We start from the raw sequence: 55,376 nt of genomic DNA, 5'->3' as shown, positions 1-55,376 counted from the left end.
CCCGCGCCCCACCGTCATCTACACCAACGGTTACGACTCCACGGCGGAGGAGGCCTACTTCGTCATCGCGGCCGCGGCCCTGCGCCGGGGCTACAACGTGCTCGCCTACGACGGACCCGGGCAGGGTGCCGCGCTGCGCGAGCAGAAGCTCGTCTTCCGCCCCGACTGGGAGGCAGTGATCTCTCCGGTCCTCGACTACGCGCTGACCAGGCCCGAGATCGACGCCGCCCGCATCACGCTGTTCGGTTACAGCCTCGGCGGCTATCTCGTGACCCGTGCCGCCGCCTACGACCACCGCGTGGCGGCGTTGATCCTCGACGACGGCGTCCTCGACATGGCGGCCGCCTTCGAGCGCGCCATGACGCCCGAAATCATCGCCTGGATCGAGGAAGGCTGCGACGAGGAGGCCAACGCCGCCCTGGCCGCCGGGGCCGCCACCAGCACTCAGATGCGGTGGGCCCTGCGCAATGGCGTATGGACTCTGGGCGCGCACTCCTACGCGGACCTGGTGCGCCGCGCCGGGGCCTACTCCCTGGCAGGCCACGCCGACAAGGTCATCGCGGCCACCCTGGTCCTGGACGCCGAGAACGACCAGTTCTTCAAGGGCCAGCCCCATCTGCTCGCGGAACGACTCGTCAACGCGCCGGCCACTCTGGTCACGATGTCCGACGCCGAGGGCGCGGGCGAGCACTGCCACGTGGGCGCCTTCCACCGCGCCCACCAGGTGATGTTCGACTGGCTCGACACGGCCCTGGCCGCCTCCTGATCCGCACGGCACCCGGCGGGCGGCCGCGACCGCACCGACCCGCCGCGCCGAGCCCGGTCCTCGGAGCCGGCCGGATCCGCACGGCACCCGGCGGGCGGCCGCGACCGCACCGACCCGCCCGGGCCGGGCCCGGTCCTCGGAGCCGGCCGTGAGCCGGGGCGGCGCCGTCCGAGCCCGCGCAGCCACCGTGGGCCCCGCCGAAGCGCGGGGTCCGGGTCAACGGCGCTTCAACAGGCCTCGTACATACGCCGCCTGCCCGACGTGCTGAAGATCGTCGGCGATGACGCTGATCAGGCGGACGCCGAGCGTGACGTGCGGGGTCCACCGCTCGTCGACGACGCGGTCGAGTGCGGCGCCGTCCAGACCCCGCACGAACGACAGGGTCTGCTCGTGGACGGCGTCGTAGTAGCCGGTCAACTGCTCGGCGGAGACGTCGCGGACCGCCGCCACCTGCTGGGCGGTGTGTCCGTAGCCGGTCTCCTCCTCGCCCAGCGCGAGGCCGAACCGGTCGGCCCAGCCCCGCGTGGTCCACACCTGGTCCCGGCCCGCGGCGCCGGCCACATGGTCGTCCTGAACCCGTGTCAGGTGCCACACCAGCCAGGCGATCGAATTGGCCTCGCCGTCGGGCCGGAACGCCAGTTCCTCTTCCGACAGGCCCTCGACGACGGCGTGCACTTCCTCCTGGACGCGTCCGAACGCGTCCGCCACGACCTCTGCGATATTCATCCGCCCATCCTCTCTCCTCGATCCGGCCGCCGGGCGTCGTCGCACCGCCCGGCGCCCCACGCGTGCCCTGTTCGGCGCCATCCGCACGGGCGGGCCGAGGAACGGCCGTTCAGCCGCCGGTGCCGGGCGCCGCCACCGGCGCGGGTGCCCGCGCGGCCTCCTGGGCGAGTTCGCGTACGACGGCCATGTCGCTGAAGGGCACGAGCGTGTCCCCGACAATCTGATGCGGCTCGCTGCCCTTTCCGGCGACCAGGACGACGTCGTCCGGTCCCGCGGCGGCGAGCGCCGAGGCGATGGCCCGGCGTCGGTCGGCGATGCGCTCCCAGGGGGTGCCGGTCGCCGCGACCCCGGCGGCGATCTGATCGAGAATCACCTCCGGGGATTCGGTGCGCGGGTTGTCCGAGGTGAGGACGCACAGGTCGGAGAGACGTCCGGCGATCTCGCCCATGGCCGCGCGCTTGGTGGTGTCGCGATCGCCGCCGCAGCCGAACACGGTGATGACCCGGGCGGTCGCGAAGCCACGGATCGCGGTGAGGATCTTCTCCAGCGAGTCCGGGGAGTGCGCGTAGTCGACGATCACCGAGGTCCCACGCGGCGTCACCTGCCGCTCGAACCGCCCCGGGACGGGCGGCATCAGCCGCAGCGCCCCCACCAGTACGTCCAGGTCGTGGCCGAGTTGGTGGCAGGCGGCGATGGTGGCGAGTGCGTTCGACACGGAGAACCGCCCGGGGACGGGGATCGCCGCGGGGTACACATGTCCCTGGTGGTGCAGGGTGAACCGGCTGCCGGATGCGTCCATGACGATGTCGTCCGCCCGATAATCCGCCGCGGCGTCGAGGGCGTACGTGGTCGCGTCGCCCGGCATCAGCCGTTGGATGACGGCGCCCATCGGATCGTCGGCGTTGACCACGGCGCGGCGGCACAGGCCCTGGAACAGCCTCAGTTTCGCGTTGCCGTAGTTCTCCATCGAGCCGTGGTCGTCGAGGTGGTCCTGGGTGAGGTTGGTGAAGACGCCGACGTCGATGTGGGCGTCGTCGACCCGGTGCGTGAGCAGCGCCATGGACGTGGCTTCGAGGACCACGCTGCCCGTCGCCCGGTCGCGCATGTATCCCAGCAGGTAGTGCAGGTCCGGCGATTCCGGTGTGGTCAGGACCGAGTGCGGCATCGGAACAGGAACGTCGCCGATGCGGCTGCCCGAGGTCCCGATGACGCCGACCCGTGCGCCCTCGGCGATGCGCAGGACCGACTCGACCATGTACGACACCGAGGTCTTGCCGTTGGTGCCGGTGACCGCCACGATGTCCATCGCGCGGCCGGGTTCGCCGTAGTAGCGCGACGCGAGGGCCGAGGCCGCCACGCGCGTGTCCGGCACCCGTACGACGCACACGCCGTCGGCGGCCGGGGCCGTGTCCTCGCCCTCGACGACGACGGCGGCCGCGCCGAGTGCCACGGCACGCGCCACGCCGGGCGGACCGCCTTCGAGGTGTCCGGGCGCTGCGAAGTAGAGCGCGCCGGGGGTCACGCGGTGGGCGTCGAAGGTGGGCGCCGCGCTGATCACCGTGGCGGTGTCGCCCTGGAGCACCTGGTGGCCGTACCCGTTCAGCAGCTCGTTCAGTTGCATAGCTGTCCCCTCGATGGCGGTCGGCCGGCGCGTCTGAGCGACGGGCCGGACGCCGCGGTGATGACCATGGACCTGGCAGTCCGGCGCCCGTGGCCGGGCGCCCGACGGTCGGGGATCGTGCGGTAGAGGGCCGACGCGATCCGGAATCGGGACGTCGGCGGCCGGCGCGACAAGGCGGGGCGGCCCGGAGCGGAACCGTACGGGGAAGCGCGCCGTACTCACGCGGTGTCGAGATCGGCGGCACGGCAGCTCGGCGGTACGCCACTCAACTCGGCGTGATCCTACGCCCGGCGGCGGCCGGGGCGGCCCACCCGAGCCCGCCTCCCGCCCCGCGACAGCTGCGACGATGGCACAGCCCGAGCCTATTTTGCTGGACCATTGGTACGGTGAGGAGTCCTGCACCCGGGCCAGAAGGGAAGCTGGGAGACATGACCGTGGACACGCTCGACACCCGGATCCTGCGGCTGCTCATCGAGCAGCCGCGCACCAGCGTCCGTGAGTACGCGCGCATCCTCGGCGTCGCGCGCGGCACGCTCCAGGCGCGGCTCGACCGGATGGAGCGGGACGGCGTGATCACCGGCACCGGTCCGGTCCTCTCCCCCGCCGCCCTCGGCCACCCGGTGCTCGCCTTCGTCCACATCGAGGTGACCCAGGGCCACCTCGACGAGGTCGGCGACGAGCTCGCGGCGGTGCCCGAGATCATCGAGGCGTTCTCGATCACCGGCGGCGGCGATCTGCTGACCCGGGTCGCGGCCCGCGACAACGCCCACCTGGAAGACGTCATCCAGCGGCTCATCCGGCTCCCGGGTGTCGTGCGCACCCGTACCGAGGTGGCGCTGCGCGAGCGGGTGCCGCACCGGCTGCTGCCGCTGGTCGAGTCGGTGGGGCGCGCCGCCGCGAAGTGAGCCACGCCCAGGGGCGCGGGCCGGACCGAGCGGGACCCGCGCGGCCCCCAGGAGCGCGGGCCGGGCCGGACCGGACCCGCCGTCCGCACTCGCCACCCACGCTCGCCCTCCACACCCGCCGTCCGCACTCGTCGCCCACGGGCACGCCGCCGCGAGCCGGCATCGCACCGCGCGGGATACCTGCCTGCCGACGGAATCCCGAACTCCCGTGACACGACCGGGAGATCGACGCCGCGATCCAGAATTCCCTTACCCGGCACGGTGATTGACGGCAGGTCTGGACCAATCTACGGTGTGGGGCGCCACCCCCTCGCACCTCGTGAGGTCCCCCCACGGTCCAGGGCCGCCGCGCCCCGCTCCTGCGGCGCTCCCGGAGGCAAGGAGCACAGCATGATCGGTCGTACGTTACGTCTGCTGGGAGCCGGCCTGGTGCTGGCGCTCGCCGCACAGGCCCCGGTGGCCGCGGCGCCCGGCGCACCGCTCGCGGACACCTGCGCGGTCAAGTCGAGGCCTTCGGGCAAGGTGCTCCAGGGCTACTGGGAGAACTGGGACGGCGCCTCCAACGGCGTCCATCCGCCCCTGGGCTGGATCCCGGTCACCGATCCCCGCATCCGTGATCACGGATACAACGTCATCAACGCCGCCTTCCCCGTCATCCGCTCGGACGGCACCGTCCTGTGGCAGGACGGCATGGACGCGACGGTGAAGGTGGCCTCGCCCGCCGAGATGTGCCAGGCCAAGGCGTCCGGCCAGACGATCCTCATGTCCATCGGTGGGGCCGCGGCCGGCATCGACCTCGGCTCCAGCGCCGTCGCCGACCGTTTCGTGGCGACGATCGTGCCGATCCTGAAGCAGTACAACTTCGACGGCATCGACATCGACATCGAGACCGGCCTGGTGGGCAGCGGGAACATCAACACCCTGTCGCCGTCGCAGGCCAACCTGATCCGCATCATCGACGGCGTCCTCGCCCGGATGCCGGCCGGTTTCGGCCTGACCATGGCGCCGGAGACCGCGTACGTCACCGGCGGCAGCGTCACCTACGGCTCGATCTGGGGCGCGTACCTGCCGATCGTGAAGAAGTACGCGGACAACGGCCGGCTGTGGTGGCTCAACATGCAGTACTACAACGGCAGCATGTACGGCTGCTCGGGCGACGCCTACGAGGCGGGGACGATCGCCGGGTTCACCGCGCAGACCACCTGCCTCGACAAGGGTCTCGTCGTCCAGGGCGTCACGGTCAAGGTCCCCTACGACAAACAGGCGCCCGGGCTTCCGGCCCAACCGGGCGCGGGCGGCGGCTATCTGACACCCGGCCAGGTGTCCCAGGCGTGGCGCGCCTACAGCGGCGGGCTCAAGGGCCTGATGACCTGGTCCCTCAACTGGGACGGCTCGAAGAGCTGGACGTTCGGCGACAACGTCAGGGCGTTGCAGGGTCGCTGAACCGTGCCTCACAGGCAAGCGGAGGGACACCTTCCGAGAACCTGCACATCGCGTGCGCAGACCCGTCACCGAGGCAGCGAACCGGCCCCGGGCCCGCGCCGGGGCCCGGGGCTTTGGGGCGGGAGTGTCCCACTTGGGAGGCGCCGGGGAACACCGGGGAACGGAGAAGTGCGGACACCAGGAATTCGCTCTGTGAAACTCGTGAAGAATCTGCCCCCACATGATGAACATTCCTGCACGCACTGCCATTTCACCGCACTGCACATGCCCTGATCAGTGCCGCGACGATTGGCTGCGCAAGCGGTCGGCGTGTTTTGATCCTGGCCACTGCGGGAGCACCGGCACGGTGTTCCCGATAGGAAATGTCCCCATGAAAGGCAGAACTCACATGAACAACGCTCAGGTTGAGACCCTTGAGATCTCCGACGCCGACCTGGACAACGTGTCCGGCGGCCTGGTCGGCACCGCGCTCGGCAACGTGACCGGCACCGCCGACTCCGTGCTGCCGGTTTCCGGCATCGTCGGCTCGGTCACGGGTCTCGTCGGCTCGGTCACCGGTGTGAACACCGGCGCCGTCACCGGCCTGGCCACCGGTCTCGTCGCCGGTCTCTGAGATGGCGTTCGAGCCCCGGAACCCCCTCGGTTCCGGGGCTCGTTGCCGATGGTTCACGGGCGAGGAAAGAGTTCCGTGCAGTTTCGCCAACAGGCCCTTTCCCAACTGCAGTCGCCGGAGGAACTTGACCTGCCGGTGCGTTTCGTACGCCCTCAGGGCAGGCTCGTTCTCCTGGTCACGGTGATGGTCATGGCCGCCGCCTGCCTCTGGGCCGTGAAGGGCTCGGTCGCCGCCACGATCGACGCGCCCGGCATCCTCACCCACGCCCAGGGCAGTTACGTCCTGCAGAGCCCGGTCGCGGGTCAGATCACCGGCGTGTTCGCCAAGGAGGGCCAGGCCCTGGCCGCCGACGCACCGCTGCTCAAGGTGCGTACCGCCCAGGGCGACCGGATCGTCCGCGCGATCGCCGCGGGACGCCTCACCGGCCTCGCCGCCACGATCGGCTCGGTCGTCGCCACCGGCGCGAACGTGGCGAGCGTGGAGCGCACCGGCGGCCCCGACGACCCCCTGGTGGTCATGCTGTACGTGCCCGGTGACAGCGGGGCGGCCGTGCCCGTGGGCGCCCGGGTCGACCTCACCGTGCAGTCCGTCCCCGCCGAACGGTACGGGGTGCTGCGCGGCCGGGTGGCCGCGGTCGGCAGGGCGCCGCAGACCCGCGAGCAGATCGCCGGCTTCCTCGGCGACGGCCAGCTCGCCGAACAGTTCTCGCAGCACGGCAGGCCGGTCGGCGTCCTGGTGCGCCTGGACCGTACGACCGCCACCACATCCGGCTACCGATGGTCGTCGGCCGACGGCCCGCCGTTCGCCGTGGAGTCCATGACCCCGGCCACCGGCACCGTCCACCTGGCCGACCGGCGTCCCCTCGATTGGCTGCTTCCGTGACCGCACCCCACCCAGCGCCTCCCGCCCCGCGGCTCCCGTCCACCGGGCACGGCCGTCGCAGGGCCAACCCGCCTGCGGGCGGCCGTCGTTCACGCGGCCGCGCTCCCGCGCCGCCGGCCCCGAAGCGCGTGCGCACCCCCACCGTGCTCCAGATGGAGGCCCTGGAGTGCGGCGCCGCCTCGCTCGCCATGGTGCTCGCCCATCACGGACGCCATGTGCCGCTGGAGGAACTGCGCATCGCCTGCGGCGTCTCGCGCGACGGCTCACGTGCGAGCAACATCCTGAAGGCGGCGCGCGGTTACGGCTTGACGGCCAAGGGCATGCAGATGGAACCGGCGGCGCTCGCCGAGGTGAAGGCGCCCGCCATCCTGTTCTGGGAGTTCAACCACTACGTCGTGTACGACGGCACGGGCCGCCGGCTGGGCCGCAGGGGCGTGCACATCAACGACCCGGACAAGGGCCGCAGGTTCGTCACGCCGGAGGACTTCGACACCAGCTTCACGGGCATCGTGCTGGTCCTTGAGCCCGGGCCCGACTTCCGGCCCGGCGGCCGCAAGCCCGGTGTTCTCGGCGCGCTGCCCGCACGGCTGCGCGGCACCACGGGCACGATGCTGGTCTCCCTGCTCGCCAGCCTGCTCCTGGTGGCCGTCGGCGCGACACTGCCCGCGCTGAGCCGCACCTACATCGACCTGTTCCTGATGGGCCATCAGGACTCGCTCCTGGGCGTCCTGTTCGCCGCGATGGGCACCATGGTGGCGCTCACCGTCGTCCTGACCTGGCTCCAGCAGGCCAACCTGCTGCGCGGACGCATCATCTCCTCCACGCTCAGCAGCGCCCGCTTCTTCCGGCACCTGCTGAGACTGCCGGTCACCTTCTTCGCCCAGCGCAGCCCCGCCGACCTCGTGCAGCGGCTCCAGTCCAACGACGCGGTCGCCGAGACCCTGGCGCGCGATGTGACCGCCGCCGCCGTGGACGGCGTCGTCGTGCTGCTCTACGCCTTCCTGCTGTGGACCTACGATCCGCAGCTCACCATCATCGGGGTCGGCATCGCGCTGCTCAACGTCGTCGCGATGCGCATCGTGATCCGGCTGCGGGCCACCCGCACACAGAAGCTGCGCGCCGACAGCGCCCGGCTCACCAACACCTCGTACACCGGGCTCCAGCTGATCGAGACGATGAAGGCCACCGGCGGCGAGAACGGCTTCTTCCGCCGCTGGGCCGGACAGCACGCCACCACCCTCGAAGAACAGCAGCGCCTGGGGGTGCCGAGCGCCTGGCTTGGCATCGTCGCCCCCGCACTCGCCACCCTCAACAGTGCGCTGATCCTGTGGATCGGCGGGCTGCGGGCGGTGGAGGGACACCTCTCGATCGGCCTGCTCGTCGCGTTCCAGGCGCTGGTGACACGCTTCACCGCACCGGTCACCCGGCTCAACGGGGTGGCGGGCCGGATCCAGGACTTCGCGGCGGACGTGGCCCGGCTCAAGGACGTCGAGAACTTCCCCGTGGACGCGTTGCACGCGCGGCCCGAGCCTCCCGCGAGCACCCGCCGCCTCAAGGGGCATGTGACGCTCGAAGACATCACCTTCGGCTACAGCCCGCTCGACAAGCCGCTGCTCACCGGGTTCTCGCTGAGCGTCGGGCCCGGCCGGCAGGTGGCACTCGTCGGCGGTTCGGGAAGCGGCAAGTCGACGGTGTCCAGGCTCATTTCGGGTCTGTACGCACCCTGGGAGGGCACCATCCGCATCGACGGGCAGCGCCTTGAGGACATTCCGCGCGGGGCGCTCGCCGCGTCGGTCTCCTTCGTGGACCAGGACGTCTTCCTCTTCGAGGGCACGGTGCGGGACAACGTGGCGCTGTGGGACCCCTCGATCCCGGACGACGATGTCGTCACCGCCCTCAAGGACGCGGCCCTGTACGAGGTCGTCGCGCGCCGCCCGGGCGGTATCCACAGCCGGGTCGAGCAGGACGGACGCAACTTCTCCGGTGGCCAGCGCCAGCGCCTGGAGATCGCAAGGGCACTGGTGCGCCGGCCCAGCATCCTGGTGCTCGACGAGGTCACCAGCGCCCTGGACGCCGAGACCGAGCACGTCATCATCGACAATCTGCGCCGCCGCGGCTGCGCCTGTGTGGTCATCGCGCACCGTCTGAGCACGGTCCGCGACAGCGACGAGATCGTGGTGCTCGACCATGGGACCGTCGTGGAGCGCGGCCGCCACGAAGAGCTCGTCGCGGCCGCGGGAGCCTACGCCGAACTGGTCAGGGAGCACTGAGGTGACCTCGGCACACCCCTTCGCCCACCCCGCCGCGGGCCACGGCATCACCCCGGGTCACGACGCCGTCGACGACGCGCTCTCGGGGCTCGGGCAGCACATCGACTGCGCCGGACTGCCCGGTTTCTCGCTCGAAGGCCCCCAGGTGCTGTGGCGGGTGGTGAGCGGCGCCCTCGACCTGTTCGCGGTCGACGCGGCGGAGGGCGGCCATTGGCACTTCCTGGGCCGTCTCGAACCCGGCACGCTCCTCCTCGGGCCCGTTCAGGGGCCGCGCCACACCCTGGTGGGGCGCCCCCTGCGGGAGTGCGTGCTGCGCCGCATCCCGCTGCGCGAGCTGTACCGGCATCCGGGCCCGACGGGGTACGAGGGCCCGTACCCGGGCGGGTACGACGCCGGGGACGCGGCCCTGAGCCTGCTGGAACGTGCCTTCTCGCTCGGCGTCGCGCGCGGCCAACGCGTGCTGTTCGAGGCCCCGTTGGACGGGCGTACCGCCCTCGACGAAGGCGAGGCGGCGGCCGACGACGACAACCTGTGGCTCGCGGTGTCGCCGGGCGGTGTCCAGTACGGGGCGGCGTTCAGCGCCGACGCGGCGGGCGATCTGCTCGTGGACGGCGCCCTGTGGCAGGGCATGGTCAACCAGCAGTACCGGCTGCTGTCCGCGCTCGACCGCTGGATCGAGCGCATGGAGCGCGCACACGAGGACCGTACGGCGGCCGGGATCAGGGCGGGAGAGGCGGTCCGCGAGGCGGCCGACCGGGCGCTGCTCACCTCGATCGGCCGCACCCGCAAGGCGCCGTCGCGGGCGGCGGCTCCCGGTGACGACGCCACGTACGCCGCCTGCCGACTGGTCGCCGACGCCGCCGGGATCACGCTCGTGGAACCCTCGCTCGGCGGCGCGGTCAGCGACCGGATCGACCCCGTCGAACGGATCGCGGTCGGCTCGCGCGTCCGCACCCGCCCGGTGCGGCTGGACGGGCGCTGGTGGCGGGAGGACACCGGGCCACTGGTGGGCCACCGCACGAGCGGCACCCCCATCGCCCTGCTGTGGCGGCGCGGCGGATACGAGGCGGTGCACCCCGTGTCGGGCCGGCGCACCCGGGTGGACGCGAGCAACGCCGGGGAATTCGAGCGGCGCGCCGTCGTGTTCTACCGGCCGCTGCCCGAACGCCCCCTGGGCGCCTGGGGGTTGCTGCGCTTCAGCCTGCGCGGCACCCGCGCCGACGTACGCCGTCTGCTGCTCGCCGGCCTGGTGACGGTGGCGCTCGGTGCGCTGGTGCCGATCGCGACCGGGCAGGTGCTCGGCGTGTATGTGCCCCGCGCCGAGACCGGCCTCGTCGTGCAGGTGTCGCTGGCCGTCATCGTCAGCGGGATCGTGTCGGCCGCGTTCAGCCTGCTCCAGAACCTCACCATCCTGCGTATGGAGGGCCGCATCGAGGCCACCCTCCAACCCGCCGTGTGGGACCGGCTGTTGAGGCTCCCCACCACCTTCTTCGCGGGGCGCTCCACGGGCGAGCTCGCGAGTGCGGCGATGGGGGTGGGCGCGATCCGCCGGGTCCTGTCGGGCATCGGCCCCGTCGCCGTGCAGTCGGGCACGGTCGGCGTGGTCAACCTGGTGCTGCTGCTGTGCTTCAGCGTGCCGCTCGCGCTGGTGGCGATCGCCATGCTGGTCGTCATCGCGGCGGTGTTCCTCGCCATGGGAATGTGGGAACTGCGCTGGCAGCGCCGTCTGGTCGAGCTGGGCAACAAGCTCAACAACCAGGCGTTCCAGACCTTGCGCGGGCTGCCCAAGCTGCGGGTCGCCGCGGCCGAGAGCTTCGCCTACGGCGCGTGGGCCGGCGAGTTCGCCCGCAGCCGGGAACTCCACAAACGGGCGGGGCGGATCAAGAACTGGACGACGGTCCTCAACGCCGTGTATCTGCCGCTGTGTTCCCTCCTCCTGTTCGCCCTGCTCGCGGGCCCCGCCCGCGGCTCCCTCTCGGCCGGCGCGTTCCTGACGTTCAACACCGCCGTGACGATGCTGCTCACCGCGGTCACCCAGCTCACCGGGGCGTTCATCTCGGCCGCCGCCGTACTGCCCATGTTCGAGCAGATCAAGCCGGTGCTCGACGAGGCGCCCGAGGTGCGCGGGGCCAGCACCCAGCCCGGCACGCTGACGGGGGAGATCGAGGCGCGGGGGGTGTCCTTCCGCTACGGCGACGACGGGCCGCTGGTCCTGGACGACGTCCGGGTGAAGGTGGCGCCGGGCGAGTTCGTGGCGGTCGTCGGGCCCAGCGGCTGCGGCAAGTCGACGCTTCTGCGGCTGCTCATCGGCTTCGACGACCCGGTCTCGGGCAGCATCCTGTACGACGGCCAGGACCTGTCCGCACTGGACCGGGCGGCCGTGCGCCGCCAGTGCGGTGTCGTGCTCCAGAACGCCCAGCCGCTCTCCGGGTCGATCCTCGACTGCATCTGCGGTGCCGAGGTGTTCAGTCAGGAGGAGGCGTGGGAGGCGGCCGCGATGGCGGGGCTCGCCGAGGACATCAAGCGGATGCCCATGGGGCTGCACACCATGATCTCCGGCGGTGGCGCCATCTCGGGCGGTCAGCGCCAGCGCCTCATGATCGCCCAGGCGCTCGTCCGGCGGCCCCGCGTCCTCTTCTTCGACGAGGCCACCAGCGCCCTCGACAACGAGACCCAGCGCATCGTGACCGAGAGCACCCGGGGTCTCGATGCCACCCGTGTGGTGATCGCCCACCGGCTCTCCACGGTCCTGGACGCCGACCGGGTGATCGTCATGTCCGAGGGCCGCGTCGTCCAGCAGGGCCCGCCGGCCGAGCTCCTTGCCGACCCCCGGGGGCAGCTGCACGAGTTGGTGCGCCGGCAGCTGCTCTGAAGCGCCCCGGCGGTGGCATGGTGGAGGGTGAGGTGGAGGGTGAGCACCCCTTCACGGTCCTGGAGTACGCCATGATCAAGAGGAACATGCCACCCGTCCTGCGGCTCCCGGCCCGGGCCGCCCGGACAAACGCCACCGGCCCGCGGCTCGCGCGGGAGCGCGCCGCCGGTACGTGCGGGGTGTGACGGCCGTGCACAGCCGCTTCGAGCCCGACCGGCAGCTGACCACCCGCATGCTGGTCACGGTGTTCCTGCTCGGACTGTTGTACGTCGCGTTCGTCGGGGCTCTCCTGGTGCTGCTCAAGTCGGCCGTCGTGGTGGTCGTGGTGGCCGCGGCCGTCCTGTGGTCGCAGTACTGGTTCTCCGACCGGGTCGCCCTCTACGCCATGCACGGCCGCGTCGTGACCCGTGAGCAGCAGCCGCACCTGCACGGCGTCGTCGACCGGCTGTGCGCCACCGCGGACATGCCGAGACCCCAGATCGCCGTCGCCGACACCGACCTGCCCAACGCGTTCGCCACCGGCCGCAACGCCGATCACGCGGTGCTCTGCGTCACCACGGGGCTGCTGCGCCGTCTGGAGCCCGACGAGTTGGAGGGGGTGCTGGCGCACGAGCTGTCCCATGTGGCGCACCGCGATGTCGCCGTGATCACCGTCGCCTCGTTCCTCGGCGTCGTCGCGGGGCTCGTCGTCCGCTTCGCGTTCTACTCCCAGCTGTACGGGGGCCGGGGCCGGCGCGACCAGAACACCATGGCCGTCCTCGCGGCCGTCATGGCGGTCTCGGCGCTGGTGTACTCGCTGAGCTTCCTCCTCATCCGGGCACTGTCGCGCTACCGGGAACTGGCCGCCGACCGGGCCGCGGCGCTGCTCACCGGGCACCCCTCCGCCCTCGCGTCGGCGCTGACCAAACTCGACGGCGACATCGCGCGCATCCCCAGCAAGGACCTGCGCACCGCGAGCGCGTTCAACGCCTTCTACTTCGTCCCTGCCCTCGGCGCGGGCAGCCGCGTCGCCCGGCTCTTCTCCACCCACCCGACCCTGGAGCAGCGGCTCGACCGGCTCGCCGGGATCTCCGCCGAGCTGGGGCGCCCAGCATGATCACGACACCGGCCGGCCCCTTCTGACCGAGGACACAGCGCATGGGCTTCCTGGACATCCTGCTCGGCCGCACCCGGCCCGCCGCACCCGACCTGGACCGGCTGTTCGCGCTGCCGTCCGCCGCCGTCACCCTGCGGGCGGCCGCCGGGTTCACCCCGACCGGCCGCGGCTCGGTGTGCTTCAGCACGGTGGAGGGGGAGGAGTTCGTCCGCATCCGCCAGGACATCGCGGACCTGCTGGGCGCGGACCTTGGACGCGAGGGCTGCCCGGTCGAGTTCAGCCGCGACTCCTACGGATACTCGTGGCTGCTCTCCCGCCGGGAACCCGACGATCCGACCTCGCTCGTGGGCGATCTGCACGCCGTGAACACCGCGCTGGAAGGTGCGGGCTTCGGCCCTCAACTCCTGTGCTCCCTGGCCGGGTTCCACGACCAGGAGGGCCAGGTGTTCGCCCTGGTGTACCTCTACAAGCGGGGCACGTTCTACCCGTTCGCCCCGCTGCCCGGGGACCGTCGGGACAACGCGCTCGAACTGCGGATCAGGGCGGTGCTCGGCGACGAGCTGCCCTTCGAGAGCGACCTGTCCCGCTGGTTCCCCGTGTGGGGTGCGCCGGGCCTGTGACCCGGCCCCGACGGGCTTACGACCGCGCCCGGTTGAACATGGGGCGGCCCGTTCGCGTACTGGGGGACGTTCCTGACGCGCTCCTCCTCCCCCGGCCCGAAGGGCACCCTCGTGAGGCACGCACCGAAGCACAGCGCGGCCCGGCGGGCCTTCGTGGTCGCCGCCGTGAGCACGCTGGCGTGTACCGCGGCCGCGCTGCCCGTCAAGGGCCCCGCGCCGTCCGTCGTCGCGGTGGACGACTGCGCCGGGGGCGGTGTGGACGTCACCGCGCGCAACGGGGGCGACGCGCCGTTCCGTTTCCAGCTTGCGGGAGTGGCGGTCACGGTCGAGCCCGGCCGGGCGAGGACCATCACGGTGCCGGTCGCCGAGCGCCAGAGCTACCGCTTCACCGTCCTTGGCCCCGGCGGCTTCCGCCAGGACGTCGACGGCGTACTGAACTGCGCGACGCCCTCCCCCTCCCCGTCGCGCACGGCCGGCGCGGACCCGGCCTCCGGCGCGCCGCCCGTGAGCGCCGCGCCCCGCGACCTGGCCACGCTCGCGGACGGCCGCCGGCCGGTGGCCGCCGGTGCCGCGGCGGTCACCGACCTCGACTCGCTGATCACGGGAACGGTCCTGGTGCTGCTCGGCGCGATGCTCTTCGTCGTCCGTCGGCTCGCGCTCCCGTAGGCGTGCCGTGCGTGCCCCTCGGCATGCACGGCACACACGCTCAGGACCCGCCGCGGCTCAGAAGTCGGCCCGCGCGTCGACGTCGGAGCGGCCCACGGATTCCAGGCCGTACGTCGAGCAGTACAGATTCCGGATGTACTCGATGTCGGGGTCGTGGGTGCGGGCCTCGCGCGAGGGATAGAGCACCGTGAGCTCGTAGGAGTTCTCGCGGTTGATGCTGCCCGTCTTGTCACGCCACTGCCCGCGGCCCGCCTGGATGGTCAGCCCGGCCGGGAACCGGGGCGTGATCACGTCGGCGACGAACTTCATGAACTCCTCGTCGGTTATGGGCGGCTGCCCGTTGTGGCGGCCCGTGCCGAAGTACAGGTGCGTCGCCACATACGGGCTGCCGTGGGTGGCGGTCTTCGCCGCTGACGCCGAGGGGGCCGAGGTGCCGTAGGCGACCTCGGACACCGGACCTCCGGTGGCGAAGAGGAGAACGACGGCCACGAGAGCGGCGGCCGCGGGCGTGGACACCCGGATCTGGAGCATGTTGTCCCTGTCTGTCGGCTTGTGGTGAGGGGTGGTTCATGGGGCCCGGCGGGGCTCAGCGGGAAGGGCCGTCCCTGCCGTCGGGGCGCGGGGGCACGGACTCCAGCAGGAAGGCCGCCGCGTCCCGCAGGTTCACGGGCGCCGCCGCGCAGCTGCGCAGGCGGGCCGCGGTGCGGGTAAGGGCCTCGGTCGTCCGTACGGAGCCGATGCCCGCGGCGCGCGGGGCGAGGCCGGCGATGAGACCTTCGGCCTCGCTCCAGGCGCGGGCCCCGGTCAGGGCGGCGAGGAGCTTCGCGGTGAAGAGATGGCGGTAGGAGGGCCCGGGGGTCGTGGCGGCCTCGTACAGCAGGGGGACGGCGCGGTCCCAGTCGTGCAGTCTGGCCAGGACCCAGCCGTGGTGGCCGGTGAGTTCGGGTTCGTCGATCCACCAGGCCCAGGGCGGGTCCAGGCGGGAGGCGCCGTCCAGGAACCGGCCGCGGGCGCGGGAGACGAGCGCGTCGGCTTCCCGGGCGCCGCCCAGCAGGGCGGTCGCGTGCGCCTTGCGGACCAGGACGAGGGCGGCGACCAGGTTCGGCAGCGGCCGGGGCCCCGTGACCCGGGCGACGGTGTCCAGGGCGGCCGCCGGGCGCCGGACATGGGTGAGCAGCATGCTGTGGTTGAGCAGCACCAGACGGGCCGTCGTGCGGTCGCCGCAGAGTTCGGCGAGGGCCAGGGCCCGGAGGTTCATGCGGTGGGCCGAGCTGTTCAGGCCGGCGTCGAAGAGGACCCAGCCGATCACTTCGCACAGTTCGGCGAGGGCGGCGAGCAGGTCGCGGTCCTGGTCGCGCAGCGTCGCGGGGTCGGCCGTCAGCTGCGGGAAGCGCCCGATGAGGTCGCGCGCGGCGGGAACCGCGGCCGTCGCGCCGTGCGCCGCGTCGAGCGACACCAGATGCCGAATGCCGCGCAGGGCCAGGGAAGTCGACGGGCCGGGTGCGGCCGCCTCGCGGGTCGCCGGTGTCATGACAGGGTGTCCGCGGTCGCGCGCTGGGGTCGCCGGCCCTGGGTGAGGGCGGTGAAGGAGGCCGCCACCCGGGTCAGCCACTCCACCTCGTCGCTGAAGTCCTCGTACGGCGGACGTGCCGGAATGCCGACGGCGTCGGCCTGCTCGTCGCGTTCGTCGGCGGGCCGGTTGAGGACCGCCCGCACCTGGAGCGCTTCGCCGAGCGGCGATGTGGGGTCCTCGGGAAGGCCGAGGGAGCGGGCCACCCGGGAGAAGTCGGCCAGCGAGAGCGAGGTGCGCAGCATCAGCTGTCCGTCGCGTATCTCGATGACCCGCCGGTAGAGGCTGTAGTGCGGATCGCGCGGCGGCAGGAGATCGCGCGCCCAGGACCGGGGCGGGTCGAGCGCGATGTCCGGCGATGCCTGGCACAGCGCCCACCACAGGGGGCGCAGCCGGAGGTAGGAGCGGTAGCTGCGCAGCCAGCCGGCGGCTCGGGTGAGGTGGATGCCCCAGGCCGGAATGGTCCAGCCGGTGATCTGGAGCAGGGCGCCGACGCTGCCGCACGACCACTGGACGGGGTCGAGGGCCGAGGCGTCGTAGTGCAGGCGGGTGCCGGCGATCTGGATGCCGCGGATCACGCAGTACACGAGGATGAGGCTCGCTCCGACGGTGACGGTCCGCATACCGACCTTGAGCCACTGGCGGTTGGCCATCTTGGTGAAGCGCAGCGAGAGCCGGACCGCCTCGAACTGCCCCACACCGCAGATCAGGAGGTAGAACGACATGTACAGCGCGTACCGGCCGTCCTGGATGCTGAGCAGGATCGTCGACGTGGCCGTCTTGGCACGGGCGACCGGGCTGACCACGAGGGAGGCGACCACCAGGACGCACAGGGCGGCGCCGAAGAACAGCACCCATCGCCTGGCCCCCCGCCGGGCCGCTTCGGGCGGGGACGACCAGTACACGAGGACGACCTGCTGAGCCGCGGTGAGGACGACGACGGCAACCTGGACGATCAGCGAGGTGATGTTGGGCAGGCCGAACAGGTCCGAGATGTGCACCCGCAGGGCGTCCAGGTCGACCAGGAAGCTGATCCCGGAGCACAGGAAGTAGACGCACAGCGCCCACAGGGCGACGTCGTGCTTCCTGCGCAGCAGGTCCGGCAGGCGGTAGCCGAACGCGGCGAGTCCGCCCAGCGCGCATATCCAGGAAAGAGCCCCGTTGAGGTCGTCCATCATCGCTGGTCCGGGTGGCCGACGCCGTTCTCTATGCGGGCGACGATCTCCGCGGCATCCTCGGGAACGCCCCAGGCGGGTTCGAGCCACCTCTTGGCGGCGCGAGCCAGGATCAACGAGGCCAGGGTCTCGGCCTCCTGCTCCTCGTCGTCGCTGTAGCGGGAACGCATCAACATGCTCTGGACCGCCGCCGGTTCGACATCCCTGAACAGTCGGCCCGTATCGCCGTGGTCGAATTCCACGGAACCACGATGGGCGAACGCGATGTGCGACAGCTCATGGGCGATGATGTGTTCTTTGTGCGACGCGGACGCGGCTTTCTCATAGGCGATGACATCGAAGTCGTCGAGTTTCAGCCACAGACCGAAGAGATGGCGTTCCGGGAACGGCATCGGAATGAGATGGATCGGGCGCCGGTTGCGGGTGCTGAGATGGCGGTGCAGTTCATCAATGCCGCACCCGTGCTCCATGCCCCAGTCCGCGAGCAGGGCCTCACAATGGTGACGGACCTTTTTGAGACGGCGCCTGAGCCGACGGCCCTTGGGCGACGGTAAAGCGGAGCCGGACACCTTCATTCTGAGCCTTCCACGCCTTCCACGTCTGGAGAAGCAGGCCGTTGCAATGCCCATTGTGTGGTCTGCGGGGGTCGAGTGTCGCGGCCCCCGGCCGGACGACGCGGCCATGATGCCACACCGTCAACTCGCGGGCCGGTGACGTCCGTCGGCCGGGTTCGGCGGGCGGGTTCAGCCGAGAAAACTGAGCCGCACCTCGCGGTCGGGGTTGTCCTTGTTCGTGTCCACGAGGCACACCGACTGCCAGGTCCCCAGGGCGAGCCGGCCGCCGATCACCGGCAGCGTGGCGTGCGGTGGCACGAGCGCCGGCATGACGTGATCGCGGCCGTGGCCGGGGCTGCCGTGCCGGTGCTGCCAGCGGTCGTCGGCGGGAAGCAGGGTGTGCAGGGCCGCGAGCAGGTCGTCGTCGCTTCCCGCGCCCGTCTCGATGACGGCGACACCGGCGGTGGCGTGCGGCACGAAGATGTTCAGGAGACCGTCGCGGCCGGCCGCCCGCCGCCGCAGGAAGTCCGCGCACTCCCCGGTCAGGTCGGTGACCGTCTCGCTGGAGCCGGTCGTGATGGTCAGGACATGGGTGGTGAAGGCCTCGGGCATGCCCCCCATCTTCCCGCCAGGACCCGGGGTACGCGTGACCGCCGCACCGGGCCCCGGGACGCGGCGCGCGGCTGCGGCTGCGGCTGCGGCTACGGCTACGGCTACGGCTACGGCTACGGCTACGGCTACGGGAAGATCCGCGCGCCCCGCGCGGTTGGCACGACCGTGAACGGTTTCGGGGTGCGTGAGCGGGACGTGGTGGTCATAGGCGCGGGACAGGCGGGTCTGTCCGGCGCCTACCATCTGCGGCACGCCGGGCTTGTCCCGGACCGCGACTTCGTGGTCCTCGATCACGCGCCGCGGCCGGGCGGCGCCTGGCAGTTCCGCTGGCCCTCGCTCACCTACGGCAAGGTGCACGGCATGCACGCCCTGCCCGGCCGTGAGCTGACCGGTGCGGCGGCCGAGCGGCCCTCGTCCGAGGTCATCGGGGCGTATTTCACGGCGTACGAGGAGGCCTTCGATCTGCGGGTGCACCGCCCCGTGGAGGTGAGCGCCGTACGGGAGGGCGACGGCGGCCGGCTGCGCGTCGAGACGTCCGAGGGCGTCTACGCCACCCGCGCCCTGATCAATGCGACCGGGACCTGGGACCGGCCGTTCTGGCCGCGCCTTCCGGGCCAGGAGGCGTTCCGTGGCCGGCAGTTGCACACCGCGGACTATCCGGGGCCCGAGGCCTTCGCGGGGTTGCGGGTGGTCGTGGTGGGCGGCGGGGCGTCGGGCACCCAGCATCTGATGGAGATCGCCGAGGTGGCGGCGGACACGACGTGGGTGACGCGCCGCCCGCCGGTCTTCCGCGAGGGCCCCTTCGACGAGGAGGCCGGCCGTGCGGCCGTGGCGATGGTGGAGGAGCGCGTACGCCTGGGGCTTGCGCCCAGGAGCGTGGTCTCGGTGACCGGGCTGCCGCTGAACGAGGCCGTGCGGGCGGCGCGGGCGAAGGGTGTCCTGGACCGGCTGCCGATGTTCGACCGGATCACCGAACACGGCGTCGCCTGGGCGGACGGGCGAAGCGTCGAGGCCGACGTCATTCTCTGGGCCACCGGGTTCCGTCCGGCCATCGGCCATCTCGCTCCGCTGCGGCTGCGGGAGCCGGGCGGTGGCATCCGGCTCGACGGGACGAGGGCGGTCAGGGACGAGCGGGTCCATCTGGTCGGCTACGGCCCCTCGGCCTCGACGATCGGAGCCAATCGGGCGGGGCGGGCCGCGGTCCGCGAGATCACACGGCTCCTGGCACGCGAGCCCGTCGGGGTGTGATCAGCCGGTGCCGCTCCGCGTTCGCTGGTTCTCGTTGAACTCCCTTACGTTCAGCTGGTGTTGGGCGTAGCTGTCGGTGAAGCGCGTGTCGCCGGGCGCCACCGTCACGAAGTACAGCCAGGGGCCCGGGGCAGGATGCACGGCCGCGTCCAGTGCCTGCTGTCCGGGGTTGCCGATGGGGGTCGGCGGCAGGCCCTTGTGCTCATAGGTGTTGTACGGGCTGTCGGTCCTGGTGTCATGGGTGGTGGTGGCCAGCGTCGAGCGGTTGAGCGCGTAGTTCAGTGTCGAGTCCATCTGGAGCGGCATGCCGCGGTCCAGCCGGTTGCGGATGACGCGCGCGACCTTGCCCATGTCGGCCGCGGAGTCGGCCTCGGCCTGCACGATGCCGGCGACCGTCACCATCTGATAGACCGTCAGGCCCCCGCGCCGGGCGCTTTCGGCGAGCCGGTCCTGCCCGAAGCGCCGGTTGGCGGTGGCGACCATGTACGCGAGCAGAGCGCCCGGCGTCGTCTCGTCGGTGACCGGGTACGTCGCCGGGAACAGATAGCCCTCGGGGTTGCCCCTGGCCTCGGCCGGGAGTTTGAGGTCCGCCGTGGCGACGGCCTTCTTGGCGGTGCCGGGCGGCAGATCGAGGCGCTTGTCGACGGCCGCGTACACCTGACTGGCCCGCCAGCCCTCCGGCACCACGAGGCTCCTGGCCGGAGCGCCGGACTCCCGCAGCAGCAGGACCGTCGCCACGGCGGCCGCCACGAGCAGAGCCAGCAACAGCAGGAGCAGCCGGGCGCGGCGGGTCAGCCGGGGCCGATGGCCGTACGAGGTCTCACTCATGGCGGCACGCTACCGCCGAATAAGGGGCATATCAGACATTCGGCGGCCATCGACGTGCCTCACACCCGGCCGCGGGGGAACACACGAACAGGGGATCGGGTGTTCGCTGGAACGCGTGATCGTCCCGGCATTCGTTGCCCAACTCCCGTGTGGCGACGGATGCTTGAGGGGCGCAAGCGACGGGCTGCAGACCGGGTCTGCGCAGTCCCACGACGGCATCTTTTCGGTGCCTCCACTCCAGCAGAAAGCACCACCATGAACCTCATCACCGACCTGCTCGCCGGCGTCTTCCACTTCCTCGGCTGGCTCGTCTGACGATCGTCACACCCGGCGCCGCCGTTCCCCGTCCCACGGGAGCGGCGGCGTCGCCGTGTGCGGGTGCCACGCCGGCGCGCTCACCCACGCACTGCGGCCGGCTCGGTGTCCCTGCGCACCAGCGCGGCGTACATGCCGTCCTGGTCCACCAGTTCCTCATGGGTGCCGCGCTCGGCGATCACACCCGCGTCGAGGACGGCGATCTGGTCCGCGTCGCGCACGGTGGAGAGGCGGTGGGCGATGGTGATGGTGGTGCGGCCCGCGGAGAGCGCGTCGATGGCCTGCTGCACCGCGTGTTCGGTGCGGGTGTCCAGGGCGCTGGTCGCCTCGTCGAGGATGAGGACGGGCGGGTCGCGCAGGATCGTACGGGCGATGGCGAGCCGTTGCTTCTCTCCGCCGGAGAACCGGTAGCCGCGCTCGCCGACCAGGGTGTCGTAGCCGTCGGGCAGCGAGGCGATGTGGTCATGGATCTGGGCGGCACGCGCGGCCGCTTCCAGTTCCGCGTCGTCGGCCCCGGGTTTGGCGAAGCGCAGGTTCTCGGCGACCGAGGCGTGGAAGAGGTACGTCTCCTGGGAGACCACGCCGACTGCGCGGGCCAGGCTGTCGAAGTCGAGGTCGCGCACGTCGACGCCGTCGAGGGTGACACGGCCGCCGGTCACGTCGTACAGGCGCGGCACCAGATAGCTGAGCGTGGACTTGCCCGAGCCGGTGGGGCCCACGATGGCGAGGCTTGTGCCGGCGGGGACCGTCACGTCGATCCCGGACAGGGTGGGCCGCTCCTGCTGCTCGTCGTACCGGAAGTCGACGTTCTCGAACCGGACCGTGCCGCGCGCCGCGGCCAGGTGCACCGGCTCGTCGGGCTCGGTGATGTCCACCGGCAGATCGAGGTATTCGAAGATCCGCTGGAAGAGGGCGAGCGAGGTCTGCATCTGGACGCCGGTGGCGAGCAGGCTCACGGCCGGCCGGAACAGGCCCTGCTGGAGCGAGACGAAGGCGACGAGGGTGCCGATGGAGATCGAGGGGCTGTCGGTCCGGAGGGCCAGGCCTGCCGCCCAGTAGATGACGGCGGGCATGGCGGCCATGACGATGCCGATGGTGGACATGCGCCAGCGGCCTGCCATGTTGGAGCGCACTTCGAGGTCGACGAGGCGCTCGGACTCGGCGGCGAAGTTCTTGGTGAGCGAGTCGGCGCGGCCCATGGTGCGGCCGAGCAGGATGCCGCTGACCGAGAGCGATTCGGTGACCTCGGCGGCCATGGCGGCCATCTGCTTCTGGCGCTGGGTGGTGATCTTCTTGCGCTCGCGGCCTACCCGGCGGCTGATCCACACGAATATCGGCAGCAGGAGCAGGGAGACGCAGGTCAGGCGCCAGTCGAGCGCGAGCATCGCGACGACGGAGGCGACGACGGCCGTCAGGTTGGAGACCAGGGAGGTGGCCGTGGAGGTGACGGTCGCCTGCATGCCGCCGATGTCATTGGCGATGCGGGACTGCACTTCGCCGGTGCGCGTCCGGGTGAAGAACGCGAGCGGCATCCGCTGGAGCCGGCCGTAGACCGCCGTCCGCAGGTCGTGCATGACGCGCTGGCCGACGGTGGTGCTGATCAGCGTCTGGAGCACGCCGAAGACGCTGGTGAGGACCGCCGTGCCGATCATGCCGAGGGCCAGCAGACTCAGCAGGCCCGTGCGGTTGTGCGGAATGGCCACGTCAAGGATCTCGCGCAGCAGGAACGGCGAGGCGACCGAGACGAGGGAGGACGCGGCGACGAGCAGCCCGACGATCGCGAGCCTGCCGCGGTAGGGGCGGAACAGGCCGAGGATGCGGCGGATCTGGGCCGGCTCCTGCGGCTCGCTGCCACGGGGCGGGGGTGTCCAGGTGGAGTGTTCGGGGCGCATGGGCTCCTTCGACAGGGGTGAGGGCGCCCGCCGGGAGGCGGAGCGGCGGCGACTTCGGGAGCATAGCTCATTGTTACCTATACTCACAATGAACCAGGTCCTGTTATTGTTCCCGTATGCAGCCACACATTTCCCGGGCCCCCGACGCCGACGGTCTGCTGGCCGAGCAGTTGCTGAGGCTGACCCGTCGACTGCACCGGATCCAGAAGCACCATCTGGAGCCGGTCGGCATCACACCCGCCCAGTCCCGGCTGCTGCGCACCCTCGCGCACTGGAGCGAGCCGCCGCGCATGGCCGACCTGGCCGCGCGCCTCGAAGTGGTGCCGCGCGCCGTGACGACCCTGGTCGACGCGCTGGAGGAGAGCGGCCAGGTACGGCGGGTGCCGGATCCGGCGAGCCGGCGGGTGATCCGCATCGAGCTCACCGACACGGGCCGCGCCACCCTGCGGGCCCTGCGCGGCGCACGCCGGGGCGCCGCCGAGGAGATTCTGGCCCCCTTGAGCGCCGGCCAGCGCGAGGTGCTTGCCGGCCTCCTGACGACCCTGGTGGACGGAGCCCCGGAGCACGGCTGCTGAACGACCGCCCCGCCCTTGGGACAGCGTGGGTGGCGACGACGGACCCCTCGGGTGGTTGCGCGGGTGCCCCGGCCCGTGCCGGCCGGGGCACCCGCCAGGGTTCAGCAGTGCCGGACATCCTCGGTCAGGGTGCCTTGCGCCGTCTTGATGCCGCGGTCGTAACAGCCGTCGGAGCCGTACAGGCGGTAGCGCTCGGCGGACGTGCCGACCGCGTGCCGCTGCTCGCGCGGCACGTTCATCGTCCAGGACGCGTCACCTTGATAGGTGTCGTCGAGGTGCGAGAAGGCCGCGGCGCGCGCGCCGCGCAGGGTGAGCGCGTCCGCGCGGTCGCCGAGGGTGATGACGGTGCGCAGCCTGCCGTCCGTAGCGATGGTCGTGGTGCCGTCCATCGTGTACGTCTGGTTGTTCCGGACGGTCACCGCCGGCCCCCGGCCCTGGGTCGTCACGCTTTCGTCGTCCCGCCAACTCCCCTTCAGGGCATCGGTGTTCTCGCCCTCGGTCCAGCGGTGCACCGACTCACCGGACACCGAGCGGGTCACCGTCGTGGCGATACGGCCGTGCGAGGTGTCGAGGTATCCGGCCGTGATCAGACGGTGGCTACTGTGGGCGTCGAGCCGCAGTTCGGGTGAACCCGGCTTGTAGGTGGTCGAGTTGACGGGCGTCGTCTCGTCGTGACGGGTCAGCGCGCCCGTGACGACCGTGCGTGCCGTGTCCTGCCAGATGAGCAGGTTGGTGGGTGTGGACCAGCCGGCCTGACCGATGGGAACTCCGGCGACGGACACCTCCACTTGGTGCGGCCGGCCGTCGTTGAGCAGGGCCGCGTACGGCGTCAGGTCGTACTCGACGGGCTTGACGTCGAAGGCGCGCGGTGCCGGGACGACGTACCAGAGGAAGGGGTTGGACCAGCCGCCCGTCCAGACGGTGGGGAACGGCGCGGCCACCCCGGCCAGTTGGCCGTCGACCTTGATCTGCACCTCCCGGTTGGGTCCGGCCTGCGCCTTGCAGGAGTAGGCGGCGGGGTCGGGGACCGCGAGGTACCAGAACTCCTCGCAGCCGCCGCCCGAACCGGTGGCGTACACCTCGGCGACGATGCGTTCGGCGTTGCGCGGTGTGGTCACCCGCGCGGTGTCCAGCGGGAGCACCGTGTCGGGGGTCGCGGCGGGCGCGGTCCGGGCGTCGGCGGCGTAGAAGGTGAGCGTCACCTTGACGTCGATGACGCCGGTGTAGGTGTCGTCCACGGTGTTGCCGATGAGCATGTCGACGGGCTGCGCGGAGTGGAAGGTGGGACTGTAGCGCGTGACGTCCTTCTCCACGTGCCAGGCGATGCCGTCCGCCGAGGGCTCGGGCGTCGAGGTACGCAGCACCTCGACGCCGCCCACATGGAGATAGCCGAGACGGTCGTACTGGCGACCCTTGACCTGGCCGTCGAGGCGCAGCACCACCTTGCTCCACCGGTCGCCGCAGCCCTTGGGCGGGGCGTAACTCCCCTTGTACGGCGTGTAGTCGCGGAACTGGGTCGCGGCCAGGGTGACTTGGCAGGACTTGGCGTGCGGGGTGGCCACCGGTGGCGCCGCGGTCAGCGGGTCGTGCCAGTCGGTGCCGAACTCGGTGGGCGGGGCATCGGCGGCCGCGTCGGGGCCCGCGCCGAGCAGGAGACCGGCGGCCAGGGTGAGGCCACCGAGCATGGACATGATCCTTCGTCGTCTCATGGACCAGGAGTGAAGCGTGAGCGCGGCCCTGGCGCCAGACCCGGGTCCACGACGGTGGCGGGTTCCTGGCCCCCACGCGGAAAACTCGATTGAAATCTGCGCCGGGAAAGCGCGAACCTTGCACATCTCCACCCATGCGGCACCCAGCACTCGATACGAGGAATCCCGGGACGTCATGCAGATTCGCGATCTTCCCTACCCGGATCCGGGTGAGCCGGACGTCCGCTCGGGCACTCGTTTTCTCTACTGGCTGGGCCGCAACCAGCTCGGTGGCCAGCTCAAAGCGCTCGGCTGGGGTCTGCTGCACCAGTGCGGCATCGCCGGACTGCCGCTGACCGTCGGCCTCGCCGTGCAGGCCGCCATCGACCGCTCGGGCAACCGGCTCGCACTGGCGGCGGCGCTCAACGTGCTGCTCGGCGTGGCCATCGCGGTCGGCGAGACGATGCTGCACCGCACGGCGGTCACCAACTGGATCACCGCCGCGGCCCGGGTGCAACAGCTCCTCGCACGCAAGGCGGCCGAGCTCGGTTCGGTGCTCACGCGTCAGGTCGCGGCGGGCGAAGTGGTGGCGGTCTCCACGGGTGACGTGGAGAAGATCGGATGGTTCGTCGAGGCGCTGTCGCGCTTCGCCGCGGCCGCCGCCGCACTGGTGATCATCTGTGTCGGCCTGCTCGTCTACCAGCCCGCACTCGGCGTCGTCGTCGCCATCGGCGTACCCGTCCTCGCGCTCGCCGTCCTTCCGTTGCTGCCGCGCGCCACCCAGCGGGCCGACATCCAGCGGGAAAAGGCGGGCAGGGCAACGGAGTTGGCGTCCGACACGGTCGCCGGGCTGCGGGTGCTGCGCGGCATCGGCGGCGAGGAGCTGTTCCTCGGCCGCTACCGGGAGGCCTCGCAGGAGGTCCGCAGGGCCGCCGTGCGCAGCGCCCGCATGTGGTCGCTGATCTCGGCGGTCCAGGTGCTGCTTCCCGGCCTGCTGCTCATCACGGTCGTGCTGTACGGCGCTCATCTGGCGCTTCAGGGGCGCATCGCGGTGGGTGAACTGGTCACCGTGTACAGCGCGGTGACACTGATGCTGTATCCCTTGCAGCATTTCGAGGAGATCGCGATGGCGTACTCGTTCTCGCGGCCTTCGGCGAAGCGGGCGGCACGGGTGCTCGCGCTGCGGCGGGTGACCGGCCCTGCCGGGACGGCCGCCCCGGCGCCGTCCGGGCCGCAGTCGGGCCCCTTGTCCGGCGATCTGTACGACCCGGCCACCGGGCTGCTCGCGCCCGACGGCCGCTTCACGGCCGTGGTGTGCGGCGACCCGGACGCGGCGGGGCGGCTCGCGGACCGGCTCGGCGGCCATCCCGCCGAGCCGGACGAGCTGCCGTCGGTGCTGCTCGGCGGGGTCGCGCTCGACGGGCTCGCCCTGGACGGCGCCCGCACCGCCGTCCTCGTCCAGGACAAGGATCCGGTGCTGCTGTCGGGCACGCTGCGCGAGCTGCTGGACGTGCCCTCGTCGGGCCACGTCGAGGCGGCGGACGCGCTGTCGGCGGCGCACTGCGACGACGTCCTGGACGCGCTCGCGCAGGCGTCGGTGGACGGCGGCGGGGACCCGATGGACACCCGCATCACCGAGCGCGGCCGTTCGCTCTCCGGCGGTCAGCGTCAACGCCTCGCGCTGGCACGGTCGTTGATGGCCGACCCGCAGGTACTCGTCCTCGACGAGCCCACCTCCGCGGTCGACTCGCACACCGAGGCGCGGGTCGCGAACGGCGTCAAGCGGCTGCGCACCGGCCGGACGACCGTCGTGTTCACCTCCTCTCCCCTGCTCCTCGACGTGGCCGAGCGGGTCGTTTTCGTGCACGAGGGCGCGGTCGCGTCGGTGGGTGTGCACCGCGAGCTGATGCACGGCGACCAGCGCTACCGCGCAGTGGTCACCCGCGAGACGGACGAGCAAGAGACGAAGACGCGGGAGAAAGTGGAGGAGTCGGCATGATCGGCCTGGCAGCACCGCAGTACGACCCGGCGGCCCCGCAGTCGGCCACCACCCTGCCGGTGGGCACCCCGGCGACGGTCCGTGCGTACGTGCGCGAGCTCCTGCGCCGCCACCGCGGGGCGTTCGCGGTCCTGATCGGGACCAACGCCGTGGCCGTGGTCGCGTCGATGGTCGGGCCCTACCTCCTCGGCGGCGTCGTCGAAGACCTGTCGACGGGCGTCCGCGACCTCCATCTGCCGCGCGTGGCGGCCCTGTTCGCGGTGGCCCTGATCGTCCAGACGGTGTTCGTCCGGATGGTGCGGCTGCGCGGCGGCATGCTCGGCGAGGAGATGCTGGCCGATCTGCGTGAGGACTTCCTCGTGCGGTCGGTCGGGCTGCCGCCGGGCGTCCTCGAACGGGCGGGTACGGGCGACCTGTTGTCCCGGATCACCACGGACATCGACCGGCTGGCCAACGCGATGCGCGAGGCGGTGCCGCAGCTGGCGATCGGCGTGGTGTGGGCGGCGCTGCTGCTCGGCGCCCTCGGCGTCACGGCCCCGCCGCTGGCGCTTTCGGTGCTGATCGCGCTGCCGGTCCTCGTGGTGGGCTGCCGCTGGTACTTCCGCCGGGCGCCCGCCGCCTACCGCTCGGAGGCCGCCGGGTACGCGGCGGTCGCCACGGCCCTGACCGAGACGGTCGACGCGGGACGCACGGTCGAGGCGCACCGCCTGGGCGCGCGCCGCATCGCGCTCTCGGACCGGCGGGTCGCGGAATGGACCGCGTGGGAGCGGTACACCTTGTGGCTGCGCACCGTGCTCTTTCCGGTGGTCAGCGTCACCCACATGACGATCATGGTGTCGGTGCTTTCCATCGGCGGGGTCTTCGTCCTGGAGGACTGGATGACGGTCGGCCAGCTCACCACGGGTGCGCTGCTCGCCCAGATGCTGGTGGAGCCGGTCGGGCTCATCCTGCGCTGGTACGACGAGCTCCAGGTGGCCCAGGTGTCGCTCGGGCGTCTGGTCGGCGTCCGGGACATCGAGCCCGCGGCGGGCGACGCGGGGGTGCGCCCCGAGGGGCGGCACGTCGAGGCGGACGAGGTCCGCTTCGGCTACCGCGAGGGCGTGGACGTCCTGCACGACGTCTCCCTCTCGGTGCCTCCCGGCACCCGGGTCGCCCTGGTCGGACCGTCCGGGGCCGGCAAGTCGACCCTGGGCCGGCTCCTTGCCGGGATCTACTCCCCGCGCCGCGGCAGCGTGACGCTGGGCGCGGCCGAACTGTCGCGGATGCCGGCGGAGCGGGTACGTGCCCATGTGGCCCTGGTCAACCAGGAGCACCACGTCTTCGTGGGCTCCCTGCGCGACAACCTCCTGCTCGCCCGCACGGGCGCGCAGGACGCGGAGCTGTGGGCGGCGCTCGGGGCGGTCGACGCGGACGGCTGGGCGCGGGCGCTCGACGACGGCCTCGGCACGGAGGTCGGCTCGGGCGGCCTCGCCCTCACCCCCGCGCAGGCCCAGCAGATCGCGCTGGCCCGGCTCGTCCTCGCGGACCCGCACACGCTGGTCCTCGACGAGGCGACCTCGCTGCTCGACCCCCGAGCGGCGCGCCATCTGGAGCGCTCGCTGGCCCGCGTACTGGAGGGCCGCACGGTGGTGGCCATCGCCCACCGCCTGCACACCGCGCACGACGCGGACGTGATCGCGGTGGTGGAACGTGGCCGCATCACGGAGCTGGGAAGCCATGAGGAACTGGTCGCGGCGGACGGGGCGTATGCGGCGCTGTGGCGCTCCTGGCACGGGTAGCCTGCGGCGCGGGGCGGGGTCGGTATGCCGGTGCGGGGGCTTGGCACGCCGGTGCTGGGCGGGGTGCGGGCTCGGATCGCCGGGGCGGGCTCGGATCGCCGGTGCTGGGCGGGGTGCGGGTTCGGCACGCCGGGGCGGGGGTTCGGCACGCCGGTGCAGGGTGGGGTGCTTTGGTCCCCGGGGGCGCTCGGCTCGTTCTTGCGGGGTGGCACGCCGTGGCTTCGCGGGGCCGGACCCGGGGTCCCGTTCGTTGTGGGCTGCGGGCCGTGCTGGGCTGATCGCGCAGTTCCCCGCGCCCCCAGGGGGTTCGTCGCTGACGGAGTTGCTTTCCCAGGCCCCTTAGGGGTGCGGGCTCGGCACGCCGGGGGGCGGGGTGCCTTGGCTCCCGGGGCCGCACGGCTCGTTCTTGCGGGGTGGCACGCCGTGGCTTGCCGGGGCCGGACCCGGGTCCCGTTCGTTGTGGGCTGCGGGCCGTGCTGGGCTGATCGCGCAGTTCCCCGCGCCCCCAGGGGGTTGCGTCCCCTGACGGAGGCGCTTGGCTGGGCCCCGCGGGCTCGGCACGCCGGTGCTGGGCGGGGTGCTTTGGTTCTTGGGGCCGTTCGCGTAGTTCCCCGCGCCCCTGGGCAGGGGCTCCCGCCCGGCGCCGCGGGACGGGTCCCGTGCTTGGTTGTCGGGGTGGTCGCACCGAGGTGTTTGGGGGCGCGGGGAACTGCGCGGGTGCCCCGGCACAGACCGCTGTGGGTGTCCCCCGGAGGGTTTCGGGGAGGGGCGGGCTGGGGTCAGATGAAGTTCAGGGCTCCCGCCGCGCCCACCCCGCCCAGCACCATGAACGCCGGCATCAGGACCTTCAGCTCCACCCAGCCCCCGGCGCGGAACCGCATGGCCTTCGGCGGGCCGAGGGCGTGCCACCGTTTGCGGCCCAGCGGGATGGGCCACAGGATCGGGCAGCCCGACACCGTCAGGGCGTCGCCGATGTCGTGGACCAGGGCGCCCAGCACGATGGGCAGCCCCAGCCACAGATACTCCTGGCCGGGCCCGGTGAACAGCCAGTCCGAGCCGTGGCCCGGCTTGTCGAGGATGCCGGCCAGGATCCACGCACTGGTCCCGCCGAGCAGCCACACCAGCACGTCGCTCGATACGCGGGCGGCCCGCCACAGCAGGCCTTCCACGGCGAGGACGAGGTGCACGAAGAGGATCCCGAGGACGGCCCAGCGCCCGCCGAACACCGCCGCCGCCGAGGCGCCCGCCCCGATCAGGACGGCCCACAGCCAGGTGTGGGTCAGGGTGCGGTGGCCCCCGTTGCGGCGCGGGTCGCCCGGGCCCCGGGTCGCCTTGTAGACCGCGTGCGACAGATCGTCGACGATGCCGCACAGGGCCTTGGACACCGGGCCGAAGGCGCGCGAAATGGTCGCCGACTTGTGGTCGAGGTCCGGGGCGAGAGCGGCCCCCGCCGTGATCAGGGCGCCCACGGCGAGAACCGGCCACGGCATGGGGTGCCCCGCGGCGGCAGCGGCCGCGCCCACCCCGAGCCAGGCCGCGGCCCCCGACAGTGAGTGCGCAGGTCCCATCATGACCGTGCCCCGCCCCATTCCTCTTGTTCCATGGTTCAGTTGACGGCCCGCCCCCCCGGACGGCCCGAACCGGCAGCCTACCGGCGATGATCTTCATGCCGGTGGCCGGTTCCTGCTTCCGGGCCCGCGACAGGCAAGATGGGGGCGTGACCCTTATCGATCAGCTGCCGCCGAGTGCCGACCCCGATGCCCTTTTCGAAGCCTTCTCCACCTGGGCCGAGGGCCAGGGCATCACCCTGTACCCGGCCCAGGAGGAGGCGCTGATCGAGGTCGTGTCCGGGGCGAACGTCATCCTGTCCACTCCGACCGGCTCCGGAAAGAGCCTGGTGGCGGCGGGTGCGCACTTCGCGGCGCTGGCCCGGGACGAGGTCACCTTCTACACCGCGCCGATCAAGGCGCTGGTCTCGGAGAAGTTCTTCGACCTGTGCAAGCTCTTCGGCACCGAGAACGTCGGCATGCTGACCGGCGACGCGTCGGTGAACTCGGACGCGCCCGTCATCTGCTGCACCGCCGAAGTGCTCGCCTCCATCGCGCTGCGCGACGGCAAGCACGCCGACATCGGCCAGGTCGTGATGGACGAGTTCCACTTCTACGCCGAGGCCGACCGCGGCTGGGCCTGGCAGATTCCGATCCTGGAGCTCCCGCAGGCCCAGTTCGTCCTCATGTCGGCCACCCTCGGTGACGTCGCCCTGTTCGAGAAGGACCTCACCCGCCGCACCGGCCGCGAGACGGCCGTGGTCCGCTCGGCGACCCGGCCCGTGCCGCTCTCCTACGAGTACGTCACGACGCCCATCACCGAGACCCTGACCGAACTGCTGGAAACCAAGCAGTCGCCCGTCTACATCGTGCACTTCACGCAGGCGCAGGCGGTCGAGCGCGCGCAGTCGCTGATGTCGATCAACATGTGTACGCGCGAGGAGAAGGACAGGATCGCCGATCTGATCGGCAACTTCCGCTTCACCACCAAGTTCGGCCAGAACCTTTCCCGTTACGTCCGCCACGGCATCGGCGTGCACCACGCGGGCATGCTGCCCAAGTACCGCCGCCTGGTGGAGAAGCTGGCCCAGGCAGGCCTGTTGAAGGTCATCTGCGGCACCGACACCCTCGGCGTCGGCGTCAACGTGCCCATCCGTACGGTGCTGTTCACCGCGCTCACCAAGTACGACGGCACCCGCGTACGCACCCTGCGGGCCCGCGAGTTCCACCAGATCGCGGGGCGCGCGGGCCGGGCCGGCTTCGACACCGCGGGCTATGTCGTCGCGCAGGCGCCCGAGCACGTCATCGAGAACGAGAAGGCGCTCGCCAAGGCGGGCGACGACCCGAAGAAGCGCCGCAAGGTGGTCCGCAAGAAGGCTCCCGAGGGCTTCGTGGGCTGGTCGGACACCACCTTCGAGAAGCTGATCGGCTCCGAGCCCGAGCCGCTGACCTCGCGCTTCCGGGTCACCAACATCATGCTGCTCTCGGTGATCGCCCGGCCCGGCAACGCCTTCCAAGCGATGCGCCACCTCCTGGAGGACAACCACGAGCCGCGCAAGGCGCAGTTGCGGCACATCCGCCGGGCCATCGCGATCTACCGCTCGCTGCTCGACGGCGGCGTGGTGGAGCAGCTGGACACGCCGGACGCGGAGGGCCGCACGATCCGGCTCACCGTCGACCTCCAGCAGGACTTCGCGCTGAACCAGCCCCTTTCGACGTTCGCGCTCGCCGCCTTCGACCTGCTCGACCCGGAGTCGCCGTCGTACGCGCTCGACATGGTCTCGGTCGTCGAGTCGACGCTGGACGATCCGCGGCAGATCCTCGCGGCGATGCAGAACAAGGCGCGCGGTGAGGCCGTCGGGCAGATGAAGGTGGACGGCGTCGAGTACGAGGAGCGCATGGAGCGGCTTCAGGACATCTCGTACCCGAAGCCGCTCGAAGAGCTGCTGTGGCACGCGTACAACGTCTACAAGACGTCGCACCCGTGGGTCGGCGACCACCCGGTCTCGCCGAAGTCCGTCATCCGTGACATGTACGAACGGGCGCTCACCTTCACGGAGTTCACCTCCTGGTACGAGCTCGCCCGTACCGAGGGCATCGTGCTGCGCTACCTGGCCAGCGCGTACAAGGCGCTCGACCACACCATCCCCGACGACCTGAAGACCGAGGACCTGGAAGACCTCATCGCCTGGCTCGGCGAGATGGTCCGCCAGGTCGACTCCAGCCTCCTGGACGAGTGGGAGCAGCTGGCCAACCCCGAGGTGCAGACCGCCGAGCAGGCACAGGAGAAGGCCGACGAGGTCAAGCCGGTCACGGCCAACGCCCGCGCCTTCCGGGTGCTCGTGCGCAACGCCATGTTCCGCCGGGTCGAGCTGGCCGCCCTGGACAACATCGACGCGCTGGGCGCTCTCGACGCGGAGTCCGGCTGGGACGCGGACGCGTGGGGCGAGGCGATGGACAAGTACTGGGACGAGTACGACGACCTCGGCACCGGCCCGGACGCGCGGGGCCCCAAGCTGCTCGCCATCAAGGAGTCCCCCGAGAACACAGCGCACGGCCTGTGGCGCGTCCGCCAGACGTTCGCCGACCCCAACGGCGACCACGGCTGGGGCATCAGCGCGGAGGTCGATCTGGCGGCCTCCGACGAGGAGGGCCGCGCGGTGCTGCGCGTCACCGACGTCGGCGAACTCTGACCCCACTCCCCCGCTCCCCCTTTTCCGAAAGGACCGCGACGACATGACCAATCCGGCGGAAAGACTCGTCGATCTGCTCGATCTGGAGCAGATCGAGGTCAACATCTTCCGTGGCCCGAGCCCGCAGGAGTCCCTGCAACGGGTCTTCGGCGGGCAGGTCGCGGGCCAGGCCCTCGTCGCGGCCGGGCGCACCACGGACGGCGAGCGCCCGGTGCACTCGCTGCACGCCTACTTCCTGCGGCCCGGCCGCCCCGGCGTGCCGATCGTCTACCAGGTGGAGCGGGTCCGCGACGGGCGGTCCTTCACCACCCGGCGGGTCACCGCGGTGCAGCAGGGCCGCACGATCTTCACGCTGACCGCGTCGTTCCACCGACCGGAGGCCGGCAGCATCGAGCACCAGCTGCCGCCGCGCCTGGACTTCCCCGCGCCGGAGTCGCTGCCCACCGTCACCGAGGAGATCCGCGAGCATCTGGGTGCGCTGCCGGAGGCCCTGGAGCGGATGGCACGCCGCCAGCCGTTCGACATCCGGTACGTGGACCGGCTGCGCTGGACGTCCGAGGAGATCAAGGACGCGGATCCGCGCAGTGCGGTCTGGATGCGCGCGGTGGGCCCGCTCGGCGACGACCCGCTGGTGCACACCTGCGCGCTGACGTACGCAAGCGACATGACGCTCCTGGACGCGGTGCGCATCCCGGTCGAGCCGCTGTGGGGGCCGCGCGGCTTCGACATGGCCTCGCTCGACCACGCGATGTGGTTCCACCGCCCGTTCCGGGCCGACGAGTGGTTCCTGTACGACCAGGAGTCCCCGGTCTCCACGGGCGGCCGGGGCCTGGCCCGCGGCCGGATCTACAACCGCGCGGGCGACCTGCTGGTGTCGGTGGTCCAGGAGGGCCTGTTCCGGCCCCTCACCCCGGCCGCCGACTGATCAACTCACCCTTTTCCAGAAGGAGTTACCGATGAGCCTGTACGACATCCCGCTGCGCACCCTGTCCGGCGAGCCGACCTCGCTCGCCGACTTCAAGGGCCGCGCCGTGCTCGTGGTGAACGTGGCGTCCAAGTGCGGTCTGACCCCGCAATACGCAGGACTTGAGCGGCTCCAGGAGCAGTACGGCGAGCGCGGCCTGACCGTGCTCGGCGTGCCGTGCAACCAGTTCGGCGGCCAGGAGCCCGGCACCGCCGAGGAGATCGGCACGTTCTGCTCGGCGACGTACGGCGTGACCTTCCCGCTCCTGGAGAAGACCGACGTCAACGGCGAGGGCCGGCACCCGCTGTACGCGGAGCTGACCAGGACGGCCGACGCCGACGGCGAGGCCGGCGACATCCAGTGGAACTTCGAGAAGTTCCTGCTCTCCCCGCAGGGCGAGGTCGCCGCCCGCATCCGCCCGCGCACCGAGCCCGAGGCCCCCGAGGTGGTCGCGCTCATCGAGGCCAACCTGCCGGCCTGACCCGCGACACGAAGGCGCCCCACCCTCGGATCCGCCGACGAGGGAGGGGCGCCTTCGTGTGCCGTCACCTAGGGGGTGTCTGGTGGATCGGCATGCCCGACAGGGTCCGGGCGATGACGAGACGCTGGATCTCGCTGGTGCCTTCGAAGATGGTATAAATCGCGGCATCCCGGTGCATACGCTCCACCGGGTACTCCCGCGTGTACCCGTTGCCGCCGAGGATCTGGATCGCCTGGGCGGTGACCTTCTTGGCGGTCTCGCTCGCGTACAGCTTGGACATCGAGCCCTCGGCCGACTCGAACTTCTTGCCCGTGGTCGCCATCCAGGAGGCGCGCCACACCAGGAGGCGGGCCGCGTCGATTTGGGTGCGCATGTCGGCGAGCTGGAAGGCGATGCCCTGGTTGTCGATGATGGGGCGGCCGAACTGCTCGCGGGTCTTGGCGTATTCGAGCGCGTAGTCGTACGCGGCTCGCGCGGTGCCGACCGCCATCGCGCCGACGGCCGGGCGGGAGGCCTCGAAGGTGGCCATCGCGGCGTTCTTCACCCTCTCACCGCCGCCCGCCCTGGCCTTCTCGCGGGAGCGGGCCAGACGCTCGTCCAGCTTCTCCTTGCCGCCCAGCAGGCAGTGGCCCGGCACGCGTACGTCTTCGAGCACGACCTCGGCGGTGTGCGAGGCGCGGATGCCGTGCTTCTTGAACTTCTGACCCTGGCTCAGGCCCGGGGTGTTCGGCGGCACGATGAAGGAGGCGTGGCCCTTGGAGCCGAGCTCCGGGTCGACCACGGCCACCACGACGTGGACATTGGCGATGCCGCCGTTGGTCGCCCAGGTCTTGGTGCCGTTCAGGACCCACTCGTCCTTGGCCTCGTCGTAGACGGCCTTGGTGCGCATGGACGCCACGTCGGAGCCCGCGTCCGGCTCGGAGGAGCAGAAGGCGGCGACCTTGACGTCGGTCACATCGCCGTACATCTGGGGGATCCAGGTCCCGATCTGCTCCTCGGTGCCGTTGGCGAGGACGCCGACCGCGGCCAGGCCGGTGCCGACGATGGACAGCGCGATGCCGGCGTCGCCCCAGAACAGCTCCTCCATGGCGACCGGGATGCCGAGGCCGCTGGGGTCGAAGAACTGCTGCGCATAGAAGTCGAGGGAGTAGATTCCGACCTTGGCGGCTTCCTGGATCACGGGCCAGGGGGTCTCCTCGCGCTCGTCCCATTCGGCGGCGGCGGGGCGGATCACGTCCTTGGCGAAGCCGTGCAGCCAGTCCCGGACCTGCTTCTGGTCGTCGTTGAGATCCATCGTGAACTCGGCCATGTCCCCTCCACCCACTCCATGCGTTACTTGCGGTAACCGCAGTCTGTTACCGGCGGGTAGCCGCTGTCAACCGGCCTCCCGCCCCGCAGCACCCCGACCGGGCGGAGTGTTACGTTGCGCAAGGCTTTCGAATGAGGGAACCCACGGAGCACGCAGTACGGGCGGGGAGACAAACCCATGGAGACCACGCAGCAGGCCGCACAGCAGCGAACGGCGGCCGAGCGCCGGCGGCGCGAACTCCTTGAGGCGGCGGACCGGGTCGTGCTCAGGGACGGCCCGAAGGCCTCGATGAACGCGATCGCCGCGGAGGCGGGCATCACCAAGCCCATCCTCTACCGGCACTTCGGCGACAAGGGCGGGCTCTACCGCGCGCTCGCCAAGCGCCACACCGACGCCCTGCTCGCCGCGCTGCGGGCCGCGCTCGACGCGCCCGCGGGACGGCGCGAGCGGGTCGAGGCGACCCTGGACACCTATCTCACGGCGATCGAGGCGCGGCCACAGGTCTACCGGTTCCTGATGCACCCGGCGGAGGACACCCCCGCGCCCGAGCCCGAGCAGGGCTTCGACGTGGGTCGGCACTCCGCGCCGCTCCTTCGGCGCATGGGCGAGGACCTGGGTGTCGTCATAGCCGAGCGGATCGACCTCGGGCCGGGCAGTGAGGTGCTTGCGCGGGTGTGGGGGCACGGGATCGTCGGCATGATGCACGCGGCGGGCGACTGGTGGCTCGGTGAACGCCCGTGCTCCCGGGCGGAGTTGGTGCGTGCGCTCGCGGATCTCCTGTGGGGCCGCCTCGCCGCGGCGGGCGACCGGGCGGGCGGCCCGGGCTTCTGACCCCGGGCACCCTCACCCTCGGCAGGGGGCCGCCTGCCGAGGCAGGGCGTGCCCGCGCGGTCGCCCAACCCGGCTTTCAGGCGCGGACCGTGCCCGCGTCTCGCGCCCCTGAACCACTCGACCCCGGCCCGCAGGGGCCACCTCAGCCCGTCCGGCGATTGAGGACAAGCGCCGTTCAGGCGCGAACGGGGCCTGGGGCGCAGCCCCAGCAACCCCGCCGCCACCCGCGGACCGTGCCCGCGTCTCGCGCCGTTCCCCGCGCCCCTGAACTATTCGACGCCGGCCCGCAGGGGCAACCTCAGCCCGTCCGGCGATTGAGGACGAGCGCCGTTCAGGCGCGAACGGGGCCTGGGGCACAGCCCCAGCAACCCCGCCCTCACCCGCGGACCGTGCCCGCGTCTCGCGCCGTTCCCCGCGCCCCTGAGGGGCCGATCACCTGCGGACCGTGCCCGCATCTCGCGCAGTTCCCCGCCCCTGAGGGGGTCGATCACCCACGGACCGTGCCCGGGTCGCGCGCCCGCGAACCACTCGACGCCGGCCCGCAGGGGCCACCTCAGCCCGTCCGGCGATTGAGGACGAGGGCCGCTCAGGACCAGGGGGACTTGCGGATCGCCCGGCGCAGGCGGGACTTGGGCCACCCCGTGACCCGGTCCGCGTACACCACACCCTCCAGGTGGTCGCACTCGTGCTGGAGGCACCGCGCAAAGAACCCGGTGCCCTCGATCCGCACCGGCGCGCCCGAGAGGTCCACGCCCTCCACCACCGCACGGTCGAATCGAGGGGTCGGCGCCTCAAGGCCCGGGAGGGAAAGGCATCCTTCGGGGCCGCGCACCTCCACGCCGTCCGCCTCCACCAGGCGGGGATTGACGACGTACCCCAGATGCCGCACGTCCTCGTCGTCCGGGCAGTCGTACACGAACACCCGCCGCGCGACACCGATCTGGTTCGCCGCCAGGCCGACGCCGTCGGCCGCGTACATCGTGGCGAACATGTCCTCGACGAGACGGTGCAGCGCGGGGCCGAACTCCGTGACGGGTTCGCAGGGCGCGTGGAGCAACCGGTCACCGAGGAGACTCATCTCTCGTACGGAGCCGGAACTGCCGGGAATGGGACGGTGGCGCATGGGCGCAAGAGTACGTTCCACAGGGTGCGGGCCATTCCGGATGGTGGCGCGGTTCGGGGCGCCGACCGGATCTCGATAGGCTGACACCCGACCCAGGCGCAAGGAGGATCAAGGACGATGTCAGGACACGTTGGAGGTGCCGGGCCCCTGTCACCGCGAGCCAAGCTGGCGGTGACCGCGGGCAAGGCCGCCGCGGCGGTGTCGCGCGCGGCGGGCCGGGGCAGTGGATCGGTGATCGGCGGGCGCGTCGCGCTCAAGCTGGACCCCGATCTGCTCGGGCGGCTCGCCACTCATCTGGACGTCGTCCTGGTGTCGGCGACGAACGGCAAGACGACCACGACGCGGCTGATCGCCGAGGCACTGCGGGCCAGCGGCCCGGTGGTGTCGAACGCGCTCGGCGCCAACATGCCGGCCGGCATCACGTCGGCGCTCGCGGGCGGTTCGGACGCGAAGTACGGCGTGATCGAGGTCGACGAGAAGTATCTGGCGGGTGTGGCGCGCGATGTGACGCCCAAGGCGATCGCGCTGCTCAACCTGTCGCGCGACCAGCTCGACCGGGCCGCCGAGACCCGCATGCTCGCCGAGAAGTGGCGCGAGGGCCTGTCCGGTACCAAGGCCGTGGTGATCGCCAACGCCGACGACCCGCTGATCGTGTGGGCCGCGTCCTCCTCCCCCAACGTGGTGTGGGTGGCGGCCGGTCAGGAGTGGAAGGACGACGCCTGGTCGTGCCCCGCCTGCGGCGGTGTGATGCAGCGCCCCGGCGACGACTGGTTCTGCGGCGAGTGCGGTTTCCGCCGCCCGGCGCCCAGTTGGGTCCTCAACGGCGACTACGTCCTCGACCCGCACGGCTCGGCCTGGCCGATCCACCTCCAGCTGCCCGGCCGCGCCAACAAGGCGAACGCCGCCACCTCCGCCGCGGTCGCCGCCGTGTTCGGGGTGCCGCCGCAGGTCGCCCTGGAACGCATGTACCAGGTGCAGGCGGTGGCCGGCCGTTACGACGTCGTCAGCTTCCAGGACCGCGAGCTGCGGCTGCTGCTCGCGAAGAACCCGGCGGGCTGGCTCGAAACGTTTTCCCTCATCGACCCGCCGCCCACGCCGGTGGTCCTGTCGGTCAACGCGCGCGGCGCGGACGGCACGGACACCTCCTGGCTGTGGGACGTCGACTACACCCGGCTCGCCGGCCACCCGATCTTCGTGATCGGCGACCGCAAGCTGGACCTGGCGGTGCGCCTGGAGGTCGCCAACCTGGACTTCCGGGTCTGCGAGAGCCTGGAGGAGTGCGCGCACCTGGCGCCGCCCGGGCGGATCGAGCTGATCGCCAACTACACCGCGTTCCAGGACGTCCGCCGCGTCGTCGGCAACTGATCAAGGAAGGAGCGAGCAAGCGCCATGGCAGACAACAGCCTGCGCCTCGTGTGGGTCTACCCCGACCTGCTCAGCACCTACGGCGACCAGGGCAACGCCCTGGTCGTGGAGCGCCGGGCGCGCCAGCGCGGCCTGGACGTGCACCGGCTCGACGTCCGCAGCGACCAGCCGATCCCGACCTCCGGTGACATCTACCTCATCGGCGGCGGCGAGGACCGGCCGCAGCGGCTCGCGGCCGAGCGGCTGCGCCGCGACGGCGGTCTTGAGCGCGCCGCGTCCAACGGCGCGATCATCTTCTCGGTCTGCGCCGGCTACCAGATCCTCGGCCACGAGTTCGTCAACGACGTCGGCGAGCGTCAGCAGGGCCTCGGCCTGATCGACGTGATCTCGACGCGCGGCGAGGGCGAGCGCTGTGTCGGCGACGTGCTCGGCGACATCGACGAGCGCCTGGGCCTGCCGCAGCTGACCGGCTTCGAGAACCACCAGGGTGTCACCCACCTCGGCCCGACCGCCCGCCCCTTCGCGCGGGTGCGCATGGGCAAGGGCAACGGAACGGGCGACGGCACCGAGGGCGCGTACAACGACACCGTCTTCGGTACGTACATGCACGGCCCGGTGCTCGCGCGCAATCCGCAGATCGCCGACATGCTCCTGAAGCTGGCCCTTGACGTGAACGCACTGCCGCCGACCGACGACCGGTGGTACGAGGCGCTGCGCGCCGAGCGCATCGCGTCGGCGACCCAGCCCGCGTAGGGAGCGGAGCCGACGGTTCGGCCCGGCCGCCGGATGCTTCGTACTTTCCTACGACGTCCATCAGTCGGACCTCCGATTCGGCCCCGTCACCCTGCGCCGGTAGGGTGACGGGGATCCAACCGGACGACGTGGTCCGGTCGTCGGCCCACGTTGCAAAGGTTCTCCGGGCAATGCGAATTGGTGTGCTCACCTCCGGCGGCGACTGCCCCGGCCTGAACGCCGTCATCCGATCCGTCGTGCACCGCGCGGTGGTCGACCACGGCGACGAGGTCATCGGCTTCCACGACGGCTGGAAGGGCCTGCTCGAAGCCGACTACCGCAAGCTGGACCTCGACGCGGTGGGCGGCATCCTCGCCCGTGGCGGCACCATCCTCGGCTCGTCCCGCGTCCAGCCCGCGCACCTGCGCGACGGAGTCGAGCGGGCCAGGGGCCACGTCGCCGAACTGGGTCTCGACGCGATCATCCCGATCGGCGGCGAGGGCACCCTGAAGGCCGCGACCCTGCTGTCCGACGCGGGGCTGCCGATCGTCGGCGTGCCGAAGACCATCGACAACGACATCGCGTCGACCGATGTCACGTTCGGCTTCGACACCGCCGTGGGCGTGGCGACCGAAGCGCTCGACCGGCTGAAGACCACCGCCGAGTCGCACCAGCGCGTCCTGATCGTCGAGGTCATGGGCCGCCACACCGGCTGGATCGCCCTGCACTCCGGCATGGCCGCCGGCGCGCACGCCATCGTCGTTCCCGAGCGCCCCTTCGACATCGACGAGCTGACCGAGCTGGTCGGCCGGCGCTTCTCGGCGGGCAAGAAGTTCGCGATCGTCGTGGTGGCCGAGGGCGCCAAGCCGCGCGAGGGCTCGATGCAGTTCGACGTGGGCGGCACCGACATGTACGGGCACGAGCGGTTCGCGGGCGTCGCCCGGCAGCTCTCCATCGAGCTGGAGCAGCGCCTGAACAAGGAGGCCCGGCCGGTCATCCTCGGTCACGTCCAGCGTGGCGGCACGCCCACCGCGTACGACCGGGTGCTGGCCACCCGCTTCGGCTGGCACGCGGTCGAGGCCGCCCACCGCGGCGAGTTCGGGATGCTGACCGCGCTGCGCGGCACCGACATCGTCATGGTCCCGCTCGCCGAGGCGACGGCCACCTTGAAGACCGTCCCGGCCGAGCGCTACGCGGAAGCGGAGTGCGTCCTCTAGTTTCCGCCCGCTCCCGGATGTGTTGTGCACGCAAGGAACCGCCCCCGGCCGCATCATCGGCCGGGGGCGGTTCTAGTCTGGTGCGGGACAACCGGTACGAATCAGGAGTCAGCGGATGGATCACAGCGGGCACGGCATGGACATGAACATGGACCTGCCGCCGTTCACGCTGGCGCGGGGGCTCGTATGGTCGGCGGACTCCTTCTTCCTCATCGGCTGCCTGCTCGGGCTCGCGCTGTACGCCTGGGGCGTGGTGCGGCTGCGGCGGCGCGGTGACAGCTGGCCCGTCGGCCGCATGATCTTCTGGACGCTGGGCGTCCTGACCATCGCGTTCGTCATGTGCACCAAGCTCAACGACTACGGCATGGTCATGTTCAGCGTGCACATGGTGCAGCACATGGTGATCAGCATGCTCTCCCCGATCCTGCTGCTGCTCGGCGCGCCGGTGACGCTCGCGCTGCGCGCGCTGCCGGTCGCCCCGCGCGGCCGCAAGGGACCGCGCGAGCTGCTCCTGATGCTGCTGCACAGCCGGTACATGAAGATCGTCACGCACCCCGCCTTCACCATCCCGCTGTTCATCGCGAGCCTCTACGGGCTCTACTTCACGCCGATCTTCGACTTCCTGATGGAGTCCAAGACGGGGCACATCGCGATGATGGTGCACTTCCTCGCGGTCGGTCTGGTCTTCTTCTGGCCCATCATGGGCGTCGACCCGGGGCCGCACCGCCCGGGCTACGTGATGCGGATGCTGGAGCTCTTCGCCGGCATGCCCTTCCACGCCTTCTTCGGCATCGCCCTGATGATGGCGAGCGAGCCCATGATCGGCACGTACCGCAATCCGCCGTCCTCGCTCGGCCTCGACGCGCTCACCGACCAGCAGGCGGCGGGCGGCATCGCCTGGGCGTTCAGCGAGATCCCCTCCGTGCTCGTGCTGATCGCGCTGGTCTTCCAGTGGTACGCCACCGAGAAGCGGCAGGCGCGCCGCACCGACCGGGCGGCCGAGCGCGACGGCGACAGGGAACTTGTGGCCTACAACGCCTATCTCGCCTCACTGAACACGCGCGGCCAGTAGCGCCGGGCCCCGTCACGGGGGGACGATGGTCCCTGCGGCACCTGCCGCAAGGAAGGGGACCGCGATGCCCCGTTCGACCAAGTCGATGATGGTGCTCACCCTGGTGATGCTGGTGGTGATCACGGCGTACACGGTGGCGCTCGGCAGCAGTGGCTGGCTGTGGTTCGGCTGGGTGGTGCTCGGACTCACCGCGATCGGGACGGCCGCCGTGTCCCGCAGCACCTGAGGCGGCATCCTGTTGCCCGCGGGAGGACCGCGGCGGTGGTTACAGGGGCCCGGGCCCGCCCCTACACTGGCCATCCTTCTTCGTGGTGAGGAGCCTGCGGGTGCTCTATTACGTCCTCAAGTACGCGGTCTTGGGGCCTCTTCTGAGACTGCTGTTCCGGCCGAGGCTGGAGGGCCTTGAGCATGTTCCCGATGAAGGCGCGGCCATCGTCGCGGGCAATCACCTCTCCTTCTCCGATCACTTCCTGATGCCGGTGATGCTGAAGCGGCGCATCACCTTCCTCGCCAAGCAGGAGTACTTCACGGGGCCCGGCGTCAAAGGACGGCTGACCGCCGCCTTCTTCCGTGCCGTCGGGCAGATCCCGGTGGACCGGTCCGGCAAGGAGGCGGGACAGGCGGCGATCCGCGAAGGGCTCGGGGTGCTCGGCAAGGACGAGCTGCTTGGCATCTATCCGGAGGGCACCCGCTCACCCGACGGCAAGCTGTACAAGGGCAAGGTCGGTGTGGCGGTGATGGCCATCCGGGGCGGCGTCCCGGTGATCCCGTGCGCCATGGTCGGCACCTTCGAGATCCAGCCGCCCGGCCAGGCCCTGCCGAAGATCAAGCGGGTGTCGATCCGTTTCGGCGCACCGCTCGACTTCTCCCGGTACGAGGGCATGGAGGGCGAGAAGGCCATTCTGCGGGCCGTCACGGACGAGATCATGTACAAGGTCATGGAGTTGTCGGGCCAGGAGTATGTGGACCGGTACGCGGCCGATGTGAAGGCGGAGGAATCGCGGCGGTTCCGGGGCCTCATCGGCTGACGCCACAAGTTCCCCCGTGCGCTCGGCTCTTGGCGGATCCGCGCACGGCGAAACGCGCTGTTGCGGCGCTCCGGCACGCCATAGGTTCACGCCATGAGCAAGGGAACAGCGTTCGTCATAGGGGCCACGGGACAGATCGGGCGGGTCGCGGTGCGCGCGCTCGCCGAGGACGGTTGGGAGGTGCGGGCCGCGTCGCGAGGAGGTGGCGACGATCCCGGCCGGCCGGATGCGGTCCGGTCGGTGCGGCTCGACCGGGAGGACGACGCGGCGCTGGCCGCCGCGCTCGGCGACGGCGTGGATGTCCTCGTCGACATGGCGGGGTACGGGAAGGAGCACGCGCGGCAGCTGATCGGTCTCGGCGACCGGATCGGTTCGGCGGTGGTGATCTCCAGCGGCGCGATCTACGAGGACGGCGAGGGGCGCAGCTTCGACACGTCGGCGGGGGCTGCGGGCCCGCCGTGTTATCCGGTGCCGATCTCCGAGTCGCTGGCCACCGTGGAGCCGGGCGATGCCACGTACGCCACCAAGAAGGCGCGCCTTGAGCGGGAGTTGCTGGATTCCGCGCTGCCCTCGACGCTGCTGCGCGCCGGCGCGATCCACGGCCCCCACTGCCGGAGCCCGCGCGAACTGCACTTCGTGAAGCGGGCGTTGGACGGCCGGCCGGTGCGAGTCCTGGCGTTCGGCGGACACAGCCGCTTCCATCCCGCGCACGTGTCCAACATCGCCGAGCTCATCCGGCTCGCCGCGCTCAAGCCGGGCTCACGGGTGCTGAACGCGGCGGACCCCGAGGCGCCGACGGTCGCGGAGATCAGCGCGGCCGTCGATGACGTCCTCGGTGTGCGCAGCGAGATCGTGCCGCTGGAGGGCCCGCCACAGGAGATGGTCGGGCTGACGCCGTGGAGCGGCCCGCATCCCATCGTGTACGACATGTCGGCCGCCGAGCGCGAGCTGGGCTACCGGCCGGTGACCGGGTACGCCGAGTCCCTGCCCGGCACCGTCGAGTGGATCGCCGGGCAACTCCAGGGCCGGGACTGGCGTGAGGCGTTCCCCGCGATGGAGAAGTACGGCGACCTGTTCGACTACGCGGCCGAGGACGCCTGGCTGGCCGGGCGCGGCTGACCGGGGACGGCACGAAGGGGCGGCCGGAGGGTTCCGGCCGCCCCACGCTCAACTGACCTTTACGGCACGGGAGTCGCGTGCGGGGTGCACGTGTAGTCCGCGCGGTCGGTCTTGCCGGTGAGCAGGTAGCTGTCCACCCGCGAGTTGATGCAGGGGTTGACCAGGCCGGTCACACCGTGCGAACCGGCGCCCTTCTCGATGATGAGGCGCGAGTTCTTGAACGCCTTGTGCAGTTCGACGGCGCCGTGGAACGGGGTGGCCGCGTCATTGGTGGACTGCACGATCAGGACCTGCGGGAGACCCTTGCCGGTCTTGACCTTGACGGGGGTCTGCTGCTTGGTGGACCAGGTGGCACACGGCAGGTTCATCCAGGCGTTGGACCAGGTGAGGAACGGGTAGTCCTTGTTCAGACGGGTGTTGTCCCGGTCCCATGTGCGCCAGCTGGTGGGCCACTTGGTGTCCGCGCACTCGATGGCGGTGTACACCGCGTTGCCGTTCTCGGAGGCGATATTGCCTGCGATGTCCGACATGTCGGATGCGGCGGCGGTGACGACCGGCTTGCTGTCACCCGCCGCGTAGGCGCTGAGCGCCTTGGCGACCGGCACCCAGTACGAGTCGTAGTACGGCGCCTTCTGGAAGAAGCCGAGCAGTTCCGCCGGGCCGACCTTGCCGTCGAGCGGGCTCTTCTTGGCGTCGGCACGCAGCTTCAGCCACTGCGCCTCGACCTGTGCCCGGGTGGTGCCCAGGTGGAAGGTGGCGTCGTACTTGGCGACCCAGTCCTCCCACTCGTTCCAGCGGGCCTGGAAGGCGACGTCCTGCTCCAGGTTGGCCTGGTACCAGATGTTGTCCTGGTCCGGGTTGACCACGCTGTCCACGATCATGCGGCGGACGTGCGAGGGGAAGAGCGTGCCGTAGACCGCGCCCAGGTAGGTGCCGTAGGAGACGCCCAGGTAGTTGAGCTTCTTCTCACCGAGGGCGGCGCGGATGACATCCAGGTCGCGGGCGGTGTTGGGGGTGGTCATGTACGGCAGCATCCAGCCGCTGCGCTCGGCGCAGCCGTCCGCGTACTCCGCGGCGAGCTTGCGCTGGGCCCGCTTGTCGGCCTCGGTGTCCGGGACCGGGTCGGCCTTCGGCGCCTTGGCGTACTCCTGCGGGTCGACACAGGAGATCGGCGTCGAGTGGCCCACGCCGCGCGGGTCGAAGCCCACGAAGTCGTACGCCTTCGAGGTGTTCGTCCACAGCGGGTTCTTCTTGGTCACCCGGGTCGGGAAGGCCATGCCCGAGCCGCCGGGGCCGCCCGGGTTGTAGATGAGGGCGCCCTGACGCTCGGCCTTGGTGCCGGTGCTTGCGGCACGGTCGACGGCCAGCTTGATCTGCTTGCCGTAGGGCCGCGCGTAGTCGAGCGGAACGCTGACATAGCCGCACTGGATGGGCTTGGCGAACGCCCAGTCGGCCGGGCAGTCGGCCCAGCTGATGCCCTGCTCGGCCGCCCGGTCGGCTGCGACCTGCACGCCGCGCGCCTCGGACCAACCGTGGTTCCGGTTGTCGGCGTTGGCGACCGGGGCCGCTATCGCGCCCACCAGCAGCGTGCCCGCGATCAGAGTGCCGGCCGAGCCGAGCACTGCGGTGCGTCTCAAGTGGTACCTCCCCCTGCTGAAGTGCGCTGACGGTCTCAGCGCTCCATGTGGTCTGTTCCGGGATCCTTTCGTCTGTGAGCACCCTGTGCACAGGCCGGACAGGTGTTTCTTTACCGAACCGATAGCCGGATTGGATGTTCCGCTGAGCGGTCAGGACGCTGGGACATGGCTCTGACGAGTTTTCGGCAGGCCGAGACCCTTTCGTCCCGGCGGTGGGCAGGAGAGCGGCCGGACCAGGTACCCGTGCGAGCTCGCACGGTCGCCGCCCGGGCCCGGGCGGAGTCGGTAGGGCGTGACACCCCTGGCAGCAGCTCACCGCACGTATAGTGCAGGCGTTTTGGGGAACTGATGACCACGTCGCCGAGGAGGCGCTTGCATGGAGCCCGTCACGTTGATCACTGGTGGATCGACCGGCATCGGTGCCGCCACCGCCCGCACCCTCCTCAAGCAGGGCCACCGTGTGGCCGTCACCGGACGTGACGCGGGCAAGCTGGCCGCCTTCGCCGCTTCGGCCGGAGCGGGTGAGCGGCTGCTGACGATCACTGGCGATGCCGCAGAGGCGGAGGACGTCGCCGACGCCGTGCGCCGTGTGGTTCAGGCATGGGACCGACTGGACAACGTCATTGCCAACGCCGGTTTCTCGCTGCCCGGCAACCTGGAGAGCCACGCCCCCGAGGACATGCGCGCCATGGTCCTCACCAACGTGCTGGGCCCGGCCCTGCTGGTGCGCGAGACCCTGCCGCAGCTGAGGGCGTCCAAGGGCCGGATCGTGTTCATCGGTTCCGTCGCCGGGGTGCGCAACACGCCCGGCAACCTGTACTCGGTCACCAAGTGGGCCGCGCACGCGCTGGCCGAGAACACCCGGCTGCTGGTCGGCAAGGACCGGGTCGGCGTGACCGTCGTCGCCCCCGGAGTGGTGGACACCGCGTTCTGGGCCGAGCGCGGCGGCACCCCCGAGGAGGCGATGACCCCCGAGCAGATCGCGGCCACGATCGCCTTCGCGCTCAACCAGCCCGCGGGCGTGGACATCAACCAGATCACCCTGCGGCCGACCGGGCAGCTCGGCTGACGCGAGTCCGGCGATCGAGGCGGAGCCACAGCGGGCCTGGACCACCACGACAGGATCGGACACCGTCAGCGGCTGCCCACAGCCGGGACGCAATGATCTCCGCCGGTGAAAATCCTGCCGAAGCCCGGGACGTGTGCCCGCAGTACGTCGTCGAGCGTCCGGCGCAGCAGTAGGGCGTCCGGGGCCAGGGCCGTGACGAGGAAGGCGGGCCCGGCGAGCGGGGTGAGCACCGCGTGCTCGCCGAGCAGCCGGGACTCGGCGGGCCGCTCGCTCAACTCCGGCCCGGCCACCAGCAGTTGGCCCACGGCGCGATGCCCACCGAGGACCGCGCCCCCGTCCCACCCGCCGCTTGCCCCCGGCCCGAACGCCAGCTCCTGGTCGAGCAGGGGCCGGCCCGCACGGTGGACGGTGAGGCGTGTGGTGAGCGTGCCGGGAGGTTCGCCGTGCCGGCCGAGCACCTGCTCCTCGCGGAAGACGAGACGGGCGCCGGGCGCCAGGTCGATGCGGGTACGCATCCGCAGGTCGCTGCCGCGCGCGCAGATGAGCTGTTCGGGCAGCCAGCGCAGTTCGGCGCCGTCGGCGACGCCGAGCCGCACGTCGTAGTGGGCGCGCTCCCCGCCCCTGCCGGGCAGCGCGATGGTGGCCGCGGCCGAGTCGACGTCGAGCCGCGTCCCGCTCCGCACCTCCGCCTCGATGGCGATCCGGTCACCTCCGAGCGGCGCGCTCATCGCGCCGACGACGGTGACCCGGTGGTACGCGCCCCGCGCACGGGTGCGGCGCAGGGCGAGCGGGCCGTCCCCCTCCAGAACGGGCAGGCCTTCGGGAGCGGCGACGATGCGGGCGGTGGCGCGCACACCGGTCGCGCCGGGCGTCACGCCGTCCATGCCGCGAGCTGCTCCCCGACCCATTCCGCGACCTCGGTGACCCCCGCCTCGGACCTCAACGACTGGAAGATGACGGGCAGTTCGTGCCGCTGCTCCTTGGCGTCGCGAGCCATGCGGTCGAGGTCGGAGCCGACGTACGGCGCGAGGTCGGTCTTGTTGACCACGAGCAGGTCCGCGGTGGTGACGCCCGGGCCGCCCTTGCGCGGGATGTCGTCGCCGCCGGCCACGTCGATGACGAAGATCTGGGCGTCGACCAGGCCCTTGGAGAAGGTGGCCGTGAGGTTGTCGCCGCCGGACTCGACGAGGATCAGATCGAGCGGCCCGACCGCGTCCTCCAGTTCCTCGACGGCTTCGAGGTTGGCGGAGATGTCGTCGCGGATGGCGGTGTGCGGACAGGCACCGGTCTCCACGGCCTGGATCCGCTCGGGCGGCAGTACGGCGTTGCGCAGCAGGAAGGCGGCGTCCTCGCGGGTGTAGATGTCGTTGGTGACGACGGCGATGGAGAGCTGGTCGCGCAGGGCGCGGCAGAGCGCGGCGACGGTGGCGGTCTTCCCGGACCCGACGGGCCCGCCGAGCCCGACCCGCAGGGCGCGCCGACTCCCGTCGGTCCGATGGGCATCGGCACTGATCGGGGCGGGTCCTTCGTGGGAGTGACCGAGATGCATGGGGTCTCCAAAGGGTGGTGAGGTGTGAGGTTCGACCATGGGATTGAGATTTCGGGGTTCGGACGGAGCCAACTCCCCGAGCCCGTCCGGCGGGTCCGGGCGAAGCCAACCCCCCGAGCCCGTCCGGCGGGTCCGGGCGAAGCCAACCCCCCAAGCCCGTCCGGCGGGTCCGGGCGAAGCCAACCCCCCAAGCCCGTCCGGCGGGTCCGGGCGAAGCCAACCCCCCGAGCCCGTCCGGCGGGTCCGGGCGAAGCCAACCCCCCGAGCCCGTCCGGCGGGTCCGGGCGAAGCCAACCCCCCGAGCCCGTCCGGCGGCTTCGGGCGAAGCCAACCCCCCAAGCCCGTCCGGCGGGTCCGGGCGAAGCCAACCCCCCAAGCCCGTCCGGCGGCTTCGGGCGAAGCCAACCCCCCAAGCCCGTCCGGCGATTGAGGACGAGCGCCCTTCAGGCGCGAAGGGGGGTCCGGGGGCGCAGCCCCCGGGGGGGCCGGGGGCACAGCCCCCGGGGGGGGCCGGGGGCACAGCCCCCAGTTCGGCGGCGGCAACCCCGCGAGCAAGGCGGCGGCACGGCGCTACGACGCGAACAGCCGGACCGGCCACGCCGCATGCGCCTCCGCCATGATGTCCAGGAGTGGAGCGGACGCCGCGGGCAGCGCGTCGACCCCGCCCAGCACCGCCTCCGCCGCCGCGACACCCGCCCGGTGGGCCACCGCGTCCAGGTCCGGCGCCAGCCGCGCGAGGACCGCCGTCGCGTCGAACGGGTCGAGGCTCAGCAGGCGTACGACCGCCGTGGCCGAGGCGCTGACCGCCTCGTACGCCACGCAGTGCCCCGCGTCCTCGGGCCCGAGCCCGGCGGCCCGCGCGGCGAGGCCGAGGACGATCGGCTGATGGGCGCCGCGCGGCCGGGCCGCGGCCAGCGCTTCGAGCTCGGCGCTCGGCCAGGTCGCGCGGGCCGCCCGCATCATCTGCCGGCCGAGCTTGCGCGCGGTGGCTCGCAGGGCAGGGGACGGGGTGCGGGCGTCCGCGGCCTCGTCCAGGGCGAGCGGATCGAGGCCGGCGGCGGCCGCCGCGGCGAGCGCGGCGGAGGTGAGGCCCACCGTGTGCAGCCGGCCCCGGCAGAACTGTGCCAGGTCGGCCGCGGTGCGGATGCGCCCCGCCTTGACGGCTGCTTCGGCGCCCCCCGAGTGGGCGTGGCCGCCCGCGGGGAAACGGCCGTCGGCGAGGACGAGCAGAGCTGCGCGACTCATGTGGATGACAGCCCCTCAGAAGAGGAAGTACCGCTGGGCCATGGGCAGTTCGGCGGCAGGAGCGGGCTCCACCACGTCGCCGTCGATGGTCACGGTGAACGTGTCCGGATCGACTTGGACATCCGGCAGCGCGTCGTTCTCACGCATGTCCGCCTTGCCGACCCGCCGGGTGTTCTTGATCGCCACGAACTCCTTGTCCAGGCCGAGGCGTTCGGGAAGCCCGTCCTCAAGGGCGGCCGATGAGACGAAGGTGAGCGAGTTCCCCGCGGGCGCCTTGCCGTACGCCCCGAACATCGGCCGGGGCAGGACCGGCTGCGGGGTGGGAATCGACGCGTTGGCGTCGCCCATCTGCGCGTACGCGATCTGGCCGCCCTTGATGACCAGCTGCGGTTTGACGCCGAAGAAGGCCGGCTCCCACAGGACCAGGTCGGCCAGTTTGCCGGTCTCGACGGAGCCGATCTCGTGGTCGAGTCCCTGCGCCACCGCCGGGTTGATCGTGTACTTGGCGACATAGCGCCGCACGCGGTGGTTGTCCGCACGCCCGTCGCCGGGCAGCGCGCCCCGCCGGACCTTCATGACGTGCGCGGTCTGCCAGGTCCGCAGCACGACCTCGCCGATCCGGCCCATGGCCTGGGAGTCGGAGGAGATGATCGAGATGGCGCCGAGGTCGTGCAGGAAGTCCTCGGCGGCGATCGTGGAGGGGCGGATGCGGGACTCGGCGAACGCCAGGTCCTCCGGCACCGCCGGGTTGAGGTGGTGACAGACCATCAACATGTCGAGGTGTTCCTCGATGGTGTTGAGGGTGTGCGGGCGGGTCGGATTGGTGGAGCTCGGCAGGACGTTCGGCTGCGAGACCGCCGTGATGATGTCGGGCGCGTGGCCGCCCCCCGCACCTTCGGTGTGGTACGCGTGGATCGAGCGGCCCGCGATGGCGGCGAGGGTGTCGCCGACGAAGCCGGCCTCGTTCAACGTGTCGGTGTGGATGGCGAGTTGGGCGCCCGTCTCGTCGCAGACGCTCAGGCAGGCGTCGATGACGGCGGGGGTGGCGCCCCAGTCCTCATGGATCTTGAACCCGAGTGCGCCGCCGCGCAGTTGGGAGTGCATGGCCTCGCGGGACATGGTGTTGCCCTTGCCGAGCAGCCCGATGTTGACGGGTGCGTTCTCCAGGGCGGCGAACATGCGGGCCAGATGCCAGGGCCCCGGCGTGATGGTGGTGGCCTTGGTGCCTTCGGCGGGGCCGGTGCCGCCGCCGACCAGTGTGGTGATGCCGGAGGAGAGCGCCTGGTCGATGAGGGTGGGCGAGATGAAGTGGACATGGGTGTCGACGGCGCCCGCCGTGAGGATCTTCCCGTTGCCCGCGATGATCTCGGTCTCGGGCCCGATGACGAGGTCGGGGTGGACGCCGTCCATGGTGTCCGGGTTCCCGGCCTTGCCGATGCCGGTGATCCGGCCGTCGCGGATGCCGATGTCGGCCTTGACGATGCCCCAGTGGTCGATGATCACGGCGCCGGTGACAACGGTGTCAGGTGCGCCTTCGGCGCGGGTGGTCCGCGCCTGCCCCATGGACTCGCGGATCACCTTGCCGCCGCCGAACACCGCCTCGTCACCCGCTCGCCCGGGCCCGCCGCAGCGGTCCTCCTCGATCTCGACGAGGAGTTCGGTGTCGGCGAGCCGGATGCGGTCGCCTGCGGTGGGGCCGAACAGGTCGGCGTAGACAGCACGGTCGAGCTCAGTCATCGAGGGCGCCTCCGGTCTCTGCGCGCAGTCCCGGCACGATGCGCCGTCCGGACAGCGGGACTAGTTCCACCTCGACGGGAATGCCGGGCTCGAAGCGGACGGCGGTGCCCGCGGCGATGTGCAGTCGCTTGCCCCGGGCAACCGTACGGTCGAAGTCGAGTCCGGGGTTGGCCTCGGCGAAGTGGTAGTGGGAGCCGACCTGTACGGGTCGGTCGGCGGCGTTCACGACGGTCAACCGCACCGTCTCGCGGCCCTCATGGAGAACGATGGGCGTGTCGGCGAAGAGGATTTCTCCGGGAATCACAGCGGTCCCCGCCCGTCAGACGATCGGTTCGTGAACGGTGACCAGCTTGGTGCCGTCGGGAAAGGTCGCCTCGACCTGGACGTCGTGGATCATCTCCGCGATGCCGGGCATGACCTCGTCCCGGGAGAGCACCTTGCGTCCGGACGCCATGAGTTCGGCGACCGTACGACCGTCCCGGGCGCCTTCGAGGATGTGCGAGGTGATGAGGGCGACCGACTCGGGGTGGTTCAGCTTCACCCCGCGGGCTCTGCGCTTCTCGGCCACATCGGCGGCTACATGGATGAGCAGACGTTCCTGCTCGTGCGGCGTCAGTTGCACGCTTCCCACCTCACAGTCGTGCCTTCCGTCCATGGACAACCATGCACGGACTCAGCGGGCGTCGAGGCGGAGACCGGCCGGGCCGGAGCGCTTCCACCCGAACGCAGCGGAACCGTATCCGACTTCAACATCCTGTTGAACGACATCTCCCGGCCCCTGGGCCAGGCATTGCACGTTAGGGCGGAAGTTTTTCCGGCGCGTTAACTGACGCTTTAAGAACACGTGATCATCGAAGCGGAATCCCCTGCCGTGCCGACCCGTGTAAGGGGCACCCGTATCGGACCGGCTGCGCTCACCGTCAGTCGGTGTGCGGGCTCCGGTGCTCGGCGGCGATCCCGAAGCGACGGGGCTCCGCGGGAGCGGCGGGCGGCAGGGGGTGCACCAACGAGAGCGAGCTCGTCGCCTGCTGCTCCTCCTGCTGCTGCTCGGCCTCAAGTTTTTCCAGGTCGGCGGCGGACACCAGCGCGACGAGCGGCTTGCCGTGGCGCGTCACCACGACCCGCTCCCCGCCGTACACCACGCGGTTGATCAGCTCCGCGAGCTCTGCGCGGGCCTGCGTCACAGGAATCTCGTAAGCCATGCTCCCAGCTTAGACTCCGCCTCCTCGGGGCCCCGGAGATCTGTGCGACAGGGTGGGCCGCAGGTCACAGGCGGCGCGGGGGGGGGGGGGGGGGGGGCGCGGGGCGCCCCCCCCCCCCCCCCCCCCCCCCCCCGCCGCGTCCGGGCCGGGGCGGCCGTGCGGCCGGTCAGGCGGCCGCGGCAGCCGCTTCCCACGCCGTCCTGGCCTCGGCCGCGTACACGTCCACGTACTCCTGCTCGGACAGCTTCTGCACCGCGTACATGATCTGGTCCGTCACGGCGCGCAGCACCAGACGCTCGTCCTCCATCCCCGCGTAGCGCGAGAAGTCCAGCGGCTCACCGAACCGGATGGCGACCGGTACGCGCCGGGGCAGCCTGCGCCCCTTCGGCTGCGCCTCGAACGTCCCGATGATCGCGACCGGGACGACCGGGGCGCCGGACCGCAACGCCATCGCCGCCACCCCGACCTTGCCCTTGTACAGCCGGCCGTCGTGCGACCGTGTCCCTTCCGGGAAGACCCCCAACACCGCGCCGCCGTCCAGGACTTGGAGTGCGGTGTCGATCGCCGCGCGAGCCGCGTCCTTGCCGGACCTGTCGACCGGGATCTGGCCGAGCGCCCGGAAGAAGGCCGCGGTCGCCCGGCCCGACAGGCCCGGCGCGGTGAAGTACTCCTGCTTCGCCAGGAAGGTGAGGCGGCGCCTGAGCGTCACGCCCAGCAGGAACTGATCGGTGAACGACTGGTGATTCCCCGCGAGGATCACCGCCCCCGCATCGGGCACCCGCCCGGCGCCCTCGACGCGCGGGCGGAACAGCCACCGCAGCAACGGCAGCAGCACGAGACGGAATGCGAAATAGAACACGTCAGTGAGCCCTCTCCCCAGGTGACCCCCGCGCCGACGCACGTTAGCCATCCCCTCAGACCGCCGGGAGAGGGCCTATTGCGCCACGCCCTCCGGTTCCGGCGGCGTGATCCGCCTGCTCGCCCACAGCGAAACCCGGCGCTGAGCTCTTGCTTCTCCCCGGTCTTCCGATGAAGCTCGACCCATCGCTCTGTACGTCCTGTACGTTTTTTACAGGGCGCCACAGAGCACTGAGGTCCGGTCGAGGAGAGGTCCGCCATGAACCACCGCCCTGCCGCCCGCTATGTGCTGCCCGAGTTCCAGGAGCGCACCGCCACCGGCATCCGCACGCTCGATCCGTACTCCAAGCTCTTCGAGGAACGGATCATCTTTCTCGGCACACCGGTCGACGACGCCTCGGCCAATGACGTGATGGCCCAGCTCATGCATTTGGAGCACGCGGATCCGGACCGGGACGTCTCCCTCTACATCAACTCCCCCGGCGGCTCGCTCACCGCGATGACCGCCATCCACGACGCGATGCGCTTCATCACCTGCGACGTGCAGACGTTCTGCCTCGGCCAGGTGAGTTCGGTGGCCGCGGTGCTGCTCGCGGCCGGCACCCCGGGCAAACGCCTGGTGCAGCCGGCGTCCCGGGTGCTCCTTCAGCAGCCGTCCATGGAGGAGCCGTTGCGCGGCCAGCCCTCCGATCTGGAGATCCAGGCGGCTGAAGTGCTGCGCGGCCGCGCACTGCTGACGGAGCTTCTGGCCGGCTACACCGGGCGGACCTCCGAGCAGGTGACCTCCGACATCGAGCGGGACCTGATCCTCGACGCCGAGGGCGCCGTGGCGTACGGAATCGCCGACCACATCCTCGAAAGCCGCAAGACCTCGCTGCGCGGGAGGTGAGCCCGGTGCTGCCGCCCGAACTGCCGCCGCTGCCCGCGCTCACCCGCGCGGAAGCCGAGTTCATCGACGCGTATCTGGAGGTGGTCGACCTGCTCGGCCGCGTCAATCCGGCCCACGGCCACGACACCTACGGCGCGCTGCGGGCGGCGCAGGCCCTGGTCGGCCGGGCGGTCGCGCTCAAGGACGCCCTCACACTGATGCACCTGCGCGGAGAGACACGGGTGCACGCCGAGACGCTGACGCGGGCGCTGCGCGTCCTGGACGGGGAGCGCCGCGCGGGCCGGCTCACGCTGCCGCCGCGGACGGCGGCCTAGGGGGTGTCTGGTGGATCATGGCCGGGGGCCCAGCGGACACCCGGGGAGAGGCACCGGTACCCGACGCGCTCGAAGGACCGGCGAAACGGACCAGAAGGAGTACCCCCGTTCGGCTCATCGGCGGCTGCTTTCGCTGACCCTTATGAGTTGCTTACGTCCTCTGCTGACCGTGCGGAATCGATACTTCCGATGCTGGTACGAGGCTCATCGGCCCCTGTCACACGGGGGGCGAAGCTCCCGTGTCCACCTGAATGGGCCAGCCGTGGGCGGCCCCACACAAAGCCGTTTCGGTCCGGTGATCCGACAGTCGGTGCGTGAAGATCCCTGAGACGACAAGCCCCCGCCACCTCGGCGGGGCGGTCCGGGCGGACGCCGAGTCCTGCCGCCGTTCCGGACGACTGGTCGACAGGAGTGGACCGGCAGGAGTGGAGGACCCGAGTACTTCGGGAGGGCCGAGGGTCGGCCCTCCCTCGGGGTGAAGCCGTTCGCGCGGCCGGGCATCTTCGCCAGCCCGAACCCGACAGGTCATCCTTCGCAGGCGGTTTGACGAAGGGTTGCGCATGACTGCGCAGACATATGTTCCGTCCCTGGCCGTCCGCCTGGGCGCCGTCTGTGCCCTCGCTCTCGCCGTGACGGGCGCGACGACGCTGGTACCGGGCGGCACGCCCGAGGCGACCGCGG

At 71.5% G+C, this 55,376-nt stretch carries 52 protein-coding genes and 1 riboswitch (2 of these 53 running past the window's edge); of the genes, 30 read left to right on the top strand and 22 right to left on the bottom strand.

Annotated features, from left to right (window positions below; all coding sequences use genetic code 11):
- Window positions 1-766, top strand: partial view of an alpha/beta hydrolase family protein gene (locus ACGFW5_RS19950; RefSeq protein WP_393835569.1) — the 3' portion only. It extends 440 nt beyond the left edge of the window; 766 of the gene's 1,206 nt are visible here — the last part of the coding sequence; its start codon lies off the left edge, out of view; it ends in the stop codon at window positions 764-766.
- A gap of 216 nt (window positions 767-982) precedes the next feature.
- Here the strand turns inward: ACGFW5_RS19950 and ACGFW5_RS19945 are convergent, their stop codons facing one another.
- Window positions 983-1,492 (bottom strand): DinB family protein, encoded by a 510-nt coding sequence (locus ACGFW5_RS19945; RefSeq protein ID WP_393835568.1) that lies wholly within the window; start codon window positions 1,490-1,492, stop codon window positions 983-985.
- A gap of 109 nt (window positions 1,493-1,601) precedes the next feature.
- Window positions 1,602-3,113, bottom strand: a complete 1,512-nt coding sequence (locus tag ACGFW5_RS19940) for a UDP-N-acetylmuramoyl-L-alanyl-D-glutamate--2,6-diaminopimelate ligase (protein WP_393835567.1) — start codon at window positions 3,111-3,113, stop codon at window positions 1,602-1,604.
- 428 nt (window positions 3,114-3,541) lie between these two features.
- Between ACGFW5_RS19940 and ACGFW5_RS19935 the strand changes: the two genes are divergently transcribed.
- The 10 genes from ACGFW5_RS19935 (at window position 3,542) to ACGFW5_RS19890 (ending at window position 14,480) form a co-directional block, all read left to right on the top strand.
- A complete protein-coding gene (locus ACGFW5_RS19935; RefSeq protein ID WP_393835566.1) occupies window positions 3,542-4,018 on the top strand; it encodes an Lrp/AsnC family transcriptional regulator in 477 nt (158 codons plus the stop codon).
- Window positions 4,019-4,408: 390 nt separating this feature from the next.
- Window positions 4,409-5,461 carry a chitinase gene (locus tag ACGFW5_RS19930; RefSeq protein WP_393835565.1) on the top strand — a complete coding sequence of 351 codons (1,053 nt, stop codon included), beginning with the start codon at window positions 4,409-4,411 and terminating at the stop codon, window positions 5,459-5,461.
- A gap of 370 nt (window positions 5,462-5,831) precedes the next feature.
- Window positions 5,832-6,074, top strand: coding sequence for a type A2 lantipeptide (locus ACGFW5_RS19925; protein WP_393835564.1), 243 nt, complete (start codon window positions 5,832-5,834; stop codon window positions 6,072-6,074).
- A 75-nt stretch (window positions 6,075-6,149) separates the two neighbouring features.
- Window positions 6,150-6,956 (top strand): HlyD family efflux transporter periplasmic adaptor subunit, encoded by an 807-nt coding sequence (locus tag ACGFW5_RS19920; protein WP_393835563.1) that lies wholly within the window; start codon window positions 6,150-6,152, stop codon window positions 6,954-6,956.
- Entirely contained in the window at window positions 6,953-9,226 is a 2,274-nt protein-coding gene (locus ACGFW5_RS19915; RefSeq protein ID WP_393835562.1) for an NHLP family bacteriocin export ABC transporter peptidase/permease/ATPase subunit, read from the top strand. The genes ACGFW5_RS19920 and ACGFW5_RS19915 overlap by 4 nt, the downstream gene beginning before the upstream one ends.
- 1 nt (window position 9,227) lies before the next feature.
- Window positions 9,228-12,098 carry an NHLP bacteriocin export ABC transporter permease/ATPase subunit gene (locus ACGFW5_RS19910; protein WP_393835561.1) on the top strand — a complete coding sequence of 957 codons (2,871 nt, stop codon included), beginning with the start codon at window positions 9,228-9,230 and terminating at the stop codon, window positions 12,096-12,098.
- Window positions 12,099-12,115: 17 nt separating this feature from the next.
- Window positions 12,116-12,283, top strand: a complete 168-nt coding sequence (locus ACGFW5_RS19905; protein ID WP_393835560.1) for a hypothetical protein — start codon at window positions 12,116-12,118, stop codon at window positions 12,281-12,283.
- 5 nt (window positions 12,284-12,288) lie between these two features.
- On the top strand, window positions 12,289-13,194 hold the full coding sequence (gene htpX, locus ACGFW5_RS19900) for a zinc metalloprotease HtpX (RefSeq protein ID WP_393835582.1): 906 nt from the start codon (window positions 12,289-12,291) through the stop codon (window positions 13,192-13,194).
- A 41-nt stretch (window positions 13,195-13,235) separates the two neighbouring features.
- The gene (locus tag ACGFW5_RS19895) at window positions 13,236-13,814 is read left to right on the top strand and encodes a hypothetical protein (protein WP_393835559.1); all 579 of its coding nucleotides are present in this window, start codon (window positions 13,236-13,238) and stop codon (window positions 13,812-13,814) included.
- A gap of 111 nt (window positions 13,815-13,925) precedes the next feature.
- Complete coding sequence (locus tag ACGFW5_RS19890) at window positions 13,926-14,480, top strand: phospholipase domain-containing protein (protein ID WP_393835558.1); 555 nt, start codon at window positions 13,926-13,928, stop codon at window positions 14,478-14,480.
- Between the two features lie 57 nt (window positions 14,481-14,537).
- On the opposite strand, the gene ACGFW5_RS19885 is transcribed toward ACGFW5_RS19890, so the two are convergent.
- The 5 genes from ACGFW5_RS19885 to ACGFW5_RS19865 all read right to left on the bottom strand — a co-directional run bounded on the left by ACGFW5_RS19885 (window position 14,538) and on the right by ACGFW5_RS19865 (window position 18,391).
- Window positions 14,538-15,011 carry a DUF3574 domain-containing protein gene (locus tag ACGFW5_RS19885; RefSeq protein ID WP_393835557.1) on the bottom strand — a complete coding sequence of 158 codons (474 nt, stop codon included), beginning with the start codon at window positions 15,009-15,011 and terminating at the stop codon, window positions 14,538-14,540.
- Window positions 15,012-15,066: 55 nt separating this feature from the next.
- Window positions 15,067-16,011: a DNA-binding protein gene (locus ACGFW5_RS19880; RefSeq protein WP_393835556.1), complete on the bottom strand. Its 945-nt coding sequence runs from the start codon at window positions 16,009-16,011 to the stop codon at window positions 15,067-15,069.
- Window positions 16,008-17,228, bottom strand: a complete 1,221-nt coding sequence (locus ACGFW5_RS19875; protein WP_393835555.1) for an MAB_1171c family putative transporter — start codon at window positions 17,226-17,228, stop codon at window positions 16,008-16,010. Before ACGFW5_RS19875 ends, ACGFW5_RS19880 begins: the two co-directional genes overlap by 4 nt.
- Entirely contained in the window at window positions 17,225-17,800 is a 576-nt protein-coding gene (locus ACGFW5_RS19870) for a toxin (RefSeq protein ID WP_393835554.1), read from the bottom strand. The genes ACGFW5_RS19875 and ACGFW5_RS19870 overlap by 4 nt, the downstream gene beginning before the upstream one ends.
- A gap of 168 nt (window positions 17,801-17,968) precedes the next feature.
- On the bottom strand, window positions 17,969-18,391 hold the full coding sequence (locus ACGFW5_RS19865; RefSeq protein ID WP_393835553.1) for a YjbQ family protein: 423 nt from the start codon (window positions 18,389-18,391) through the stop codon (window positions 17,969-17,971).
- A 165-nt stretch (window positions 18,392-18,556) separates the two neighbouring features.
- Between ACGFW5_RS19865 and ACGFW5_RS19860 the strand changes: the two genes are divergently transcribed.
- A complete protein-coding gene (locus tag ACGFW5_RS19860; protein WP_393835581.1) occupies window positions 18,557-19,639 on the top strand; it encodes an NAD(P)-binding domain-containing protein in 1,083 nt (360 codons plus the stop codon).
- On the opposite strand, the gene mltG is transcribed toward ACGFW5_RS19860, so the two are convergent.
- Complete coding sequence (gene mltG, locus ACGFW5_RS19855) at window positions 19,640-20,467, bottom strand: endolytic transglycosylase MltG (RefSeq protein ID WP_393835552.1); 828 nt, start codon at window positions 20,465-20,467, stop codon at window positions 19,640-19,642.
- A gap of 395 nt (window positions 20,468-20,862) precedes the next feature.
- Complete coding sequence (locus ACGFW5_RS19850; protein WP_393835551.1) at window positions 20,863-22,674, bottom strand: ABC transporter ATP-binding protein; 1,812 nt, start codon at window positions 22,672-22,674, stop codon at window positions 20,863-20,865.
- A gap of 116 nt (window positions 22,675-22,790) precedes the next feature.
- Between ACGFW5_RS19850 and ACGFW5_RS19845 the strand changes: the two genes are divergently transcribed.
- Window positions 22,791-23,249, top strand: a complete 459-nt coding sequence (locus ACGFW5_RS19845) for a MarR family winged helix-turn-helix transcriptional regulator (RefSeq protein WP_393835550.1) — start codon at window positions 22,791-22,793, stop codon at window positions 23,247-23,249.
- A 101-nt stretch (window positions 23,250-23,350) separates the two neighbouring features.
- Here the strand turns inward: ACGFW5_RS19845 and ACGFW5_RS19840 are convergent, their stop codons facing one another.
- Window positions 23,351-24,958, bottom strand: coding sequence for a peptide-N4-asparagine amidase (locus ACGFW5_RS19840; protein WP_393835549.1), 1,608 nt, complete (start codon window positions 24,956-24,958; stop codon window positions 23,351-23,353).
- Between the two features lie 175 nt (window positions 24,959-25,133).
- On the opposite strand from ACGFW5_RS19840, the gene ACGFW5_RS19835 reads away from it, so the two are divergent.
- On the top strand, window positions 25,134-26,936 hold the full coding sequence (locus ACGFW5_RS19835; protein WP_393835548.1) for an ABC transporter transmembrane domain-containing protein: 1,803 nt from the start codon (window positions 25,134-25,136) through the stop codon (window positions 26,934-26,936).
- A complete protein-coding gene (locus tag ACGFW5_RS19830) occupies window positions 26,933-28,714 on the top strand; it encodes an ABC transporter ATP-binding protein (RefSeq protein ID WP_393835547.1) in 1,782 nt (593 codons plus the stop codon). Before ACGFW5_RS19835 ends, ACGFW5_RS19830 begins: the two co-directional genes overlap by 4 nt.
- Window positions 28,715-29,493: 779 nt before the next feature.
- Here the strand turns inward: ACGFW5_RS19830 and ACGFW5_RS19825 are convergent.
- Window positions 29,494-30,285, bottom strand: a complete 792-nt coding sequence (locus tag ACGFW5_RS19825; RefSeq protein WP_393835546.1) for a metal-dependent hydrolase — start codon at window positions 30,283-30,285, stop codon at window positions 29,494-29,496.
- An 86-nt stretch (window positions 30,286-30,371) separates the two neighbouring features.
- Here ACGFW5_RS19825 and ACGFW5_RS19820 point away from each other — a divergent pair, with 86 nt between their 5' ends.
- From ACGFW5_RS19820 to ACGFW5_RS19810, 3 genes are read left to right on the top strand one after another with little or no spacing between them, the layout of a single operon-like run.
- Entirely contained in the window at window positions 30,372-32,954 is a 2,583-nt protein-coding gene (locus ACGFW5_RS19820) for a DEAD/DEAH box helicase (protein ID WP_393835545.1), read from the top strand.
- A gap of 43 nt (window positions 32,955-32,997) precedes the next feature.
- Window positions 32,998-33,879 (top strand): acyl-CoA thioesterase, encoded by an 882-nt coding sequence (locus ACGFW5_RS19815; RefSeq protein WP_393835544.1) that lies wholly within the window; start codon window positions 32,998-33,000, stop codon window positions 33,877-33,879.
- 31 nt (window positions 33,880-33,910) lie between these two features.
- Entirely contained in the window at window positions 33,911-34,399 is a 489-nt protein-coding gene (locus tag ACGFW5_RS19810) for a glutathione peroxidase (protein WP_393835543.1), read from the top strand.
- A 64-nt stretch (window positions 34,400-34,463) separates the two neighbouring features.
- Here the strand turns inward: ACGFW5_RS19810 and ACGFW5_RS19805 are convergent, their stop codons facing one another.
- On the bottom strand, window positions 34,464-35,708 hold the full coding sequence (locus ACGFW5_RS19805) for an acyl-CoA dehydrogenase family protein (RefSeq protein ID WP_393835542.1): 1,245 nt from the start codon (window positions 35,706-35,708) through the stop codon (window positions 34,464-34,466).
- Window positions 35,709-35,885: 177 nt separating this feature from the next.
- Between ACGFW5_RS19805 and ACGFW5_RS19800 the strand changes: the two genes are divergently transcribed.
- Complete coding sequence (locus ACGFW5_RS19800; protein ID WP_393835541.1) at window positions 35,886-36,539, top strand: TetR family transcriptional regulator; 654 nt, start codon at window positions 35,886-35,888, stop codon at window positions 36,537-36,539.
- Between the two features lie 586 nt (window positions 36,540-37,125).
- On the opposite strand, the gene def is transcribed toward ACGFW5_RS19800, so the two are convergent.
- Entirely contained in the window at window positions 37,126-37,662 is a 537-nt protein-coding gene (gene def / locus ACGFW5_RS19795) for a peptide deformylase (protein WP_393835540.1), read from the bottom strand.
- A 117-nt stretch (window positions 37,663-37,779) separates the two neighbouring features.
- Between def and ACGFW5_RS19790 the strand changes: the two genes are divergently transcribed.
- The 7 genes from ACGFW5_RS19790 to ACGFW5_RS19760 all read left to right on the top strand — a co-directional run bounded on the left by ACGFW5_RS19790 (window position 37,780) and on the right by ACGFW5_RS19760 (window position 44,195).
- Window positions 37,780-39,027 carry a MurT ligase domain-containing protein gene (locus ACGFW5_RS19790; RefSeq protein WP_393835539.1) on the top strand — a complete coding sequence of 416 codons (1,248 nt, stop codon included), beginning with the start codon at window positions 37,780-37,782 and terminating at the stop codon, window positions 39,025-39,027.
- Between the two features lie 24 nt (window positions 39,028-39,051).
- Entirely contained in the window at window positions 39,052-39,780 is a 729-nt protein-coding gene (locus tag ACGFW5_RS19785; RefSeq protein WP_393835538.1) for a type 1 glutamine amidotransferase, read from the top strand.
- Between the two features lie 170 nt (window positions 39,781-39,950).
- Window positions 39,951-40,976, top strand: coding sequence for a 6-phosphofructokinase (locus ACGFW5_RS19780; protein ID WP_393835537.1), 1,026 nt, complete (start codon window positions 39,951-39,953; stop codon window positions 40,974-40,976).
- 115 nt (window positions 40,977-41,091) lie between these two features.
- Window positions 41,092-42,048 carry a cytochrome c oxidase assembly protein gene (locus tag ACGFW5_RS19775; RefSeq protein WP_393835536.1) on the top strand — a complete coding sequence of 319 codons (957 nt, stop codon included), beginning with the start codon at window positions 41,092-41,094 and terminating at the stop codon, window positions 42,046-42,048.
- 64 nt (window positions 42,049-42,112) lie between these two features.
- On the top strand, window positions 42,113-42,274 hold the full coding sequence (locus ACGFW5_RS19770; protein ID WP_162952649.1) for a hypothetical protein: 162 nt from the start codon (window positions 42,113-42,115) through the stop codon (window positions 42,272-42,274).
- 100 nt (window positions 42,275-42,374) lie between these two features.
- Window positions 42,375-43,076 (top strand): lysophospholipid acyltransferase family protein, encoded by a 702-nt coding sequence (locus ACGFW5_RS19765; RefSeq protein ID WP_393835580.1) that lies wholly within the window; start codon window positions 42,375-42,377, stop codon window positions 43,074-43,076.
- A 93-nt stretch (window positions 43,077-43,169) separates the two neighbouring features.
- Entirely contained in the window at window positions 43,170-44,195 is a 1,026-nt protein-coding gene (locus tag ACGFW5_RS19760) for an NAD-dependent epimerase/dehydratase family protein (protein WP_393835535.1), read from the top strand.
- Window positions 44,196-44,254: 59 nt separating this feature from the next.
- Here the strand turns inward: ACGFW5_RS19760 and ACGFW5_RS19755 are convergent, their stop codons facing one another.
- A complete protein-coding gene (locus ACGFW5_RS19755) occupies window positions 44,255-45,832 on the bottom strand; it encodes an alpha/beta hydrolase (protein WP_393835534.1) in 1,578 nt (525 codons plus the stop codon).
- 376 nt (window positions 45,833-46,208) lie between these two features.
- Here ACGFW5_RS19755 and ACGFW5_RS19750 point away from each other — a divergent pair, with 376 nt between their 5' ends.
- Complete coding sequence (locus tag ACGFW5_RS19750; protein ID WP_393835533.1) at window positions 46,209-46,901, top strand: SDR family oxidoreductase; 693 nt, start codon at window positions 46,209-46,211, stop codon at window positions 46,899-46,901.
- Between the two features lie 65 nt (window positions 46,902-46,966).
- On the opposite strand, the gene ACGFW5_RS19745 is transcribed toward ACGFW5_RS19750, so the two are convergent.
- From ACGFW5_RS19745 to ACGFW5_RS19710, 8 genes are all read right to left on the bottom strand, one after another.
- Window positions 46,967-47,785 carry an urease accessory protein UreD gene (locus ACGFW5_RS19745; RefSeq protein ID WP_393835532.1) on the bottom strand — a complete coding sequence of 273 codons (819 nt, stop codon included), beginning with the start codon at window positions 47,783-47,785 and terminating at the stop codon, window positions 46,967-46,969.
- Window positions 47,773-48,450, bottom strand: coding sequence for an urease accessory protein UreG (gene ureG, locus ACGFW5_RS19740; RefSeq protein ID WP_393835531.1), 678 nt, complete (start codon window positions 48,448-48,450; stop codon window positions 47,773-47,775). Before ureG ends, ACGFW5_RS19745 begins: the two co-directional genes overlap by 13 nt.
- A 570-nt stretch (window positions 48,451-49,020) precedes the next feature.
- Window positions 49,021-49,695 carry an urease accessory protein UreF gene (locus tag ACGFW5_RS19735; RefSeq protein ID WP_393835530.1) on the bottom strand — a complete coding sequence of 225 codons (675 nt, stop codon included), beginning with the start codon at window positions 49,693-49,695 and terminating at the stop codon, window positions 49,021-49,023.
- A 15-nt stretch (window positions 49,696-49,710) separates the two neighbouring features.
- Complete coding sequence (locus tag ACGFW5_RS19730; RefSeq protein ID WP_393835529.1) at window positions 49,711-51,432, bottom strand: urease subunit alpha; 1,722 nt, start codon at window positions 51,430-51,432, stop codon at window positions 49,711-49,713.
- Window positions 51,425-51,736, bottom strand: a complete 312-nt coding sequence (locus ACGFW5_RS19725; protein ID WP_393835528.1) for an urease subunit beta — start codon at window positions 51,734-51,736, stop codon at window positions 51,425-51,427. The genes ACGFW5_RS19730 and ACGFW5_RS19725 overlap by 8 nt, the downstream gene beginning before the upstream one ends.
- A 15-nt stretch (window positions 51,737-51,751) precedes the next feature.
- The gene (locus ACGFW5_RS19720; RefSeq protein ID WP_393835527.1) at window positions 51,752-52,054 is read right to left on the bottom strand and encodes an urease subunit gamma; all 303 of its coding nucleotides are present in this window, start codon (window positions 52,052-52,054) and stop codon (window positions 51,752-51,754) included.
- A 298-nt stretch (window positions 52,055-52,352) separates the two neighbouring features.
- Window positions 52,353-52,634, bottom strand: coding sequence for a type II toxin-antitoxin system Phd/YefM family antitoxin (locus ACGFW5_RS19715; RefSeq protein WP_393835526.1), 282 nt, complete (start codon window positions 52,632-52,634; stop codon window positions 52,353-52,355).
- Window positions 52,635-52,800: 166 nt separating this feature from the next.
- Complete coding sequence (locus ACGFW5_RS19710) at window positions 52,801-53,493, bottom strand: lysophospholipid acyltransferase family protein (RefSeq protein WP_393835525.1); 693 nt, start codon at window positions 53,491-53,493, stop codon at window positions 52,801-52,803.
- Between the two features lie 258 nt (window positions 53,494-53,751).
- Between ACGFW5_RS19710 and ACGFW5_RS19705 the strand changes: the two genes are divergently transcribed.
- The 3 genes from ACGFW5_RS19705 to ACGFW5_RS19695 form a co-directional block, all read left to right on the top strand.
- On the top strand, window positions 53,752-54,381 hold the full coding sequence (locus ACGFW5_RS19705; protein WP_393835524.1) for an ATP-dependent Clp protease proteolytic subunit: 630 nt from the start codon (window positions 53,752-53,754) through the stop codon (window positions 54,379-54,381).
- 5 nt (window positions 54,382-54,386) lie between these two features.
- A complete protein-coding gene (locus tag ACGFW5_RS19700) occupies window positions 54,387-54,695 on the top strand; it encodes a hypothetical protein (RefSeq protein WP_393835523.1) in 309 nt (102 codons plus the stop codon).
- A gap of 373 nt (window positions 54,696-55,068) precedes the next feature.
- Window positions 55,069-55,251: riboswitch (cyclic di-AMP (ydaO/yuaA leader) on the top strand.
- A 4-nt stretch (window positions 55,252-55,255) separates the two neighbouring features.
- Window positions 55,256-55,376: the start of a C40 family peptidase gene (locus ACGFW5_RS19695; RefSeq protein ID WP_393835522.1), read on the top strand. The gene runs 353 nt beyond the window's last position; only the first 121 of its 474 coding nucleotides appear in the window; its start codon is at window positions 55,256-55,258; the stop codon falls past the right edge of the window.

The organism is Streptomyces sp. NPDC048416 (genome assembly GCF_043200435.1).
Classification (GTDB): domain Bacteria; phylum Actinomycetota; class Actinomycetes; order Streptomycetales; family Streptomycetaceae; genus Streptomyces.
Note: the sequence above shows the minus strand (reverse complement) of the source record. Positions and strands in the feature narration are given on the sequence as shown.

What these genes read in the sequence shown, in the direction of transcription:
- ACGFW5_RS19750 (WP_393835533.1), top strand. Translation starts at nt 46,209, where the DNA reads ATGGAGCCCGTCACGTTGATCACTGGTGGATCGACCGGCATCGGTGCC.
- ACGFW5_RS19930 (WP_393835565.1), top strand. Translation starts at nt 4,409, where the DNA reads ATGATCGGTCGTACGTTACGTCTGCTGGGAGCCGGCCTGGTGCTGGCG.
- ACGFW5_RS19880 (WP_393835556.1), bottom strand. Translation starts at nt 16,011, where the DNA reads ATGACACCGGCGACCCGCGAGGCGGCCGCACCCGGCCCGTCGACTTCC.
- ACGFW5_RS19945 (WP_393835568.1), bottom strand. Translation starts at nt 1,492, where the DNA reads ATGAATATCGCAGAGGTCGTGGCGGACGCGTTCGGACGCGTCCAGGAG.
- ACGFW5_RS19895 (WP_393835559.1), top strand. Translation starts at nt 13,236, where the DNA reads ATGGGCTTCCTGGACATCCTGCTCGGCCGCACCCGGCCCGCCGCACCC.
- ACGFW5_RS19735 (WP_393835530.1), bottom strand. Translation starts at nt 49,695, where the DNA reads ATGAGTCGCGCAGCTCTGCTCGTCCTCGCCGACGGCCGTTTCCCCGCG.
- ACGFW5_RS19925 (WP_393835564.1), top strand. Translation starts at nt 5,832, where the DNA reads ATGAAAGGCAGAACTCACATGAACAACGCTCAGGTTGAGACCCTTGAG.
- mltG (WP_393835552.1), bottom strand. Translation starts at nt 20,467, where the DNA reads ATGAGTGAGACCTCGTACGGCCATCGGCCCCGGCTGACCCGCCGCGCC.
- ACGFW5_RS19745 (WP_393835532.1), bottom strand. Translation starts at nt 47,785, where the DNA reads ATGGACGGCGTGACGCCCGGCGCGACCGGTGTGCGCGCCACCGCCCGC.
- ACGFW5_RS19785 (WP_393835538.1), top strand. Translation starts at nt 39,052, where the DNA reads ATGGCAGACAACAGCCTGCGCCTCGTGTGGGTCTACCCCGACCTGCTC.
- ACGFW5_RS19850 (WP_393835551.1), bottom strand. Translation starts at nt 22,674, where the DNA reads ATGCGCCCCGAACACTCCACCTGGACACCCCCGCCCCGTGGCAGCGAG.
- ACGFW5_RS19830 (WP_393835547.1), top strand. Translation starts at nt 26,933, where the DNA reads ATGATCGGCCTGGCAGCACCGCAGTACGACCCGGCGGCCCCGCAGTCG.
- ACGFW5_RS19940 (WP_393835567.1), bottom strand. Translation starts at nt 3,113, where the DNA reads ATGCAACTGAACGAGCTGCTGAACGGGTACGGCCACCAGGTGCTCCAG.
- ACGFW5_RS19775 (WP_393835536.1), top strand. Translation starts at nt 41,092, where the DNA reads ATGGATCACAGCGGGCACGGCATGGACATGAACATGGACCTGCCGCCG.
- ACGFW5_RS19730 (WP_393835529.1), bottom strand. Translation starts at nt 51,432, where the DNA reads ATGACTGAGCTCGACCGTGCTGTCTACGCCGACCTGTTCGGCCCCACC.
- def (WP_393835540.1), bottom strand. Translation starts at nt 37,662, where the DNA reads ATGCGCCACCGTCCCATTCCCGGCAGTTCCGGCTCCGTACGAGAGATG.
- ACGFW5_RS19805 (WP_393835542.1), bottom strand. Translation starts at nt 35,708, where the DNA reads ATGGCCGAGTTCACGATGGATCTCAACGACGACCAGAAGCAGGTCCGG.
- ACGFW5_RS19885 (WP_393835557.1), bottom strand. Translation starts at nt 15,011, where the DNA reads ATGCTCCAGATCCGGGTGTCCACGCCCGCGGCCGCCGCTCTCGTGGCC.
- ACGFW5_RS19845 (WP_393835550.1), top strand. Translation starts at nt 22,791, where the DNA reads ATGCAGCCACACATTTCCCGGGCCCCCGACGCCGACGGTCTGCTGGCC.
- ACGFW5_RS19905 (WP_393835560.1), top strand. Translation starts at nt 12,116, where the DNA reads ATGGTGGAGGGTGAGGTGGAGGGTGAGCACCCCTTCACGGTCCTGGAG.
- ACGFW5_RS19705 (WP_393835524.1), top strand. Translation starts at nt 53,752, where the DNA reads ATGAACCACCGCCCTGCCGCCCGCTATGTGCTGCCCGAGTTCCAGGAG.
- ACGFW5_RS19780 (WP_393835537.1), top strand. Translation starts at nt 39,951, where the DNA reads ATGCGAATTGGTGTGCTCACCTCCGGCGGCGACTGCCCCGGCCTGAAC.
- ACGFW5_RS19715 (WP_393835526.1), bottom strand. Translation starts at nt 52,634, where the DNA reads ATGGCTTACGAGATTCCTGTGACGCAGGCCCGCGCAGAGCTCGCGGAG.
- ACGFW5_RS19770 (WP_162952649.1), top strand. Translation starts at nt 42,113, where the DNA reads ATGCCCCGTTCGACCAAGTCGATGATGGTGCTCACCCTGGTGATGCTG.
- ACGFW5_RS19840 (WP_393835549.1), bottom strand. Translation starts at nt 24,958, where the DNA reads ATGAGACGACGAAGGATCATGTCCATGCTCGGTGGCCTCACCCTGGCC.
- ACGFW5_RS19815 (WP_393835544.1), top strand. Translation starts at nt 32,998, where the DNA reads ATGACCAATCCGGCGGAAAGACTCGTCGATCTGCTCGATCTGGAGCAG.
- ACGFW5_RS19810 (WP_393835543.1), top strand. Translation starts at nt 33,911, where the DNA reads ATGAGCCTGTACGACATCCCGCTGCGCACCCTGTCCGGCGAGCCGACC.
- ACGFW5_RS19865 (WP_393835553.1), bottom strand. Translation starts at nt 18,391, where the DNA reads ATGCCCGAGGCCTTCACCACCCATGTCCTGACCATCACGACCGGCTCC.
- ACGFW5_RS19760 (WP_393835535.1), top strand. Translation starts at nt 43,170, where the DNA reads ATGAGCAAGGGAACAGCGTTCGTCATAGGGGCCACGGGACAGATCGGG.
- ACGFW5_RS19835 (WP_393835548.1), top strand. Translation starts at nt 25,134, where the DNA reads ATGCAGATTCGCGATCTTCCCTACCCGGATCCGGGTGAGCCGGACGTC.
- ACGFW5_RS19875 (WP_393835555.1), bottom strand. Translation starts at nt 17,228, where the DNA reads ATGATGGACGACCTCAACGGGGCTCTTTCCTGGATATGCGCGCTGGGC.
- ureG (WP_393835531.1), bottom strand. Translation starts at nt 48,450, where the DNA reads ATGCATCTCGGTCACTCCCACGAAGGACCCGCCCCGATCAGTGCCGAT.
- ACGFW5_RS19820 (WP_393835545.1), top strand. Translation starts at nt 30,372, where the DNA reads ATGATCTTCATGCCGGTGGCCGGTTCCTGCTTCCGGGCCCGCGACAGG.
- ACGFW5_RS19825 (WP_393835546.1), bottom strand. Translation starts at nt 30,285, where the DNA reads ATGATGGGACCTGCGCACTCACTGTCGGGGGCCGCGGCCTGGCTCGGG.
- ACGFW5_RS19790 (WP_393835539.1), top strand. Translation starts at nt 37,780, where the DNA reads ATGTCAGGACACGTTGGAGGTGCCGGGCCCCTGTCACCGCGAGCCAAG.
- ACGFW5_RS19870 (WP_393835554.1), bottom strand. Translation starts at nt 17,800, where the DNA reads ATGAAGGTGTCCGGCTCCGCTTTACCGTCGCCCAAGGGCCGTCGGCTC.
- ACGFW5_RS19935 (WP_393835566.1), top strand. Translation starts at nt 3,542, where the DNA reads ATGACCGTGGACACGCTCGACACCCGGATCCTGCGGCTGCTCATCGAG.
- ACGFW5_RS19800 (WP_393835541.1), top strand. Translation starts at nt 35,886, where the DNA reads ATGGAGACCACGCAGCAGGCCGCACAGCAGCGAACGGCGGCCGAGCGC.